At 57.7% G+C, this 55,719-nt stretch carries 58 protein-coding genes (2 of these 58 cut by a window edge); 32 read left to right on the top strand and 26 right to left on the bottom strand.

The genetic code is table 11. The features are described from left to right. Positions 1–591, top strand: partial view of a 23S rRNA (adenine(1618)-N(6))-methyltransferase RlmF gene (gene rlmF, locus AC6I8F_RS12870; protein WP_021508425.1) — the 3' portion only. 336 nt of this gene lie to the left of the window's left edge; 591 of the gene's 927 nt are visible here — the last part of the coding sequence; its start codon lies off the left edge, out of view; its stop codon occupies positions 589–591. A 66-nt stretch (positions 592–657) separates the two neighbouring features. Here the strand turns inward: rlmF and glnQ are convergent, their stop codons facing one another. The 5 genes from glnQ to rhtA form a co-directional block, all read right to left on the bottom strand. Next, positions 658–1,380, bottom strand: coding sequence for a glutamine ABC transporter ATP-binding protein GlnQ (glnQ, locus tag AC6I8F_RS12865; protein ID WP_021508424.1), 723 nt, complete (start codon positions 1,378–1,380; stop codon positions 658–660). Continuing rightward, positions 1,377–2,036 (bottom strand): glutamine ABC transporter permease GlnP, encoded by a 660-nt coding sequence (gene glnP, locus AC6I8F_RS12860; protein ID WP_021508423.1) that lies wholly within the window; start codon positions 2,034–2,036, stop codon positions 1,377–1,379. The genes glnQ and glnP overlap by 4 nt, the downstream gene beginning before the upstream one ends. Before the next feature lie 86 nt (positions 2,037–2,122). Beyond that, on the bottom strand, positions 2,123–2,869 hold the full coding sequence (gene glnH / locus AC6I8F_RS12855) for a glutamine ABC transporter substrate-binding protein GlnH (RefSeq protein ID WP_021508422.1): 747 nt from the start codon (positions 2,867–2,869) through the stop codon (positions 2,123–2,125). Between the two features lie 311 nt (positions 2,870–3,180). Further along, entirely contained in the window at positions 3,181–3,684 is a 504-nt protein-coding gene (gene dps, locus AC6I8F_RS12850; protein ID WP_021508421.1) for a DNA starvation/stationary phase protection protein Dps, read from the bottom strand. A gap of 295 nt (positions 3,685–3,979) precedes the next feature. Continuing rightward, positions 3,980–4,888, bottom strand: a complete 909-nt coding sequence (rhtA, locus tag AC6I8F_RS12845; RefSeq protein WP_166709838.1) for a threonine/homoserine exporter RhtA — start codon at positions 4,886–4,888, stop codon at positions 3,980–3,982. Positions 4,889–5,391: 503 nt separating this feature from the next. Between rhtA and ompX the strand changes: the two genes are divergently transcribed. After that, the gene (gene ompX / locus AC6I8F_RS12840; RefSeq protein WP_031279869.1) at positions 5,392–5,904 is read left to right on the top strand and encodes an outer membrane protein OmpX; all 513 of its coding nucleotides are present in this window, start codon (positions 5,392–5,394) and stop codon (positions 5,902–5,904) included. A 146-nt stretch (positions 5,905–6,050) separates the two neighbouring features. On the opposite strand, the gene AC6I8F_RS12835 is transcribed toward ompX, so the two are convergent. After that, positions 6,051–6,245, bottom strand: coding sequence for a hypothetical protein (locus tag AC6I8F_RS12835; protein ID WP_021508417.1), 195 nt, complete (start codon positions 6,243–6,245; stop codon positions 6,051–6,053). Positions 6,246–6,509: 264 nt separating this feature from the next. Between AC6I8F_RS12835 and mntR the strand changes: the two genes are divergently transcribed. The 8 genes from mntR to AC6I8F_RS12795 all read left to right on the top strand — a co-directional run bounded on the left by mntR (position 6,510) and on the right by AC6I8F_RS12795 (position 16,909). Further along, positions 6,510–6,968: a manganese-binding transcriptional regulator MntR gene (gene mntR / locus AC6I8F_RS12830; RefSeq protein WP_021508415.1), complete on the top strand. Its 459-nt coding sequence runs from the start codon at positions 6,510–6,512 to the stop codon at positions 6,966–6,968. A 21-nt stretch (positions 6,969–6,989) separates the two neighbouring features. Then, positions 6,990–8,099: an SLC13 family permease gene (locus tag AC6I8F_RS12825; protein ID WP_058769512.1), complete on the top strand. Its 1,110-nt coding sequence runs from the start codon at positions 6,990–6,992 to the stop codon at positions 8,097–8,099. A 182-nt stretch (positions 8,100–8,281) separates the two neighbouring features. After that, positions 8,282–9,409, top strand: a complete 1,128-nt coding sequence (locus tag AC6I8F_RS12820; protein WP_498028089.1) for an HlyD family secretion protein — start codon at positions 8,282–8,284, stop codon at positions 9,407–9,409. Next, positions 9,406–10,974, top strand: a complete 1,569-nt coding sequence (locus AC6I8F_RS12815; RefSeq protein WP_498028088.1) for a DHA2 family efflux MFS transporter permease subunit — start codon at positions 9,406–9,408, stop codon at positions 10,972–10,974. Before AC6I8F_RS12820 ends, AC6I8F_RS12815 begins: the two co-directional genes overlap by 4 nt. Position 10,975: 1 nt before the next feature. Beyond that, complete coding sequence (locus tag AC6I8F_RS12810; RefSeq protein WP_021508411.1) at positions 10,976–12,505, top strand: efflux transporter outer membrane subunit; 1,530 nt, start codon at positions 10,976–10,978, stop codon at positions 12,503–12,505. A 243-nt stretch (positions 12,506–12,748) separates the two neighbouring features. Beyond that, positions 12,749–14,227 (top strand): sugar porter family MFS transporter, encoded by a 1,479-nt coding sequence (locus AC6I8F_RS12805; protein WP_058757802.1) that lies wholly within the window; start codon positions 12,749–12,751, stop codon positions 14,225–14,227. 429 nt (positions 14,228–14,656) lie between these two features. Beyond that, positions 14,657–15,058 (top strand): H-NS family histone-like protein, encoded by a 402-nt coding sequence (locus AC6I8F_RS12800; RefSeq protein WP_021508409.1) that lies wholly within the window; start codon positions 14,657–14,659, stop codon positions 15,056–15,058. 258 nt (positions 15,059–15,316) lie between these two features. Beyond that, positions 15,317–16,909 carry an ABC-F family ATPase gene (locus tag AC6I8F_RS12795; protein WP_031279866.1) on the top strand — a complete coding sequence of 531 codons (1,593 nt, stop codon included), beginning with the start codon at positions 15,317–15,319 and terminating at the stop codon, positions 16,907–16,909. Positions 16,910–17,009: 100 nt separating this feature from the next. On the opposite strand, the gene moeB is transcribed toward AC6I8F_RS12795, so the two are convergent. The 4 genes from moeB to AC6I8F_RS12775 all read right to left on the bottom strand — a co-directional run bounded on the left by moeB (position 17,010) and on the right by AC6I8F_RS12775 (position 20,314). Beyond that, positions 17,010–17,771, bottom strand: a complete 762-nt coding sequence (moeB, locus tag AC6I8F_RS12790; RefSeq protein ID WP_059009016.1) for a molybdopterin-synthase adenylyltransferase MoeB — start codon at positions 17,769–17,771, stop codon at positions 17,010–17,012. Continuing rightward, on the bottom strand, positions 17,771–19,006 hold the full coding sequence (gene moeA, locus AC6I8F_RS12785) for a molybdopterin molybdotransferase MoeA (protein WP_318249587.1): 1,236 nt from the start codon (positions 19,004–19,006) through the stop codon (positions 17,771–17,773). The genes moeB and moeA overlap by 1 nt, the downstream gene beginning before the upstream one ends. Before the next feature lie 169 nt (positions 19,007–19,175). Then, a complete protein-coding gene (locus AC6I8F_RS12780) occupies positions 19,176–19,481 on the bottom strand; it encodes a contact-dependent growth inhibition system immunity protein (protein ID WP_021508405.1) in 306 nt (101 codons plus the stop codon). Next, positions 19,481–20,314: an RNase A-like domain-containing protein gene (locus AC6I8F_RS12775; protein WP_021508404.1), complete on the bottom strand. Its 834-nt coding sequence runs from the start codon at positions 20,312–20,314 to the stop codon at positions 19,481–19,483. The genes AC6I8F_RS12780 and AC6I8F_RS12775 overlap by 1 nt, the downstream gene beginning before the upstream one ends. 321 nt (positions 20,315–20,635) lie before the next feature. Between AC6I8F_RS12775 and AC6I8F_RS12770 the strand changes: the two genes are divergently transcribed. The 5 genes from AC6I8F_RS12770 (at position 20,636) to gsiD (ending at position 26,947) form a co-directional block, all read left to right on the top strand. Continuing rightward, the gene (locus AC6I8F_RS12770) at positions 20,636–21,595 is read left to right on the top strand and encodes an isoaspartyl peptidase/L-asparaginase family protein (protein ID WP_058769516.1); all 960 of its coding nucleotides are present in this window, start codon (positions 20,636–20,638) and stop codon (positions 21,593–21,595) included. Between the two features lie 9 nt (positions 21,596–21,604). Beyond that, positions 21,605–23,461, top strand: coding sequence for a glutathione ABC transporter ATP-binding protein GsiA (gene gsiA, locus AC6I8F_RS12765; protein ID WP_104092748.1), 1,857 nt, complete (start codon positions 21,605–21,607; stop codon positions 23,459–23,461). 64 nt (positions 23,462–23,525) lie between these two features. Beyond that, on the top strand, positions 23,526–25,061 hold the full coding sequence (gene gsiB / locus AC6I8F_RS12760; RefSeq protein WP_058757797.1) for a glutathione ABC transporter substrate-binding protein GsiB: 1,536 nt from the start codon (positions 23,526–23,528) through the stop codon (positions 25,059–25,061). 49 nt (positions 25,062–25,110) lie between these two features. Next, positions 25,111–26,031: a glutathione ABC transporter permease GsiC gene (gsiC, locus tag AC6I8F_RS12755; protein ID WP_021508400.1), complete on the top strand. Its 921-nt coding sequence runs from the start codon at positions 25,111–25,113 to the stop codon at positions 26,029–26,031. Between the two features lie 10 nt (positions 26,032–26,041). Further along, complete coding sequence (gene gsiD / locus AC6I8F_RS12750; protein ID WP_262256202.1) at positions 26,042–26,947, top strand: glutathione ABC transporter permease GsiD; 906 nt, start codon at positions 26,042–26,044, stop codon at positions 26,945–26,947. Positions 26,948–27,074: 127 nt separating this feature from the next. On the opposite strand, the gene AC6I8F_RS12745 is transcribed toward gsiD, so the two are convergent. Further along, positions 27,075–28,742 carry a methyl-accepting chemotaxis protein gene (locus tag AC6I8F_RS12745; protein ID WP_498028087.1) on the bottom strand — a complete coding sequence of 556 codons (1,668 nt, stop codon included), beginning with the start codon at positions 28,740–28,742 and terminating at the stop codon, positions 27,075–27,077. A gap of 116 nt (positions 28,743–28,858) precedes the next feature. On the opposite strand from AC6I8F_RS12745, the gene AC6I8F_RS12740 reads away from it, so the two are divergent. Further along, positions 28,859–29,308, top strand: a complete 450-nt coding sequence (locus tag AC6I8F_RS12740) for a DUF4385 domain-containing protein (protein ID WP_021508397.1) — start codon at positions 28,859–28,861, stop codon at positions 29,306–29,308. Here the strand turns inward: AC6I8F_RS12740 and rimO are convergent. After that, positions 29,305–30,630 carry a 30S ribosomal protein S12 methylthiotransferase RimO gene (gene rimO / locus AC6I8F_RS12735; protein WP_021508396.1) on the bottom strand — a complete coding sequence of 442 codons (1,326 nt, stop codon included), beginning with the start codon at positions 30,628–30,630 and terminating at the stop codon, positions 29,305–29,307. The genes AC6I8F_RS12740 and rimO overlap by 4 nt on opposite strands. Before the next feature lie 126 nt (positions 30,631–30,756). After that, positions 30,757–31,122, bottom strand: coding sequence for a helix-turn-helix domain-containing protein (locus AC6I8F_RS12730; protein WP_021508395.1), 366 nt, complete (start codon positions 31,120–31,122; stop codon positions 30,757–30,759). 372 nt (positions 31,123–31,494) lie between these two features. On the opposite strand from AC6I8F_RS12730, the gene AC6I8F_RS12725 reads away from it, so the two are divergent. Together AC6I8F_RS12725 and AC6I8F_RS12720 are read left to right on the top strand one after the other, a co-directional pair. Continuing rightward, a complete protein-coding gene (locus AC6I8F_RS12725; protein ID WP_021508393.1) occupies positions 31,495–32,130 on the top strand; it encodes a carbonic anhydrase in 636 nt (211 codons plus the stop codon). 113 nt (positions 32,131–32,243) lie between these two features. Further along, on the top strand, positions 32,244–33,377 hold the full coding sequence (locus tag AC6I8F_RS12720; protein WP_498028086.1) for a PQQ-dependent sugar dehydrogenase: 1,134 nt from the start codon (positions 32,244–32,246) through the stop codon (positions 33,375–33,377). Here AC6I8F_RS12720 and AC6I8F_RS12715 read toward each other — a convergent pair whose 3' ends face one another. Further along, positions 33,378–34,034: an HAD family hydrolase gene (locus AC6I8F_RS12715; protein WP_021508391.1), complete on the bottom strand. Its 657-nt coding sequence runs from the start codon at positions 34,032–34,034 to the stop codon at positions 33,378–33,380. 274 nt (positions 34,035–34,308) lie between these two features. On the opposite strand from AC6I8F_RS12715, the gene AC6I8F_RS12710 reads away from it, so the two are divergent. Beyond that, a complete protein-coding gene (locus AC6I8F_RS12710; RefSeq protein ID WP_059008996.1) occupies positions 34,309–35,514 on the top strand; it encodes a serine hydrolase in 1,206 nt (401 codons plus the stop codon). Between the two features lie 48 nt (positions 35,515–35,562). Here the strand turns inward: AC6I8F_RS12710 and ybjG are convergent, their stop codons facing one another. The 3 genes from ybjG to AC6I8F_RS12695 all read right to left on the bottom strand — a co-directional run bounded on the left by ybjG (position 35,563) and on the right by AC6I8F_RS12695 (position 38,800). Next, on the bottom strand, positions 35,563–36,168 hold the full coding sequence (gene ybjG / locus AC6I8F_RS12705) for an undecaprenyl-diphosphate phosphatase (RefSeq protein WP_021508389.1): 606 nt from the start codon (positions 36,166–36,168) through the stop codon (positions 35,563–35,565). Continuing rightward, the gene (locus tag AC6I8F_RS12700; protein ID WP_152391186.1) at positions 36,155–36,910 is read right to left on the bottom strand and encodes a phosphatase PAP2 family protein; all 756 of its coding nucleotides are present in this window, start codon (positions 36,908–36,910) and stop codon (positions 36,155–36,157) included. Before AC6I8F_RS12700 ends, ybjG begins: the two co-directional genes overlap by 14 nt. Before the next feature lie 201 nt (positions 36,911–37,111). Beyond that, positions 37,112–38,800, bottom strand: coding sequence for an aspartate:alanine antiporter (locus tag AC6I8F_RS12695; protein WP_021508387.1), 1,689 nt, complete (start codon positions 38,798–38,800; stop codon positions 37,112–37,114). A 260-nt stretch (positions 38,801–39,060) separates the two neighbouring features. Between AC6I8F_RS12695 and ybjM the strand changes: the two genes are divergently transcribed. Continuing rightward, positions 39,061–39,432 carry an inner membrane protein YbjM gene (gene ybjM, locus AC6I8F_RS12690; RefSeq protein ID WP_021508386.1) on the top strand — a complete coding sequence of 124 codons (372 nt, stop codon included), beginning with the start codon at positions 39,061–39,063 and terminating at the stop codon, positions 39,430–39,432. A gap of 33 nt (positions 39,433–39,465) precedes the next feature. Here the strand turns inward: ybjM and AC6I8F_RS12685 are convergent, their stop codons facing one another. After that, positions 39,466–39,729, bottom strand: a complete 264-nt coding sequence (locus AC6I8F_RS12685; RefSeq protein ID WP_010618314.1) for a GrxA family glutaredoxin — start codon at positions 39,727–39,729, stop codon at positions 39,466–39,468. A gap of 208 nt (positions 39,730–39,937) precedes the next feature. Between AC6I8F_RS12685 and AC6I8F_RS12680 the strand changes: the two genes are divergently transcribed. The 10 genes from AC6I8F_RS12680 to rlmC all read left to right on the top strand — a co-directional run bounded on the left by AC6I8F_RS12680 (position 39,938) and on the right by rlmC (position 48,670). Further along, positions 39,938–40,189, top strand: a complete 252-nt coding sequence (locus AC6I8F_RS12680; RefSeq protein ID WP_058769528.1) for a DUF1418 family protein — start codon at positions 39,938–39,940, stop codon at positions 40,187–40,189. A gap of 12 nt (positions 40,190–40,201) precedes the next feature. Further along, positions 40,202–40,924, top strand: a complete 723-nt coding sequence (gene nfsA, locus AC6I8F_RS12675; protein WP_241797763.1) for an oxygen-insensitive NADPH nitroreductase — start codon at positions 40,202–40,204, stop codon at positions 40,922–40,924. A 17-nt stretch (positions 40,925–40,941) separates the two neighbouring features. Beyond that, positions 40,942–41,844 carry a 30S ribosomal protein S6--L-glutamate ligase gene (gene rimK, locus AC6I8F_RS12670; RefSeq protein WP_021508383.1) on the top strand — a complete coding sequence of 301 codons (903 nt, stop codon included), beginning with the start codon at positions 40,942–40,944 and terminating at the stop codon, positions 41,842–41,844. 87 nt (positions 41,845–41,931) lie between these two features. Then, entirely contained in the window at positions 41,932–42,411 is a 480-nt protein-coding gene (locus AC6I8F_RS12665) for a type III secretion system chaperone family protein (RefSeq protein WP_021508382.1), read from the top strand. Between the two features lie 372 nt (positions 42,412–42,783). After that, positions 42,784–43,893, top strand: a complete 1,110-nt coding sequence (gene potF, locus AC6I8F_RS12660) for a spermidine/putrescine ABC transporter substrate-binding protein PotF (protein ID WP_498028085.1) — start codon at positions 42,784–42,786, stop codon at positions 43,891–43,893. 119 nt (positions 43,894–44,012) lie between these two features. Next, positions 44,013–45,146 carry a putrescine ABC transporter ATP-binding subunit PotG gene (potG, locus tag AC6I8F_RS12655; protein ID WP_021508380.1) on the top strand — a complete coding sequence of 378 codons (1,134 nt, stop codon included), beginning with the start codon at positions 44,013–44,015 and terminating at the stop codon, positions 45,144–45,146. Positions 45,147–45,155: 9 nt separating this feature from the next. Continuing rightward, on the top strand, positions 45,156–46,112 hold the full coding sequence (gene potH / locus AC6I8F_RS12650) for a putrescine ABC transporter permease PotH (protein WP_021508379.1): 957 nt from the start codon (positions 45,156–45,158) through the stop codon (positions 46,110–46,112). Continuing rightward, positions 46,109–46,954 (top strand): putrescine ABC transporter permease PotI, encoded by an 846-nt coding sequence (gene potI, locus AC6I8F_RS12645; protein ID WP_058757786.1) that lies wholly within the window; start codon positions 46,109–46,111, stop codon positions 46,952–46,954. Before potH ends, potI begins: the two co-directional genes overlap by 4 nt. Before the next feature lie 66 nt (positions 46,955–47,020). Further along, entirely contained in the window at positions 47,021–47,485 is a 465-nt protein-coding gene (locus tag AC6I8F_RS12640; protein ID WP_021508377.1) for a YbjO family protein, read from the top strand. 48 nt (positions 47,486–47,533) lie between these two features. Beyond that, positions 47,534–48,670 (top strand): 23S rRNA (uracil(747)-C(5))-methyltransferase RlmC, encoded by a 1,137-nt coding sequence (rlmC, locus tag AC6I8F_RS12635; RefSeq protein ID WP_498028084.1) that lies wholly within the window; start codon positions 47,534–47,536, stop codon positions 48,668–48,670. Between the two features lie 63 nt (positions 48,671–48,733). Here rlmC and AC6I8F_RS12630 read toward each other — a convergent pair whose 3' ends face one another. The 6 genes from AC6I8F_RS12630 to AC6I8F_RS12605 form a co-directional block, all read right to left on the bottom strand. Next, on the bottom strand, positions 48,734–49,465 hold the full coding sequence (locus AC6I8F_RS12630) for an arginine ABC transporter substrate-binding protein (protein WP_498028083.1): 732 nt from the start codon (positions 49,463–49,465) through the stop codon (positions 48,734–48,736). A 154-nt stretch (positions 49,466–49,619) separates the two neighbouring features. Then, positions 49,620–50,288 (bottom strand): arginine ABC transporter permease ArtM, encoded by a 669-nt coding sequence (gene artM / locus AC6I8F_RS12625; RefSeq protein WP_104092760.1) that lies wholly within the window; start codon positions 50,286–50,288, stop codon positions 49,620–49,622. Between the two features lie 3 nt (positions 50,289–50,291). Then, a complete protein-coding gene (gene artQ, locus AC6I8F_RS12620; RefSeq protein ID WP_166709859.1) occupies positions 50,292–51,005 on the bottom strand; it encodes an arginine ABC transporter permease ArtQ in 714 nt (237 codons plus the stop codon). 6 nt (positions 51,006–51,011) lie between these two features. Then, positions 51,012–51,743, bottom strand: coding sequence for an arginine ABC transporter substrate-binding protein (gene artJ / locus AC6I8F_RS12615; protein ID WP_021508372.1), 732 nt, complete (start codon positions 51,741–51,743; stop codon positions 51,012–51,014). Positions 51,744–51,758: 15 nt separating this feature from the next. Beyond that, entirely contained in the window at positions 51,759–52,487 is a 729-nt protein-coding gene (gene artP / locus AC6I8F_RS12610) for an arginine ABC transporter ATP-binding protein ArtP (protein WP_058775358.1), read from the bottom strand. 239 nt (positions 52,488–52,726) lie between these two features. After that, positions 52,727–53,266, bottom strand: coding sequence for a lipoprotein (locus AC6I8F_RS12605; protein WP_021508370.1), 540 nt, complete (start codon positions 53,264–53,266; stop codon positions 52,727–52,729). A 108-nt stretch (positions 53,267–53,374) separates the two neighbouring features. Between AC6I8F_RS12605 and AC6I8F_RS12600 the strand changes: the two genes are divergently transcribed. Then, the gene (locus tag AC6I8F_RS12600; RefSeq protein WP_058757780.1) at positions 53,375–53,695 is read left to right on the top strand and encodes a heavy metal-binding domain-containing protein; all 321 of its coding nucleotides are present in this window, start codon (positions 53,375–53,377) and stop codon (positions 53,693–53,695) included. Further along, positions 53,695–54,519: an N-acetylmuramoyl-L-alanine amidase gene (locus AC6I8F_RS12595; RefSeq protein WP_498028082.1), complete on the top strand. Its 825-nt coding sequence runs from the start codon at positions 53,695–53,697 to the stop codon at positions 54,517–54,519. Before AC6I8F_RS12600 ends, AC6I8F_RS12595 begins: the two co-directional genes overlap by 1 nt. 15 nt (positions 54,520–54,534) lie before the next feature. Here AC6I8F_RS12595 and ltaE read toward each other — a convergent pair whose 3' ends face one another. Together ltaE and poxB are read right to left on the bottom strand one after the other, a co-directional pair. Further along, positions 54,535–55,536 (bottom strand): low-specificity L-threonine aldolase, encoded by a 1,002-nt coding sequence (gene ltaE / locus AC6I8F_RS12590; protein ID WP_059008976.1) that lies wholly within the window; start codon positions 55,534–55,536, stop codon positions 54,535–54,537. Between the two features lie 69 nt (positions 55,537–55,605). Next, a protein-coding gene (poxB, locus tag AC6I8F_RS12585; RefSeq protein ID WP_021508366.1) for a ubiquinone-dependent pyruvate dehydrogenase crosses the window boundary here: on the bottom strand, positions 55,606–55,719 show its 3' end. Its footprint extends 1,608 nt past the window's final position; the window shows 114 of its 1,722 coding nt (coding positions 1,609–1,722); its start codon lies beyond the right edge, outside the window; it ends in the stop codon at positions 55,606–55,608.

Genomic DNA, 55,719 nt, shown 5'->3' with positions numbered 1-55,719 from the left:
GGCTGCGGTGCCAACTGCATCTATCCGCTGATCGGTCACGCGGAGTATGGCTGGCGCTTTACCGGCACCGACATCAGCGCGGACGCTGTTAACGCCGCCAGTCAGATTGTCGCCAGCAATCCCGGCCTGCAGCGCGCCATTCGCCTGCGCCGTCAGAAGCAGGAGAGTGCGATTTTTGCTGGCGTGGTGCACAAGAACGAGCGCTATCACGCGGTACTGTGTAATCCGCCGTTCCACGCCTCGGCGGCCGATGCGGCGGCCGGCAGCCAGCGTAAAGTGCGCAATCTCGGCCTGAGCAGGCAGGCGCCGCTTAACTTCGGCGGTCAGCATAACGAGCTGTGGTGCGACGGCGGTGAGCGTGCGTTTATCGGCCGGATGATCGATGAAAGCGTCGCGTTAGGCGATCGTATCGTCTGGTTTACCTCGCTGGTGTCGCGCAAAGAGCATCTGCCCGAGCTGCGCGATCGGCTGAAGGCGCAGGACGCTTATCAGGTACGCATCGTCGACATGGCGCAGGGCCAGAAGCAGAGCCGCTTTATCGCCTGGACATTTTTACCGCCCGCCACGCGCGCGCAGCGGCTGGCACGCTAAGCGCTGCTCAGGTAAAAAAAAAGCCGCTACGGGTATCCGCAGCGGCTTTGTTGTTTTTACGCCGTATTAAGAGACGTGCTGCAGGAACTCACGCAGACGGTCGCTCGGCGGGTTAGTGATCAGATCGTCCGGATTGCCATCTTCCGCGATGGTACCTTTGTCGATAAAGATCAGGCGCGACGCCACTTTCTGTGCGAAGCCCACTTCATGGGTCACGATCACCATGGTCATGCCTTCTTCCGCCAGATCCTGCATCACTTTCAGCACTTCGTGACGCAGCTCGGGATCGAGTGCCGAGGTAGGCTCATCGAATAGCATCATCTTCGGCTTCACCGCCAGCGCACGGGCAATCGCCACGCGCTGCTGCTGGCCGCCGGACAGCTCAGAAGGGAAGTGGTGCGCACGCTCGGCGAGGCCGACCTTGCCCAGCAGCTCACGCGCCAGTTTGTGTGCGGCGTCTTTCTTTGCCCCGCGCACGCGGATCGGACCAAAGGCCACGTTGTCCAGCGCGCTCATCTGCGGGAATAGATGGAACTGCTGGAACACCATACCGGCTTCCTGACGGATCAGGCGTTCATCCACTTTCGGATCGTTAACCTTCATGCCATCGACAATCAGTTCGCCGCTGCTGATCTCTTCCAGCTTGTTGATGCAGCGCAGCAGGGTAGATTTACCGGAGCCGGACGGCCCGATGATCACCACCACTTCACCCTGATTAATTTTCAGGTTGATGTCGTGCAGTACCTGAGTCTGGCCGAAGTTTTTCGAGACGTTTTTAAATTCAATCACAGGATTTTCACCCTTTTCTCAATACGGCGCAGCACAAAGCTCAACACCAGCGTAATAACCAGGTAAATGATGGCAACGGCGCTCCAGATCTCCAGCGCGCGGAAGTTACCGGCGATGATCTCCTGGCCCTGACGGGTCAGTTCTGCCACGCCAATCACGATGAACAGCGAGGTGTCTTTGATGCTGACGATCCACTGGTTACCCAGCGGCGGCAGCATGCGGCGCAGCGCCAGCGGCATGATCACGTAGCGCAGCGTTTCGCGGCGCGACAGGCCAAGCGCCAGGCCGGCTTCACGGAAACCTTTGTTGATCGACAGCACCGCACCGCGGGTAATCTCCGCAATATAAGCACCGGAGTTGATCATGATGGTCACGACGGCGGCGGTGAACGGGTCGATGCGCAGGTCCGGGAAGGCCATCGGCAGGGCGAAGTAGATGAACATCACCTGCACCACGATCGGCGTGCCGCGAATCAGTTCAATGAACACTAACGCGATGTTGTTGGTGATCCAGCCGCCATAGGCGCGGGCGAAACCGGCCACGAGGCCGATAACCAGGCCGCCAATCAGGCCGAGGATCGAGATAAGCAGGGTCATTTTGGCGCCTTCGATCAGGATCGGTAAGGCGGGCCAGATGACGCTCCAGTCAAACTCCATGGTGTGACTCCAGAATCTGTTGCAGTGGAAATGTAAAAAGCAGGGAGAACAAAGCTCCCTGCTGATAAAAAGGCGTCAGGCCTGAATTATTTAGGTTCGCTGCCGAACCATTTTTTATAGATAGTGTTGTAGGTACCGTTGTCGTGCAGGGTTTTCAGCGCGCCATTCACTTTCTCACGCAGGTCGTCGCTGCCTTTCGGGAAAGCGATGCCATACTGCTGCGCTTCGATGGAGTCACCGACGGCTTTGAAACGGCCTTTGCCAGCGGTGTGGATGAAGTACAGGATGTTTGGCGTGTCGTGCAGCACGGCGTCAGCACGGTTAGTGCCTAACTCCATGTACGCGTTATCGATGTTCGGGAACTGGCGCAGGTCTTTAGTTTTGATATGCGCTTTGGCGTAATCCACCGAACCGGTGCCGCTTTTCACTGCGACCACTTTACCGTTCAGATCGTCGATGCCTTTGATGTCGTTTTCGTTGTTACGCACCATCACCAGCAGGCCGCTTTTGTAGTAGCCGTCAGAGAATTCGATGGCTTTTTTACGTTCTTCGGTAATGGTGATGCCGGCCAGCGCCAGGTCAACGTTTTTGGTTTGCAGCGCCGGAATGATGCCGCTGAAATCCATCGGCTTCAGGGTGTAATCCAGCTTCAGCTGTTTAGCGATAGCGTCCCACAGGTCGATATCAAAGCCGACGTATTTGTCGCCCTGTTTAAATTCAAACGGAACGAAGGCGGTGTCGGTAGCGACCACCAGTTTTTTGTCTGCTGCAGTGGAGGAAAGCGAGAAGGCCAGCGCCAGCGCGGCCACGGAGACTTTAATCAACGACTTCATCATTTTTTTCCTTATTACCCGTCAGGCCTGGTGGCCTGATGTACGGCTCATCATATGAAAAAATTATGCCAACTTTTCTCAAACGCGGAAATCAACAGATTGCCGGGGCAGGCTGACACGATTCTGCACGCCGGGAAAAGTTTGCACCAGAATGAATCACCAAAATGGTGCATTGTGCTGTGGTGGTGCAGGCACAGTGTGCATCAGAGTGATAATAAGGGAAAGAAAGGATTAAGGAATTGTTAACGGCGTCAAAAAAGCCGTGTGGATGACAGGCATAAAAAAGGCGGGATAACCCGCCTGATTGAGCATTACTCGATGTTGGATTCGATGAACCACAGGAACTTATCAAGGTCACGCGATGCGGCAGTAAAGATATCCGCCGTGTCTTCGTCTTTCACTTCGCTGATGGCTTTGCGTGTATCGTTAGCCACCACAGCATAACGGTCGGCCAGCGCTTTCAGGTGATCCTGTACGCTGTGAATGTTCAGCGGGTAGCTTTTCAGCGGTGACTTGTCGTTAACCACCTGCGTGGTGCCCAGCGCCACGCCGCCCAGCTGCACCACACGTTCTGCGATGGTATCCTGGTGGTCGGTAATCGCGGTGCGGAAGCCGTCCAGCATTTCATGTACACCGATAAAGTTTGCGCCGCGCATATTCCAGTGCGCCTGCTTGGTGATCAGCGACAGGTCAATAAATTCCACGACCAGACGGTTGAGCACCTCGATGGTAGCTTTCTTCTCGCTATCAGCCACGTCATTGCGGGTATAAATCAGATCGGAAGATTTTGTTTTAACCAGTTTTGCGGTACTCATCATTAATGTCCTCTTATTGATGGTTGTCCTAATCAAGCACGGGAATAAGTATAGCAGCAGTTTTTCACTCTGCAGGATTGATTAAATCAATGACAGGAATAGTTAAAGCCGAAGGTGGGTTAAGAAATAAGGTTAATAGATTTAACGTCATGTAAATAAAGGAATTATCTGGTTTGTTAAATATTTACTCATCATGTTGCAAAATAATAATAACCGATCGTTCACATAGCAAAGAAATGATAATGAGAATGTTTCTATATTCAGCCGGTTAAATAACCGGCTGAACCCGCACTGTTTATTGCGGCGCGTTGATATCGACTTCGTTTATATGTGCCGCTTTCTGTTTCATGGTCAGCGTCGAGCCGGCCGACGCGGCAATGATCGCCAGCAGCGCCAGCCACTGCTGCAGCGTCAGCAGTTCGCCGAGGAACAGCATGCCGGAGAGTGCGGCCATCGCCGGTTCCAGACTCATCAGCGTGCCGAAAATGCGCGCCGGCAGACGCGTTAACGCCATCATCTCCAGCGAGTAAGGAATGGCGCTGGAGAGCAGGGCGATAAGCAGCGCCAGCGGCAGGATTTCCCATTGCCAGATGCCGGGCGCGGCGAAGGTCAGACCGAGCGGCACAAAAATCACTGACGCAATCAGCGACCCCATCGCCACCGTGGCCGGGCCGTGTTCAGCACCTGCCCGCTGGCCCGCCAGAATATAGACTGCCCAGCAGGCACCCGCGCCCACCGCCAGCAGTGCGCCTGCCGGATCGATATGGCTGAGGCCGTGACCAATCGGCAGCAGGAACCACAGGCCGGTGACCGCCAGCAGCACCCAGAGAAAATCCAGCGGACGGCGCGCGCCGGCCAGCGCCAGCGTCAGCGGACCGAGAAACTCCAGCCCTACCGCGACGCCCAGCGGCACGGTACGAATCGAGAGATAGAACAGATAATTCATGCAGCCCAGCGCCAGTCCATACATCAGCAGCGGCTTGCGCTGCGCGGCGCTAAAGCGCAGACGCCAGGGTTTGAAAATTGCGCACAGGATAAGCGTGCCCAGTCCCAGACGCAGCGCGGTAATGCCCGGCGCACCGACGGTGGGAAACAGCGATTTCGCCAGCGATGCGCCGCCCTGCAGCGACAGCATGGCGATCAGTAATACGGCAACCGGCAGCACTACCGGCGCCAGTTTGGGGTGGGAAAGAGGTGCAGACATCCTGTGATCAATTCCTGTGATGATGAATAACCAGGCAACGGGCAGCCAGTGTAAAACAATCGGCGGGAAATAAGGAGGCGACGAGGCAATGATGCAGGGTTTCTGTCGCCGCTTTTTTATCGGGCGCGGTCGCCTCGCATTATCCTGGCGTCAGTGACGACTTATTCACACCGCTTTTCGGGCGAAATTTCCAGCGAATAAAGCGCGACGGCGGAAAAAATGCGCCAGCGACTGGCTGAAAAATCGCCATTTTCAGGGCCATTTCCGTAAAGAAATGTCAGGTTAGTTTAGGAATTTACTTAAACCGATAATTTTCTGTGCGCAGGATTATTGCAGAAAGATGATGCTTTTTATAAGAAAAATGAATGACATAGGAAAGTTCATTAACTTTCTGTTACACCAAACAATCTGTTAGACAACAAAATGCGGGCAGAGTTTCTTGCTAAGTTTTGTTATATTTTTAGCGTTGTCAGGAGAGAAGTATATTCACATTTGAGGTGGTTATGAAAAAAATTGCATGTCTTTCAGCACTGGCTTGTGTACTGGCAGTTTCCGCTGGTTCCGCCATGGCACAGAGCACCGTTTCTGCCGGCTACGCGCAGAGCGACTATCAGGGCGTTGCTAACAAAGCTAACGGCTTCAACCTGAAATACCGCTACGAAGACGGTTCTAACCCACTGGGTTGGATCGGTTCTTTCACCTACACCGAAAAAGATCGCACTGAAGATGGCGTGTACAACAAAGGTCAGTACTACGGCATCACCGGTGGTCCGGCTTACCGTCTGAACGACTGGGCCAGCATCTACGGCGTAGTAGGTATCGGCTACGGCAAATACCAGCAGAACCAGACTGCCGGTCAGTCTAAAACCGACAGCAGCGACGTAGGCTTCTCTTACGGCGCAGGTATGCAGTTCAACCCAATCCAGAACGTTGCTCTGGACGTGGGCTACGAGCAGAGCCGCATCCGTAACGTCGACGTGGGCACCTGGATTGCTGGCGTAGGTTACAGCTTCTAAGTTTTTGCTTAGACCAGAGTTGCACAGAAACGGCCCTTTACGGGCCGTTTTTTTATGCCTGAAAACGCTGCCGTGAAGGGCGTTTTTCGCAGGCAAAATAAAACCCGCTGCAGGCAGCGGGTCAGACTGTGAAGCCCTGAGGAAACTCAGCCGCGCCAGATCAGATTCGGGCAGGGCTGCGCGGCGATTTTTTTGCCGGTCAGTTTCTCAAGCAGCATCAGGCGCAGGGCAAAAGGCGAGCGGCTAAACAGACACAACAGCGACTTCAGCTCGAAAGCCGGTTTGCTTTGTACGGTCTGGAAGCATTTGCCGCAGTCGAGGCAGCTTTTCATCGTGCTCATCTTTACCTCCTGGAAAACGGGTAACTCAACAGTAAGCACAGCCCTGCAATAAACAGCAGGAAAAGGAGCAGCAACAGCCAGGGTTCGTTCATCGTTGCCTCCTTTGTAGGCTTTTCGCTTACAACATGTACAAAGATAGCACTGGCTATACTCTTTAGCCAACACTATTCAGGAAAAATTTGTGCTTATTTGTGCCTGGTTTACAATGAGCGCAGCCAGCCCGCACCGCAGGTAAAGTGCGGCAGATAATAAAGAGGAAGCTGAATGAGTCGTCGTGCGAAAAGCGCCACCCACATGCCCCAGGGGCCGCTGAAAGATATTGAGGAGCATGTCGAAGGATTTCGCCAGGTACGCGAAGCGCATCGCCGTGAGCTGATTGATGATTACGTTGAGTTAATCTCTGATTTAATTCGTGAATTTGGCGAGGCGCGCCAGGTTGACATGGCGGCACGCCTGGGCGTTTCGCAGCCGACCGTGGCCAAAATGCTGAAGCGTCTCAGTACCACCGGTCTGGTTGAGCAGGTGCCGTATCGCGGCGTGTTCCTCACCCCGGAAGGCGAGAAGCTGGCTGAAGCCAGCCGCGTGCGCCATCACATCGTTGAAACCTTTCTGCTGGCGCTGGGCGTCAGTCCGGAAACCGCCCGCCGGGATTCCGAAGGACTCGAGCATCACGTCAGTGATGAAACCCTCGCCGTGTTCCAGAAATTTTACGAGAATCGCTAACCTACAAGGCCTTCTGCCATCATGCCCATCGTGCTTCGTTCCTTAATGCGTGACCGCGTTTTGCATTTACTGTTGCTGTTGGGCGTGATTCTGTTGCCGCTGGCGGATTACCGCTGGCCGCAGCTGCCCGCCGCCGTTGACTGGCACACCATCATGACGCTCACCGGTTTGCTGATGCTGACAAAAGGGCTGGAAAACAGCGGCTATTTTGATGTGCTCGGTGCGCGGCTGGCGCAGGGCTTCCAGCACGAACGCACGCTGGCGCTGTTTATGGTGTGTGCGGCGGCGCTGCTCTCGACCTTCCTGACCAATGATGTGGCGCTGTTTATCCTGGTGCCGCTCACGCTGACGCTGCGCAAGTTCTCGCGCCTGCCTATCTCCAGACTGATCATCTTTGAAGCGCTGGCGGTCAACGCCGGCTCGTTGCTGACGCCGGTCGGCAACCCGCAAAATATCCTGCTGTGGAGCCACGGCACGCTCAGCGTGGCCGGTTTTATCGGTCAGATGGCGCCGCTGGCGGCGATGCTGATGCTGACGCTGGTGGTGCTGACGTGGTTTAGCTTCCCGGCGCGCAGCATTGAGAAGCATGATGCACCAGGCAACCAGCAGTGGCAGAAACCGCTGTTTATCGTCAGCGTCCTGCTGTACGTGGTGTTTATCGTCGCGCTGGAGCTGAAACTCACCGGCTGGGCGCTGCTGCTGGTGGCGGGCTGTTTTCTGCTGATGGCGCGTCAGGTGCTGGCGACCATCGACTGGAGCCTGCTGCTGGTGTTCGTGGCGATGTTCATTGATGTCTTTTTACTGATGCACCTGCCGATTCTGCAGCCGCATTTTGCCGCCATCGGTCAGCTGGGCGAGGGCGGTATCTATCTGCTGGCGATTGGCCTGTCGCAGGTGATCAGCAACGTGCCGGCCACTATTCTGCTGTTACAAAAAGTCCCGCCTTCCGAAGTGCTGGCCTGGGCGGTGAATATTGGCGGCTTTGGCCTGCTGCCGGGATCGCTGGCCAACCTGATTGCGCTGCGCATGGCACAGGACGCCAAAGTGTGGTGGCGTTTCCATCTGTTTTCCCTGCCGATGCTTGCCTGGTCGATGCTGTGCGGCTGGCTGTTGTTACAGCTGCTGCGCTAACCCAGACCAACCTGTCCGCCTTTGCAAGACGCGCTGATTTATCAGCGCGTTAAGTGATGTGGCAGAAAATGCGTCGGATGTTAGCTTATGTAAAGTTACACTGGCATTTGTCAATTTCCCATCTAAGGTTAAGTTGACCGTTTCGCCCGGGGATCGGGATTACCAGCCAGTGATGATAAATTATGAGTGAAAACCACAATCCGCCATCCGCCGATGAGCAAAAAGACAACAACACGTCAGATTCCAGTCAGGATAACGAGCAATCACCCCGTAAACGCCCCGGCAAAAAGCCGCTGATCATTCTGGCGATTGTGGTGGTGATTATGCTGCTGGTGGGATTCTGGTTCTGGTTTAGCACGCGCAACATTGAAACCACCGACGATGCGTTCACCGAAGGCGATGCCGTGACCATCGCGCCCAAAGCGTCGGGCTACGTGGTGCAGCTGCTGGTAAAAGATAACCAGCGGGTGAAGAAAGGCGATCTGCTGGTGCTGATCGATCCGCGTGACAACGCCGCACAGCGCGATCAGGCCAAAGCACAGCTTGGTCTGGCACAGGCGCAGCTGCATCAGGCGCAGGCGCAGCTGGCGCTGGCACGGGTGCAATATCCGGCGCAGCGCGATCAGGCGCTGGCCGACCAGGCACGGGCGCAGGCCAATTTACTCAATGCGCAGGCGGATTACCGTCGTCAGCGCGGTGTTGACCCGCGCGCAACCTCGCAGCGCAATATCGATACCGCCGCCGCGCAGTTACGCTCGGCTGAAGCGCAGCTGCAAAGCGCCAAAGCGCAGGTCGAAGTGGCCTCGCAGGTGCAGTTGCAGATTCGCCAGCAGGAAACCAATGTTGAAGCGCGGCAGCAGCAGGTCGAGCAAGCCCGGGCTCAGCTCAACACTGCCGAGCTTAACCTCTCTTACACCGAAGTACGGGCGCCGTATGACGGTTTCGTCACCAAACGCAACGTGCAGCCCGGTACGCTGGTACAGGCCGGCAGCGCGCTGTTTTCGCTGGTATCGCCGGATATCTGGATCACCGCCAACTTCAAAGAGTCGCAGCTGGCGCGCATGAATCCGGGCGATAAAGTGGAGATTGGCGTTGATGCCTGGCCGGACATGAAGCTGGAAGGGCACGTCGACAGCGTACAGATGGGCTCCGGCTCGCGCTTCTCTACCTTCCCGGCCGAGAACGCCACCGGTAACTACGTGAAGATTGTGCAACGCGTGCCGGTGAAAATTGTGATTGATAAAGGACTCGACCCGAATCATCCATTACCGCTTGGCCTGTCGGTTGAACCGAAGGTGAAGGTGGAATGAGTGCGAGCGAAAGCTGGCGTCCGGCCAGCAATCCCTGGCTGGTTGCCATCACGGTAACGCTGGCGGTGTTCATGGAAATTCTGGACACCACCATCGTTAACGTCGCGCTGCCACACATCGCCGGGTCGCTGTCATCCAGCTACGATGAATCCACCTGGGTACTGACCTCCTATCTGGTTGCCAACGGCATTGTGTTGCCGATCTCGGCCTTTTTCAGCCGCCTGTTTGGGCGCAAGCAGTTCTTCCTGATCTGCATCGTGATGTTTACCATCTGCTCCTTCCTGTGCGGCATTGCCACCGAGCTGTGGCAAATCATTCTTTTCCGCGTATTGCAGGGCTTCTTCGGCGGCGGGCTGCAACCGGTGCAGCAGTCGGTGCTGCTGGATTACTTCAAGCCGGAAGATCGCGGCAAGGCTTTTGGCCTGTCATCGATTGCCATTATTGTTGCGCCAGTAATTGGCCCGACGCTCGGTGGCTGGATCACCGACAACTACAGCTGGCGCTGGGTGTTCTTTATCAATATTCCGGTGGGGATTCTCACGGTGCTGGCGATCTATCAGCTGCTGGAAGATCCGCCGTGGGAGCGCAAGTGGGCGAAGGGCCGGCTGAAAATCGACTATATCGGTATCAGCCTGATTACCCTGGGTCTCGGCTGTTTGCAGGTGTTCCTTGATCGCGGTGAAGATGAAGACTGGTTCGCTTCACACTTCATTCGCCTGTTTGCCATGCTGGCGGCCGTCGGCATCGTCGGTGCGGTTTACTGGCTGCTGTATGCACGCAAGCCGGTGGTGGATATCACGGTGATGAAGGATCGCAACTTCTGGGTGGCCGGTCTGCTGATGGCGGGCATGGCGATGATTCTTTATGGCAGCTCGGTGGTGTTACCGCAGCTGGCGCAGCAGGATCTCGGTTATACCGCCACCTGGTCCGGGCTGGTGCTGTCGCCCGGCGCGGTCCTGATCGTGCTCACCATCCCGCTGGTGCTGAAGCTGATGCCGATTGTGCAGACGCGCTACATCATCGCCTTTGGCTTTACCTGTCTGGCGCTGGCCTTCTTCTATTCCAGCACCCTGACGCCCAACGTGGATTTCACCACGCTGGTGCTGATGCGCAGCGCGCAGTCGATTGGCCTCGGCTTCCTGTTTGTGCCGCTCACCACCATCGCCTTTGTCACCGTGCCGCAGCGCCTGAATGCGGATGCCTCCGCGCTGTTCACCATGTTCCGTAACGTGGCCGGTTCGATCGGCATCTCGCTGGCCACTGCTGGCATCACCGAACGTGAACAGGTGCGATCGGCCCACATGGTGCACAACATGTCGCCGCTCAATGAGCAGTTCAACCTCACGCTGCAGCACTGGGCGCAGGCGATTCGTGACTTTACCAGTGCGGTGGGCGATCCGCTGACGCTGGCCAGCGGTCAGCTCTATCAGGAGATGATTGCCCAGGCGCGTATTCTGGCTTACATCGACGTGTTCATGGGCCTGAGCATTGTCGCCGTGCTATTGATTCCTTTTTGTTGGTTGCTTTCGCCGATCAAGAGCGAAGGCAGTGCAGGAGCACATTAACATGATCACCTCTTCGCGCGTTACGCCGTCGCTGACGCTGCTGGCGCTGTCCATGCTGCTGGCGGGTTGTGCCGTCGGGCCCGATTATCAGCCGCCGCAGGCGCACACGCCCGGTAGCTACCGTGATTTGCCCTCTCAGGAAGCCTCAAAACCGCTGGCGTCCGCGACCAATCCTTCATGGTGGAAAAGCTTTAACGACCCGCAGCTCGATAGCCTGATTGAGCGCGCCATCGCCGGCAACCTGACGCTGCAACAATCGGTGCTTCGCATCGCCGGTGCGCGCGAACAGCTGGCGCAGGCACGTGGCGGGCTGTTCCCGTCGCTTAACGGCTCCGCCAAAGTGACGCGTCAGCAGCTCGGCCTGAAAGGCATGCTGAAATCCAACGGGGTGTACGATCAGGTGGATGATGACGTGGCGGATCAGCTCAACGGTCTGACCCATTCGGTCACGCTGTATCAGGGCAGCTTCGACGCCAGCTGGGAACTGGATTTATGGGGCAAAGTACGACGCCAGATGGAGATGGCGGACGCGCAGCAGCAGGCGGCGATTGAGCAGCGTAACGATGCGCTGGTGTCGCTGGAAGCCGAGGTCGCGCGCGCGTATCTGCAGCTGCGCGGCGCGCAGGCGGTGCTGGCGACGCTGCAACAGCAAATCAACGTGGCGCAGCAAACCTGGGAGCTGACGCAGAGCCAGCAGCGTAACGGTCTGGCGCCGCTCACCGACGTTGAGAATGCCCGTGCGCAGCTGGCCTCCCTTAACGCGCAGCTGCCACAGTATCAGGCCCAGGAGCGTCAGGCGATGAACGGGCTGGCAGTGCTGCTGGGCAAAACGCCGGGCGCGCTGGATAACGAACTGATGAGCAGCAAAGCGCTGCCGGCGTTGCCGAAGCTGGTGGCGGTGGGCATTCCATCGACGCTGGCGCGTCGTCGTCCGGACATCCGCCAGGCTGAAGCGAATCTGCATGCACAGACCGCCAATATCGGCGTATCGGTCGCGAACCTGTTCCCCAGCCTGTCGCTCACCGGGCAGTTGGGCGTGCGCAACACCGATGCCAGCTACCTTGACGACTGGAGCAGCCACTTCTTCAGCGTCGGCCCGGCGCTGTCGATCCCGATTTTTCAGGGCGGACGTCTGGTTTCCAGCGTGAAACTGGCGCGCGCGCAGCAGGCGAGTGCGGCGCTCGATTATCGCCAGACGGTACTGACGGCGCTGCAGGATGTGGAAAATGCGCTGGTCAGCTACCGCGCCGATCAGCAACAGGTTACCGCGCTGGATGAAACCACCGGCGCACTGCAGCGCGCCTTTGACCTCGCCAGTGACAGTTACAAACAGGGCATCTCCACCTTCCTTGAGGTGCTGGATGCCCAGCGCCAGCTGGCGCAGTCGCAGGCGCAATCGACGCAGGCGCGCATGCAAAGCGCGCTGGACCTGGTAGCGCTGTATAAAGCGCTGGGCGGTGGCTGGGAGCCGTATCAGCAGGTGACGCTGCCGGACTATGACGTCTTTGGTCCGGCCACCGCAGTCAATTAATCTGACATCGCTGACCGCATTCACGGCGTGCGGTCAGCGCCTTCCGTGAAATAAATATTCTCCCTTCTGTTTGTTGTGCAAAATTTGCACTGCCTTCTCTGCGCCCTGAATCAGGTTGTGTGATCGTTATCTCAATTAAAGGCAAAGAGAATGACCCGTGGCGCAAAATTTAAATTTCATATTTATTCATTGTGGTGGAAATAATCTATTTTAAGGCTTCTTATCTCAGGAAAGGAGTTGGTTATGTCCCGCGAAACCTGGATGACGCCTAATCCGGCATCAGGGCCAAACAGCAGCACGCGCACCGAGCCTTTTGTGAAAGTCATTGCGCTGATTGCCACCCTTGGTGGTTTGCTGTTTGGCTACGACACCGGCGTGATCTCCGGCGCACTGTTATTCATGGGCGACGATCTGCATCTCACCCCATTTACCACCGGGCTGGTGACCAGCAGTCTGCTGTTTGGCGCGGCGTTTGGCGCACTGGCTTCCGGTCACTTTGCCGCCGCGGTCGGGCGGAGAAAAATTATTCTGGTACTGGCGATTATTTTTGCACTCGGCGCGCTGGGTACAGCACTGGCACCCGATGTCAGCTGGATGATTTTCTTCCGCCTGGTCCTTGGCGTGGCCGTGGGTGGTGCGTCCGCCACCGTACCGGTGTATATCGCCGAAATGGCACCGGCCAACAAACGGGGTCAGCTGGTGACCATGCAGGAGCTGATGATCGTTTCCGGCCAGATGCTGGCCTATATGTCGAACGCCGGCTTCAACGCGGCCTGGGGGGGCGACACGACCTGGCGCTGGATGCTGGCGGTCGCCACGCTACCGGCGGTGCTGCTGTGGTTCGGGATGATGTTTATGCCGGACACGCCGCGCTGGTATGCCATGAAAGGCCGTCTCGCTGAGGCGCGCAAGGTTCTGGAACGCACCCGCGCGCGCGAAGACGTTGAGTGGGAGATGATGGAGATCGAAGAGACGCTATCGGACGAGCAACAGCAGCGTCCGCGTCTGCGGGAACTGCGCCAGCCATGGCTGATCAAACTGTTCCTGATCGGTATCGGTATTGCCGCCATCCAGCAACTGACCGGCGTGAATACTATCATGTACTACGCGCCGACCATGCTGAAAGCGGTGGGGATGAGCAATGACGCTGCGCTGTTTGCCACCATTGCCAATGGCGCGGTATCGGTATTAATGACCTTTGTGGGGATCTGGCTGCTGGGGCGCATCGGTCGCCGCACCATGACGATGATAGGTCAGTTTGGTTGTACCGCCTGTCTGGTGTTTATTGGCACCGTCAGTTACCTGATGCCGGAAACAGTTAACGGTCAGCCGGATATCTTGCGCAGTTATATGGTGCTGCTGGGTATGCTGATGTTTCTGAGTTTCCAGCAGGGCGCGTTATCGCCGGTCACCTGGCTGCTGCTGTCAGAAATTTTCCCCACACGGTTACGCGGTATTTTTATGGGCGGCGCGGTATTTGCGTTGTGGATCGCCAATTTTCTTATTTCTCTGCTGTTCCCGGTTCTGCTGGCGTCGGTTGGCTTATCCGGCGCGTTCTTTATTTTCGCGCTGATTGGCATAGGCGGCGCGATTTTTGTTATTCGCTGGGTACCGGAAACACGCCATCGTTCGCTGGAGCAGATTGAACATTATTTGCACGACCGGCTGTCTGATGCGCCGGCGCCCCAGCTATTGCGACCGGCAGTGAAGAAAAGCGGATAACCACAGACATACGATTTTTGCATGATGGCCGGTTAACAACCGGCCTTTTTTTATTTATTTAATGGCAAAATGAGATATTGCTCGCATCTGTGACGCCAATGCCATCCGCGTTAAAAAGGGATTTTACTTACACTATTAATGTTTTTTTACCTTTATGCTGACTACTGCCTCAGCGCACAATAAGCGCTAAACGCTTGTTTCCTACGCGTGAATAAGCAATGAAATCGATTCCAGTTCCAGCCGGTGGTACTGAACCGCTGATGTTAATTCACCGTTAATTCACGCCGCACATTGGGTTTAAACGCGCCTGCCAGGAATATGCTAATCCATTCGGATTAATCCGGTCTGCAAAATTAATTTATTTTTTTATTTGAATTGGGTAATCTTGCCACTACAGTTTATTTAACCCCCTTAAGCAAGGACATTGTGATGAGTGACGCATTTAAAGTTCTGAACAACATTCGCACATTACGTGCACAGGCTCGTGAACTGCCACTGAGCGATCTGGAAGAAATTCTGGAAAAATTAACCGTCGTGGTGACTGAGCGCCGCGACGAAGTTGAAGCGGAAGAAGCGCAGAACCGCGAAAAAGAAGAGAAGCTGTCTAAATACCGTGAAATGCTGCTGGCAGACGGTATCGACCCGAACGAATTACTGGGTGCACTGGAAACCGGTAAAAAACGCGCCAAGCGTGCGCCGCGTCCGGCGAAATATTCTTACACCGACGAAAACGGTGAAGAGAAATCATGGACCGGTCAGGGCCGTACCCCAGCTGCGATTAAAAAAGCGCTGGATGCAGGTAAAAGCCTCGACAGCTTCCTGATCAAATAATCTGCACAATCCTTGTAAGCGGGAGCCGGAGGCGTCAGCGTCTCCGGCTTTTTTATTGGCCTCGCTCCGGGCACGGGCGGCGGTTCACTTCCCGCGCCGTGGATAACCTGTCCGGCACGGTCGCAATTATTTTACCTCTGGCAACAAGGTGTTCTCCGCCTTGCCTCTGCGTATCCGGGTGCAGAGGTGGCTCATCCAGGCCGCTTCTGGCATAATGCCCGCTGTTTTTTCCTCCACTGCGTAACAAAGGTCAATGCCGTGTTAGTTTCCAGCAATATCACTATGCAGTTCGGCAGTAAGCCACTGTTTGAGAATATCTCCGTTAAATTTGGCGGCGGTAATCGTTACGGTTTAATCGGTGCGAACGGCAGCGGTAAATCGACCTTCATGAAAATACTGGGCGGCGACCTGGTTCCGACTAACGGAAATGTTTCCCTCGACCCTAATGAGCGCATCGGTAAGCTTCGCCAGGATCAGTTTGCTTTCGAGCAATATAGCGTGCTGGATACCGTGATTATGGGGCACCAGGAATTGTGGGCGGTGAAGCAGGAGCGCGATCGCATATATGCCTTGCCGGAAATGAGCGAAGAGGAAGGCTATAAAGTCGCCGACCTTGAGGTCGCCTACGGTGAAATGGACGGTTACAGTGCCGAATCACGCGCCGGAGAATTATTACTCGGCGTGGGCATTCCGGTGGAGCAGCATTACGGTCCGATGAGTGAAATTGCCCCAGGCTGGAAATTGCGTGTGCTGCTGGCGCAGGCATTATTTGCTAACCCGGATATTTTGTTACTCGACGAACCGACCAACAACCTGGATATTGACACCATTCGCTGGCTGGAGCAGGTGCTGAACGAACGTGACAGTACCATGATCATCATTTCGCATGACCGTCACTTCCTGAATATGGTGTGTACGCACATGGCGGATCTGGATTACGGTGAGCTGCGCGTTTATCCCGGCAATTATGACGAATATATGACGGCGGCAACCCAGGCGCGCGAGCGTTTATTAGCGGATAACGCCAAGAAGAAAGCGCAAATTGCCGATCTGCAATCCTTCGTTAGTCGCTTTAGCGCCAACGCCTCAAAATCGCGTCAGGCCACCTCGCGCGCGAAGCAGATTGATAAAATCAAACTGGATGAGGTAAAAGCCTCCAGCCGTCAGAACCCGTATATTCGTTTCGAGCAGGATAAAAAGCTGTTCCGTAATGCGCTGGAAGTGGAAGCACTGACCAAAGGATTTGATAACGGTCCGCTGTTTAAAAATCTTAACCTGCTGCTGGAAGTGGGTGAGAAACTGGCTATCCTCGGCGCCAACGGTATTGGTAAATCCACGCTGCTGAAAACGCTGGTCGGCGAACTGCAGCCGGATAGCGGCACGGTGAAATGGTCGGAGAATGCGCGCATTGGTTATTACGCGCAGGATCACGCCGAAGATTTTGCTGACGACCTGAGCGTGTTCGACTGGATGAGTCAGTGGAAGCAGGAAGGTGACGACGAGCAGGCGGTGCGCAGTATTCTTGGTCGTCTGCTGTTCAGCCACGACGACATTAAGAAGCCAGCGAAAGTGCTGTCCGGTGGTGAGAAGGGCCGCATGCTGTTTGGCAAGCTGATGATGCAGAAGCCAAACATCCTGGTGATGGACGAACCGACCAACCACCTGGATATGGAGTCGATCGAGTCACTGAACATGGCGCTGGAGATGTACGAAGGCACGCTGATTTTCGTCTCGCACGACCGTGAGTTCGTCAGCTCGCTGGCGACGCGCGTCATCGAGATGAAAGGCGATCGCATCGTTGACTTCACCGGCAACTACGAAGATTACCTGCGCAGCCAGGGCATCGTCTAATGGCGTAGCCGTTTAGCAGCCGCCATCATCAGCGGCGCAATTTATCGCCTGATAATTTGCGCCGCTCAGCAATACCTGACGCTTATGTCACGCCCCGGCGTTATTCCTCACGCTTGCCACACACTTCACATTGCGCATCCTGCGCCACTTTCAGGCTGCGAAACTCGGCGCTCATCGCATCGTACATCAGCAGTCGCGCGCTGGCCGGCTGGCCAAAGGCGCTCAGCACCTTCAGCGTTTCCATCGCCTGCATCGCACCCACCACGCCGACCAGCGGAGCCATTACGCCGGCTTCGACACAGCTCAGCGTCTGCTCGCCGAACAGGCGGCTGATGCAGCGGTAGCAGGGCTCGCCGGGCTGCCAGGTAAATACGCTGAGCTGGCCTTCCATACGAATGGCGGCGCCGGAGATCAGCGGCACCCGATGCTGAAAACATCCGCGGTTCACCTGTTCGCGCGTGGTGACATTGTCGCTGCAGTCCAGCACCGCATCGTGACGCGCAATCAGTTCGCCGAGCGCGGCTTCATCCAGCTGCGCATCGATCGGCTCCAGCGTGCAGTGCGGATTGAGCGCCGCCAGCTGCTGACGGGCCGAGGCGACTTTTGCCATGCCGATGCGCGCATCGCTGTGCAGAATCTGGCGCTGCAGATTACTCAGGCTGACGCGATCGAAATCCAACAGCGTCAGATGACCGACGCCGGCGGCGGCAAGATAGGGCGCGGCGGCACAGCCCAGTCCGCCCAGGCCAACGATAAGCACCCGTGAGGCTTTTAGCCGTTCCTGGCCGTCGAAATCGAAGCCGCGCAGCACAATCTGCCGGTTGTAGCGCAGCATCTCTTCATCGCTCAGCTCTGTGTGCATTAGCCCTCCAGCAGGCTGTTGAAGGCCTCGACATCAACCCATTCGCCCGGCTCAACGTCACCGCGATCGCGCTCCAGCACAATAAAGCAGTCGGCCAGCGCAAAGGAACTGAACACGTGCGAGCCCTGCGCACCGGTGCTGCGCACTTCCAGTACGCCATCATCGCCGCGACTGAGGATGCCGCGCTGAAAATCGAGTCGGCCCGGCGCTTTCTTCAGACGCTGCGTTGCGCGCGCGCGCTGGCGCAGCGGCATGATGCGCGTGGTCTGGCCGGTCAGCGTGGCCAGCAGCGGCTGCACCAGCTGATAGAAGGTCACGGCCGCCGACACCGGATTGCCAGGCAACCCGCAGAACCAGCTGTTGGCCAGACGGCCAAAGGCAAACGGCTTGCCGGGTTTGATCGCCAGTTTCCAGAAGGTAATCGCGCCCAGCTCTTCGAGCATCGCTTTGGTGAAATCCGCCTCGCCCACTGACACGCCGCCGGTGCTGATCACCACATCGGCCTGGCGATCGGCTTCGCTGAAGGCCTGGCGCAGCTTCGCAGGATTGTCAGCGATCACGCCAAGGTCGATCACCTCGCAGCCAAGTTTGCGCAGCATCAGCGCCACGGTGAAGCGGTTGGTGTCATAAATCTGGCCCTCGGCCAGCGGCTGGCCCACCGCCTGCAGTTCGTCACCGGTGGAGAAAATGGCCACGCGCAGCTTACGCAGCACGCTGACCTCCGCAATACCCAGCGACGCCAGCAGCGGCAGTTCCGCGGCACCGAGCCGCACGCCGGCATCCAGTACCTGCTTACCGGCCTGAATATCCTCCCCGATGCGGCGAATATTTTGCCCGGCACGCACTGGCGCGGTGATGACAATGCCGCCGTCACGCGATTCGGTTTGCTCTTGCATCACCACGGCGTCACAGCCGGCAGGAATCGGTGCGCCGGTCATGATGCGAATCACGCTGCCGGCTGGCCACTCGCCATTAAACGGGGCGCCGGCAAACGCTTTGCCCGCTACCGGCAACACGCGGTCAGCGGACAGGTCGCTCAGGCGCAGCGCGTAGCCGTCCATCGCGGAGTTATCGAATGGCGGCACGTCCAGCGGCGAAATCACCGGCTTCGCGGTAATGCGCCCGGCGGCATCGGCCAGTGCGACGCTCAGGCAATCGCTAATCGGTTGCAGCTGCTGCAGCATTTTCTGCTGCGCGTCTTCAAGGGAAATCAGTCCGGCGGTAAAAGGTTCCATGTCCATCTCTGTCGGGTTAAAGGCGAATGCTGCCTATTATGGTGGCTGTTGTCGGCTGAGTCACATGCGAGATCAAAGGGAATGGAAATTAGTGCGCGGTGACGAATCCGCCGGCGAACATGCTTTGTTCAGACTGAAAGTGATAGTCATGTTAACAACCGTGCTGACGTTATGATGTGAGTGCGGCAGATACTTTCTTATGCACCAGTGACAGAAACGCGCCCGCAGTGGTATCCCAGTTGGCCGGAACAAACTCTCTTTTATAGCGGTCACGGAAATCAGATTCGACATCATCGCACTCTGCCAGAAACAGCTCGATGTCTGCCAGCATGGCGTGCAGGTTTCCTTTATGCGCTTCTCTGATATACGCCTCGATTTTGGGCTCGATCTCATCGCCCGGTTCAAACAGGTCATAATCCTGCCCAAACCAGATGCCAATAAAATTATCCAGTTCACTGATACTGATACGGTCCATCATAACTCCGGGAAAGCGGTAATGATAAAGTAAGGTTTGCCGTTGTAGGGCTTAAAATCCAGTATGACGCGAACGGCGTAGCAGGTTTCAACCTCTTCACGCCCTTTACTCACGACTATACCAACCGGATGTGAAAAACGCCGACTCAGGCGCATACGGGCTTGCAAGCCTGGAGGGATATTTTTCACCCACATTTGAATTTGATGCTTATTATCTGCCAGCACCTTACTGATCAGTGCTTCCGCCTCGCTCAGAGACTTAAAGCTACTGGCCTCATCGAGACGAGGCCGGTTACGAAGCCTCTCCCGCAGCTCATCCGGCGTTTTGCCGATATGTCGCTCAATCGTGTGCCCACCGGGTGCTCGCCCTGAAAGCGACTCATGCTCGGCGATTTTGACCCGCCCGGCACGCACCGCGATGACGCGCTCTGCTCCGGCTGCAAAGGCAAATGCCATCGGAATGGCGATATCTACCGTCAGGCCGACATTCATGGCGGTCTGACGGTCAGCGCCGAGCGATTCTGCGAGTGCCACGGCCGAATTAAACGTGTCGGTAGCGACCTGTCTGCCAGTCCATACCTGGCGCAGGCTGGCCTGAAGCGTGTCGAGACTGTGAGTGCCGACAAAGACGCAGCCAGCTTTGGTCAGCATAGTGGGCTCAGGCACGACGCACAGTGCGCCAGCACCAAAAAGCTCAATCACTCCGCCAGCGAGCCCGAGCCCTCCGAAAATGCGGTTGCTGGTCGTTTCACCCTCGCTGACGCTGCGATCTGAAAGGACGGCTGCCAGCTGCACCGGGGAGAGTGCAATCCTTAGCCCTTTTTCATCTTCCACTGAATATTCCTTTTCATGAATGGGCCTTTAACTTACCCGATTTTTAACCGGCACTGAAGCCACACAGAAAGTAAGGGAAAATAGGTTGTTCACTGCCTTGCCGGTGCCAGACGTAAGCGCGCCAGCCATAATATTAAAGCTGGTGCGTTTTCTCCCTTAATTCACAAAAAAGCATAATCCACATTAAAAGGTTATGACCGCTGATACACTTTCTGCTTTACAAGCAGGGAGGGGCTTTCTATAGTCGAAAATTGCCAAAAAAAGATGAAAACCATTCTAAATCAGTGTTTTTGGCTCTGATTCCTTGACAGGGTAACGGTTATGGCTAAAGCAGTTATCGCAATTCACGGCGGCGCCGGCGCGATTACGCGTGCGGCAATGAGCGCCGAAAAAGAGCAGCACTATCGTCAGCAACTGGCCGCGATTGTCAGCGCCGGCCAGCAGATTCTGGCCAGCGGCGGTAGCGCGCTGGATGCCGTGACCGAAGCGGTGCGGCTGCTGGAAGAGTGCCCGCTGTTCAATGCCGGCAGAGGTGCCGTGTTCACCCATCAGGGCACCCATGAACTGGATGCCAGCCTGATGGATGGCCGTACGCTGGACATCGGCGCCGTCGCTGGCGTCAGCCGTATCCGCAATCCGATACTTGCCGCGCGTAAAGTGCTGGAAGCCAGTCCGCACGTGCTCTTTATTGGCAGCGGGGCGGAAGCCTTTGCCGCGCAACAGGGGCTGACGCCGGTCGAGCCTGATTTCTTCTCGACGCCAGAACGCTGGGAGCAACTTCAGCGCGCGCTGGGCAGCGAACAAATGCTGCTGGATCATGATGGCGCGGCGCAGGGGAGCGATCCGCTGGACCCGGATCGCAAATTTGGCACGGTGGGCGCGGTGGCGCTCGATTTGCAGGGTAATCTGGCGGCCGCCACCTCCACCGGCGGCATGACCAACAAGCAGGCGGGCCGCGTCGGTGATTCACCGCTGGCGGGCGCCGGCTGCTATGCCAACAACGCCACCGTGGCGGTCTCCTGTACCGGTACCGGCGAAGTGTTTATTCGTACGCTGGCGGCTTACGATGTCTCAGCGCAGATGGAATATGGCGGTCGTTCGCTGCAACAGGCCACCGCCAGCGTGATTCATGACAAAGTGCAGGAGCTGGAGGGTAGCGGCGGGCTGATTGCCGTTGATGCCCACGGCAACGTGGCGCTGCCGTTTAACAGCGAAGGCATGTACCGCGGATTCGCTTATGTGGGCGGCGAGGTTGAGGTGGCGATTTACCGCGACAGCTAAGGAGCAGGCATGACGGATCTACAGCAGCAGTTTGCGCCGCAGCAGGTGCTGGCGGTACGCGATCTCTGCGTGCGCTTTGAGCATGAAGGGCGCGTGACGGACGCCGTGCGGCAACTTTCACTCGATCTGCATCGCGGAGAAACGCTGGCGCTGGTGGGCGAATCGGGCTCGGGCAAATCGGTGACGTCGCTGGCGCTGATGCGTCTGATTGCACAGGCCGGCGGCGCGGTCAGCGGTGAAATCCTGCTGCGACGGCGCAACGGCGAGGTGCTGGATGTGATGCGGGCGTCCGCCAGCCAGATGCGCCGGGTGCGCGGTGCGGATATGGCGATGATCTTTCAGGAGCCGATGACGTCGCTCAACCCGGTGTTCACCGTCGGTGAACAGATCGCCGAATCTATTCGTTTGCATCAGGGGAAAAGTCACCAGCAGGCGCAGGCCGAAGCGCGACGCATGCTGGATCTGGTGCGCATTCCGGAAGCGCACAATGTGCTGTCGCGCTATCCGCATCAGCTCTCTGGCGGTATGCGCCAGCGCGTGATGATCGCCATGGCGCTGTCGTGCAAGCCAGCGCTGCTGATTGCCGATGAGCCGACCACCGCGCTGGACGTCACCATCCAGGCGCAGATTCTGCAGCTGATTCGCGTGCTGCAAAAAGAGATGCAGATGGGCGTCATCTTTATTACCCATGATATGGGCGTGGTGGCGGAGATGGCCGATCGCGTGCAGGTGATGTATCGCGGCGATGTGGTTGAGCGCGCGCCGGTGCAGCAGTTGTTCGACGCGCCGCAGCAGCCGTATACCCGCGCGCTGCTGGCGGCCGTGCCAAAGCTCGGGGCGATGAGCGGCCAGCCGCTGCCGGCGAAGTTTCCGCTGCTGCATACCAACGGCCGCGAAGAGGCCAGCACGCCGCAGGATACCGTGCGTCACGATCGTCCGCCGATTTTACAGGTGCGCGATCTGGTGACGCGCTTTGATATTCGTGGCGGGCTGCTCAATCGGGTGAAGCGCCGCGTCCACGCGGTGGAAAAAGTCAGTTTCGATCTTTATGCAGGCGAAACCCTCGCGCTGGTGGGCGAGTCCGGCTGCGGCAAATCCACCACCGGACGCTCGCTGCTGCGGCTGGTCGCCAGCCAGGGCGGCAGCATCACCTTTGACGGCCAGCGCATTGATGCACTGCAGGGCAGGGCGCTGGCCACGCTGCGCCGCGACATTCAGTTTATCTTTCAGGATCCGTATGCGTCGCTCGATCCGCGCCTTACCGTCGGCTTTTCGATTATGGAGCCGCTGCTGGTGCATCGCAGCATGGGGCGCGCGCAGGCAGAGAAACGCGTCGCCTGGCTGCTGGAACGCGTTGGTCTGCTACCCGAACACGCGCAGCGCTACCCGCACGAGTTTTCTGGCGGTCAGCGCCAGCGTATCTGCATCGCACGCGCGCTGGCGCTCAATCCTAAAGTGGTGATCGCCGACGAATCCGTCTCCGCGCTGGATGTGTCGATCCAGGCGCAGATCATCAATCTGATGCTGGATTTACAGCGTGAATTTGGCATCGCCTTCCTGTTTATTTCGCACGACATGGCGGTGGTGGAGCGCATCAGCCATCGCGTGGCGGTGATGTATCTCGGACAGATTGTGGAGATGGGACCGCGTCAGGCGGTATTCGAACAGCCGCGCCATCCTTATACCAAAAAACTGATGGCCGCGGTGCCGGTGGCCGATCCGGCGCATCGGCACCGCGAGCGGGCGCTGATGGTCGATGAGATCCCCAGCCCGATTCGCCCGCTGGGTGATGAGCCGGAAGTGGCACCGTTACTGGAAGTGGCGCCGGGCCATTTTGTCGCCCGCCATGCCATTAGCGGCGCCTGAGCAGCAACCAACCGCGCCCTCTGTGCAGGGCGCGCAAGACAGGGACTACAGGAGAACGATAACGATGCACCATATCATGCGAAAAGGGGTTATCACTGCCGGGTTGTTGAGTTCGGCGCTGGCGCTGCCCGCCTGGGCGGCCAAAGATGCGGTGATTGCCGTGGCGTCGACCTTCACCACGCTGGATCCGTACGACGCCAACGACACGCTGTCGCAGGCGGTGGCCAAATCTTTCTATCAGGGCCTGTTCGGCTTCGATAAAGACATGAAGCTGGTCAACGTACTGGCCGAAAGCTATCAGGCCAGCAGCGATGGGCTGACTTACACCATCAAACTGCGTCCGGGTGTGAAATTCCAGGATGGCACGGATTTCAATGCCGAAGCGGTGAAGGTCAACCTCGACCGCGCCAGCAATCCGGACAACCATCTCAAGCGCTATAACCTGTTTAAATATATCGCCACCACCGAAGTGGTCGATCCGTCCACGGTGAAAATTACCCTGAAGCAGCCGTTCTCAGCGTTTATCAACAATCTGGCGCACCCGGCTGCGGTGATGATCTCGCCAACCGCGCTGAAAAAATATGGCAAGGACATCGGTTTCCATCCGGTAGGCACCGGACCTTATACCTTTGACACCTGGAACCAGACCGACTTTGTCAAAGTGAAAAAGTGGTCGGGCTACTGGAAGCCGGGCTATCCAAAACTCGACAGCATTACCTGGCGTCCGGTGGTGGATAACAACACCCGCGCGGCCATGCTGCAAACTGGCGAGGCCAGTTTTGCCTTCCCGGTGCCGTTAGAGCAGGCCAAACTGCTGCAGGGCAATAGCAAGCTGGATGTGGTGACCACACCGTCGATTATGCAGCGTTACATCAGCCTCAACGTGACGCAAAAGCCGTTCGATAACCCGAAAGTGCGTGAAGCGCTGGAGTACGCCATCAATCGCCAGGCGCTGGCCAAAGTGGCCTTTGCCGGTTACGCCACGCCAGCCACTGGCATCGTGCCGCCGCGCATTGATTTTGCCCAGAGCTATCCGGCCATCAAATACGATCCGGCCAAAGCGCGCGAGTTGCTGAAGGAAGCGGGCTACCCGAACGGTTTCGAAACCACGCTGTGGTCATCGCATAACCACAGCACCGCGCAGAAAGTGCTGCAGTTCACCCAGCAGCAGCTGGCGCAGGTGGGTGTGAAGGTGAAAGTCACGGCGATGGATGCCGGCCAGCGCGCGGCGGAAGTGGAGAGTAAAGGGCAGAAAGAGAGCGGGGTGCGCATGTTCTACACCGGCTGGTCAGCCTCCACCGGCGAAGCCGACTGGGCGCTAACGCCGCTGTTCGCCACCAGCTCGTGGCCACCGGCGATCTTCAACACCGCGTTCTACAGCAACCCGCAGGTGGATAAAGACCTGGCGGATGCGCTGAAGACCACCGATCGCGACCAGAAAGCCAGACTGTATAAAGACGCGCAGGACCGCATCTGGAACGATCACCCGTGGATTCCGCTGGTGGTGGAGCAGCTGCTGTCTGCGAACAATAAAAACCTGACCGGTTTTTACGTCATGCCCGATACCTCATTCAATTTTGATGAGGCGGATCTGAAGTAACAGACGCGGCCAGCCTTACGGGGCTGGCCGATGCTGCGCGGGATTTCGCATGCTCAACTATTTTCTTAAACGCCTGCTCGGGCTGATTCCCACGCTGCTGATTGTCGCAGTGCTGGTGTTCCTGTTCGTGCATCTGCTGCCGGGCGACCCGGCGCGCCTGATTGCCGGACCGGAAGCGGATGCCTCAGTGGTGGCGCTGGTGCGTCAGGAGCTGGGACTCGATCAGCCGCTGATTCAGCAGTTCTGGCACTTTATCCTCAATGCCTTGCAGGGTGATTTTGGTCAGTCGATGGTGTCAAAGCGGCCGGTCTCTGCCGAAATTGCCGCGCGCTTTTTTCCTACTCTGTGGCTGACGCTGAGCAGCATGGTGTGGGCGGTGGTGTTTGGCATGGCGATCGGCATCGTTTCGGCGGTATGGCGCAATCGCTGGCCGGACCGCATCGGCATGACGCTGGCGGTTTCCGGCATCTCCTTTCCGGCGTTTGCGCTGGGTATGCTGCTGATGCAGGTCTTTTCGGTCGAGCTCGGCTGGCTGCCGACGGTGGGCGCCGACAGCTGGCAGCACTACATTCTGCCGTCGATTACGCTCGGTGCCGCCGTGGCCGCGGTGATGGCGCGCTTTACCCGCGCTTCGTTCGTTGAGGTGATGCAGGAAGATTATATGCGCACCGCACGTGCCAAAGGGGTGCGCGAATCGCTGGTGGTGGTCAAACACGGGCTGCGCAATGCCATGATTCCGGTGGTCACCATGATGGGGCTGCAGTTCGGCTTTCTGCTCGGCGGCTCGATTGTGGTGGAAGTGGTGTTTAACTGGCCCGGACTGGGCCGTCTGCTGGTGGATTCGGTGGAGATGCGCGATTACCCGGTGATTCAGGCCGAGGTGCTGCTGTTCTCGCTGGAGTTCATTCTGATTAACCTGATCGTCGATATGCTTTACGCGGCGATCAACCCGGCTATTCGCTACAGGTAAGGAGTCGCAATTGAAGAACTGGCGACGCGAGGCGGCACTGAAATCCCTGCCGCTGATGACGGAAAACCGGGTTCGCACGCCGTGGCGTGAATTCTGGCGGCGCTTTCGCCGTCAGCATGTGGCGCTGCTGGCGGGCGCGTTTGTGTTGCTGCTGATTGTGGTGGCGTTTATCGCCCCGTGGATCGCCCCGTTTGATGCCGAAAACTATTTTGACTACGACCGGCTCAACGAAGGTCCGTCGTGGATGCATCTGTTTGGCGTCGATTCACTTGGACGCGATATCTTCAGTAGGGTGCTGGTCGGCACGCGCATTTCGCTGATCGCTGGCTTCTTCTCGGTGGCGATTGGCACGGTGATCGGCACCGTACTGGGGCTGCTGGCGGGCTATTACGAAGGCTGGTGGGATCGTATCACCATGCGCATCTGCGACGTGTTGTTTGCGTTTCCCGGCATTCTGCTGGCGATCGCGGTGGTGGCGATCATGGGCAGCGGCATGAGCAACGTGATTGTGGCGGTGGCGATTTTCAGTATTCCGGCATTTGCCCGTCTGGTGCGTGGCAATACGCTGGTGCTGAAACATCAGACCTATATCGAGTCGGCGCGCAGTATTGGTGCTTCCGACTGGATCATTATCATGCGTCACATATTGCCCGGTACGGTGTCGTCGATTGTGGTCTATTTCACCATGCGTATCGGTACCTCGATCATCACCGCCGCCAGCCTGTCCTTTCTCGGCCTGGGCGCGCAGCCACCGACGCCGGAGTGGGGCGCGATGCTCAACGAAGCGCGCGCCGATATGGTGATTGCACCGCACGTGGCGATCTTCCCCAGCCTGGCGATTTTTCTCACCGTGCTGGCGTTCAATTTGCTGGGCGACGGCCTGCGCGATGCGCTGGACCCGAAACTGAAGAGCTGAGGGTGAACACCGCATTGCAGTTGTAGCGGAGCGATTCATCGGGCAATAAATTGCGCCGCTACGATAACTGCAATGCCTGGCGCATGACCCTTATTCAGGTCATTGATTTTATTAACACTTCAGCGCATCAAAACGTTTCCCAGTTGTCGTTACCGTGGCTCACCGCCGCGGGCAGGGCGCGGGTCGGGGCGGGCAGCACCGGTTTCACCACCCGCTCGGTTACCGCAGCGGCCGGGCGTGCGCCGGTGTTGAAACGCGCCACCGCCGATGACAATCGGCTGGCCTGCTGCTCCAGCGACGCCGAGGCGCTGGCCGATTCCTGCACCAGCGTGGCGTTCTGCTGCGTCACGCGATCCATCTCATTCACCGCCTGGCCAATCTGGTCAATACCGCGGCTCTGCTCATCGGACGCCGAGGCAATCTCACCCATGATATCGGTGACGCGCGTCACCGCGCTGACAATCTCCTGCATGGTATCGCCAGCGCTGCTGACCTGCTGCGAACCGAGATCCACGCGCTGCACGGAGTTTTCAATCAGCAATTTGATCTCTTTCGCCGCCTGCGCGCTGCGCTGGGCCAGATTGCGCACTTCGCCTGCCACCACCGCAAAGCCGCGCCCCTGCTCACCGGCACGCGCCGCTTCTACCGCGGCGTTAAGCGCCAGAATGTTGGTCTGGAAAGCGATACCGTCAATGACACTGGTAATGTCGGCGATTTTCTTCGAGCTGTCCGCAATTTCGCGCATGGTTTTCACCACGCCTTCCACCACGTTACCGCCTTTGTCGGCGGTGTCCGACGCGGTTTTCGCCAGCTGCGTGGCCTGACGCGCGTTGTCAGCATTCTGCTTCACGGTCGCGGTCAGCTGTTCCATGCTGGCGGCGGTCTCTTCCAGTGAGGCAGCCTGCTGTTCGGTCCGCGCCGAGAGATCGTTATTACCGTTGGCGATGGCGCTGGCGCTGCCAAAAATGGCATCCGCGCTGTCGCGCACGTTATTAATGGTACCAAGCAGCGCCTGCTGCATATGGTTCAGGCTGGCGGCAATGGCCGCCATTTCACTGCGGCCTGCCACCTGCAGGCTGGCTGACAAATCGCCTTCGGCAAAGCGCTCGATCTGCTGCTGCACCTGCTGCATCGGTGCCAGCAGCACGCGGCGTACCAGCGTCCATACCGCCGCCACCATCAGCACCACCACCAGCGCGATGACGGCAATCATGATTAGCACCTGCTGATAGTTGCTGTCATTTTGCAGGCTGCGCTGATTGATCAGCTGCATGTTTTCATCGCGCCACTGCTGATAAGCCTGTTCCAGTTCATCCTGCGCCTGCTGCGCATCGAGATTGCCGTAGGCCGCGTAGTTATTGGCTTTCAGAAACACGGCGGACTGCTGCAGCAGCGCGGCAAACGCTTTGAATTTATTGTCGATCAGATCGGCGGTCGACGCACTCTGGCCGTCGATGCGCGGATAGCTTCTATACTGATTGACGTGCTGCTGCGCCGCTTCCAGCGAGGCACCGGCTGCCAGCAGCAGCTTGTTGATCGCCGCCAGCGACTGCTCGTCGGTCTGATTTTTCAGAATACGGATCGCCACGCGGTTGATGGTGACGCGGGTTTTCACCAGCGTTTGCCAGCCGTCGCCCAGCTCTCGCTGCTGATGAGACAACTGATTGCTGGCGGTGAAATTATGTTGTCCCGCACGCAGCGAGGAGAAAAAGAGCGAGCCGGATATGGCCTGCATGGCTGTGAATACCACCAGAATAACCACAATGGCGGTCACAATTTTCATCTTGTTGAACATGTGAGCATCTCTTAGCAAATGAGCCGGTAGTTATGTTATCGGTGGAAAAAAGCATCACTAAAGTGCGGCAGCGAAATAATTCACCGCCGTAATGGTTACGGACAGGAGGCCAGGGGATGAAACCCTTCAATTACCAGCAGGATTTTAAACAGCTCGACTTCCGTCAGCATCCGGAGCTGTATCAGGTCGGGCGCGGCGAGCAGGGGGTGCTGATGGTGGAACCTTATAAGAGCGAAATTCTGCCGCACTGGCGCTTTCGCACCGTCGAGCTGGCGCAGCAGTCATCAGAAAAAATCATGCAGCTGTTCGAGGCGTATCGCGCGCAGGATGATTTTGTCGGTATGGATATGGCGCGCAAATTTATTCAGATGGGCTACACCCGCGCGCGCCGCTATAGCAATCATCAGGGCGGACGGAAATACGGTGCTGACGGCAAAGAGCTGCCGCGGACGGTAGAAAAAGAAAAGGCCGCTGCGGCGGCCGTATTCAAAGCGTGCTGGGACCGGCTGCGCGCCGATAACGATTATCTGGCGCGCAAAAAAGCGCACCAGCAAAAGTACGGTTAAACGCGCGTGCCCCACAGGTCGTATTCGTCGGCGTGTTCGACCTTGACCCGCACCACCTCGCCGACTTTCACCTGGCGATCGCCATTCAGGTACACCGCACCGTCGATTTCCGGGGCGTCGGCCATGCTGCGGCCGACCGCGCCTTCTTCATCCACTTCATCGATGATCACCAGAATCTCGCGACCGATTTTCTCCTGCAGACGCTCTGCGGAGATCTGCTGTTGCAGTTGCATGAAGCGGTCAAAACGCGCCTGCTTGACGTCGTCCGGTACCTGATCCGGCAGCTGGTTAGCCGTGGCGCCTTCAACCGGGCTGTACTGGAAGCAGCCAACGCGATCGAGGCGCGCTTCACGCAGGAAGTCGAGCAGCATCTGGAAATCTTCTTCGGTTTCGCCCGGGAAACCCACGATGAAGGTGGAACGCAGCGTCAGCTCCGGACAGATTTCACGCCAGCGTTTGATGCGCTCCAGCGTGCGCTCAACCGCGCCCGGACGCTTCATCAGCTTCAGGATGCGCGGGCTGGCGTGCTGCAGTGGAATATCGAGGTAAGGCAGGATTTTGCCTTCGGCCATCAGCGGGATCACGTCATCCACGTGCGGATACGGATAAACGTAGTGCAGACGCACCCAGACGCCGAGTTTCGCCAGCTGCTCACACAGGCTGACCATGCTGGTTTTCACCGGCGAACCGTTCCAGAAACCGGTGCGGTGTTTAACATCGACGCCGTACGCGGAGGTGTCCTGCGAGATCACCAGCAGCTCTTTTACGCCGGCTTCCACCAGACGTTTAGCTTCATCAAGTACCGCGCCAATCGGACGGCTGTCCAGATCGCCACGCATTGACGGGATGATGCAGAAGGTGCAGCGATGGTTACAGCCTTCGGAAATTTTCAGGTAAGCGTAGTGGCGCGGCGTCAGTTTCACGCCCTGTTCCGGCACCAGGCTGAGGAACGGGTTGTGCTCGGGTTTTGGCACGTAAGTGTGCACGTGCGACAGCACCTGCTCGTAGCTGTGCGGGCCGGTGATCTCCAGCACTTTCGGATGCACTTCGCGGATCTGATCCACTTTGGCGCCGAGGCAGCCGGTGACGATCACTTTGCCGTTCTCGTTCAGCGCTTCACCAATCGCTTCCAGTGATTCCTGTACGGCACTGTCAATAAATCCACAGGTGTTAACGATGACGATCTCCGCATCATCGTAGCGTGGCACCACGTCATAGCCTTCTGTCCGCAGCTCCGTCAGGATGCGTTCAGAGTCGACGAGGTTTTTTGGGCAGCCGAGAGAGACGAAGCCTACACGCGGCGGATTTTTGACATGGCTCATAAGGATAAAAATTCATCATAATTAAGGTGGACAGGAGCGCGATTGTACAGAGGTTGACGGGGAAAATGTATAGGGAAGCGCTGTCGAAATCAGAGAAAAAGGCCACGCAAACGGTGGCCGGGGGAATTACAGCAATAATTGTTCCGGACGGCAGCTGTAGAGTCGGGCTAAGCGCTCGCGCGTTTTTTTCTGTGGTTTACTCTCTTTGCGTTCCAGTTGGGAAATTGCACTTTGCGTGGTCCCTAATTGTTCGGCAACATACTGCTGCGAGAGGTTACGGTAAACACGCCAGGCCGCCTGCAGACTGATATCCTGGCTGAGCATAATGCCAACCACGTCATGCGGCACGGTTTCATCATCATGTTCATCCGCTTCAATTGCGAGGGTTGTCCAGTTGCTTTCCGCATCTGAAAGCAGCTTTTCATACTCCGCGACAGGCAGAACCACGAATTGCGGTTCGCCTGCTTCATCATAAATATACTGTTTTGACATACGTTATCCGGGTAGCGTCAGGTCGCTGCCAATGTCATCAGGTGCATAGCTGCGGGGTTTCCCCCGCAAAGTATCAAAGGTGCTGCGTGCCACCTGCCATCCCTGCAAGGGATAATTAGAAAATAAAGAGCAAATCTAATATTGTCAATCTAATAATCTTATATACCAGGGCAGGGCGGTCACCTGGCGCAACATTTTGTTTGGTGTACGCTTAGTGAGCATGGCGGACATCCGGCTTGTGCAAGCGGGTCGATTTTGCTTAAATATTGGGTTGGTAATTGTAAGTTATTATCGACATTACAGAATTTTAAAGCGCGCCAGCGGTGAGTTTCTCTCTGCCGGGGCAGAAGTGGATAATGTGAGAGCAGACAAATGCAAGAGATCGTCAAAGGTTTTCTGAATTTTCAACAGAATGTGTTTCCTGAAAGGAAGGATCTTTTCAAGAGTCTGGCGTCCAACCAGAATCCTAAAGCTTTATTCATCTCCTGTTCGGATAGCCGTCTGGTGCCAGAGCTGGTGACACAGTCGGAGCCGGGCCAGCTGTTTGTGATCCGTAACGCCGGTAATATCGTCCCACCGTTTGGTCCGGAGCCGGGTGGCGTGTCAGCAACCATCGAGTATGCGGTGGTCGCGCTGGGCGTAACCGAAATTATCATTTGTGGTCACTCCAACTGCGGTGCGATGAACGCGATTGCGTCCAACGCCGATCTCGAGAGCATGCCGGCGGTTGACCACTGGCTGCACTACGCCAATGCAGCAAAAGCGGTGGTGGAAGAGCGCAACTACGAATCGGTTGAGAAACGCCTCAACGAAATGGTGAAAGAGAACGTGATTGCCCAGCTCAACAATATCAAAACGCATCCTTCCGTTTCGGTCGCGCTGCGCAAAGGTAAGCTGCGCCTGCACGGCTGGGTTTATGATATTGAAAGCGGCGGCATTATTGCGCTGACCAAAGGCGGTGAATCCTTCATTTCACTGTCGGAAAACCCGGAAACCTGCTTCGAATAATCCTGCCTGCTACAAGCCCGGCCACTGCGGCGGGCTTAATGTTTTGTAAATCCTGCACATCCTTTCTTACTGGCTGACTACCCTTAACGGCAGACTGTGAAAAGGAGAATCCCATGCGTTTATGGCGTGTTGCGCTGCTGGCTGGCGCGCTCAGCGGTTCCTTTACCGCGCTGGCGGCCGATGTCCAGGTGCAGGTATTACAGGACAAGCTCGATCATCCGTGGTCGGTGGCGTTTCTGCCCGACCAGCAAACCCTGCTGATTACCGAACGTTTCGGACAGCTGCGCAGCTGGCAGCCGGGCCGGGGGCTATCGCAGCCGATTAGCGGCGTACCCAACGTGTGGGCCAACCGCCAGGGCGGTCTGCTGGATGTGGTGCTGGCGCCGGACTTCGCGCAAAGCCGTCGGGTGTGGCTCAGTTATACCACCGCCGATGACACCGGCCGCGCGGGCGGCGTGGTGGGTTACGGCACGCTCAGCGCAGATCTCCGTCAGCTGCAGGATTTTAAGGTGGTGCTGGAGCAAACGCCGAAACTCTCCGGCGGTGCCAACATCGGCACGCGGCTGGCGTTTGATCGCCAGGGCTATCTGTACATCGCGTTCGGCGATAACTTTGCCAGCCGCAGCGCGCAGCAGCTGGACAAACTGTCGGGCAAGATTGTCCGTCTGACGCAGGACGGCAAGGTGCCGGCGGATAATCCGTTTAACCATCGTCAGGGCGCACGCGCGGAGATCTGGTCTTACGGCGTGCGCAACCCGCAGGGGCTGGCGCTCAATCCGTGGACGCAGCAGATGTGGGAGAGTGAACACGGCCCGCGCGGCGGCGATGAGGTGAATCTGGCGGCGAAGGGCAAAAATTATGGCTGGCCGCTGGCGACATACGGCATTGATTACAGCGGGCAGAAAGTGCCGGAAGCGCAGGGCAGCGCCGTTGCCGGCACCGAGCAGCCGCTGTTTTACTGGCAGCAATCGCCGGCCATCAGCGGCATGGCGTTTTACAATAGCGCGCGCTTTCCCCAGTGGAAAAACTCGCTGTTTATCGGGGCGCTGAAAGATAAAAGTCTGATCCGACTGCGCGTTAACGGCGAGAAGGTTGAAGAGGCGCAGCGGCTGCTGGGCGACCGTGGCGAACGCATCCGCGATGTTCGTCAGGGGCCGGATGGTTATCTGTATGTGCTGACCGATGAGGCCAATGGCAAGCTGCTGAAAGTCGGGCTGGCGGATGCCGCCAGCGCCGCGCGCGGTTAATCAGCGCACCCAGTTACACACCTGCCAGCCGCGCTGCTGCGCTTCCTGCTGCAGCAGTGCGTCCGGGTTAATCACCCATGCATGATCGGCATGCGACAGCAGCGGCAGATCGTTCATCGAATCGCTGTACGCCCAGGTGCGCTCAAAGCGTCGATCCTGCTGCAGCGCTCGCCAGTCGCTGAGTCGTGAAACTTTGCCTTCACGGTAAGTGGCGGTGCCGTAAATTTCACCGCTGTAGCGTTCATCGACCACTTCCACGCCAATCGCCAGCGCGCCGTGTACGCCCAGCCGTTCCGCAATCGGCACGGCGAGGTGATCGCCGCTGGCGGTAATAATCATTACCGTGTCGCCACGCTGCTGATGCCACTGAATGCGTTCGCGCGCGGCGGGAAAGACGCGCGGCAGGATATCGCGATGAATAAAGCGCCGCACCCAGCCTGCGACGGTGAGCGTCGCCATGCCGGTGAGCGGTGAGAGCGTAGTGCGCATGTACTCTTCAATCGACAGGCTGCCGGCGTGGTATTGCGCCATCAGCGCCTGCTCCTGACGAATGATCTCTTCCGGTGCAAACCCCTGCGAAACCAGCCAGCGCAGCCAGAGGCTGGTGCTGTCTTCACAAATCAGGGTTTCATCCAGATCGAAAACGGCTAAGTCCATCATGATTCTCCTCGGGCTGACTGGCATCAGGTTAGCGGAATTTTGTGACTGGCTTAACTGTTCTGCGAAAATTCGGAATTTCTCGCAATTTTTCCTCTGCCCTGACGCCCGCGCACTGGCAGCGCAGCGGCCTTAATGCCAGGGTTACTCTAACAAACTCTAAAAAACTTTACGGTTTGGCGGTTTTTTTCACCGGCGTGAACCGTTAGCGTTTGGTAAGACATGTCTTACCTGCACAAATCCGTGATTTTACAAGGACAATTGGGTCACGCTCATGAGAAAAACATCCCTGACTTCAGTCTGGCGGCCACTGGCGGCCACTTCATTATTGTTGCTTTTCGTCCCTGTCACCACTCAGGCCGAGCAGGCACCGGCGGCACCGCAGATTGAGGCAAAAGCCTGGATTCTGATGGACTACAGCAGCGGTAAAGTGCTGGCAGAGTCCAATGCCGACCAGCGTCTTGATCCCGCCAGTCTGACCAAAATGATGACCAGCTACGTGGTCGGCCAGGCGCTGAAATCCGGCAAAATCACCAGTAACGACATGGTGACCATCGGCCAGGATGCCTGGGCCACCGGCAATCCGAAACTGCGCGGGTCGTCGCTGATGTTCCTCAAGCCGGGCGACCGCATCCCGGTCTCGGAACTGAATAAGGGCGTGGTGATCCAGTCGGGGAATGATGCCTGTATCGCGCTGGCGGACTATGTCGCCGGCAGTCAGGATGCCTTTATTGGCCTGATGAACAATTACGTTAAAGCCTTTGGCCTGCAAAACACCCACTTCATGACGGTGCACGGTCTGGACGCCGAAGGCCAGTACAGCACCGCACGCGATATGGCGATTATCGGCCAGCGCCTGATTGCTGATGTGCCGGAAGAGTATGCGCTGAACAGCGAAAAAGAATTTACCTTTAATAATATTAAACAGATGAACCGCAACCGGCTGCTGTGGAGTAGCAACCTCAAGGTTGACGGCATCAAAACCGGGCATACCTCGGGGGCGGGCAACAATCTGGTTGCTTCAGCGGTGGACGGCGATATGCGCCTGATTTCGGTGGTGCTGGGCGCGCAGACCGATGCAATCCGCTTCCGCGAGAGTGAGAAGCTGCTGACGTGGGGCTTCCGTTTCTATGAAACCGTTACGCCGATTAAAGCCGATAAACCGTTTGCCCAGCAGCGCGTGTGGTTTGGCGAAAACAGCCAGGTCAACCTCGGCGTGGCGAAGGATGCGGCGATCACTATCCCGAAAGGGCAGATGAAAAATCTCAAGGCCAGCTTTACCCTCAACACACCGCAGCTGGAAGCGCCGCTGAAAAAGAATCAGGTAGTGGGCACTATCGATTTCCAGCTGGATGGCAAAACCATTGAGCAGCGTCCGCTGGTGGCGATGGAGGATGTACCGGAAGCCGGCTTTATTGGCCGCATCTGGGATTTCATTATGATGAAATTCAACGGCTGGTTCGGTAAGTGGTTCAGTTAATTTCAGGGCGGCGGGTCAGCCCGTGGCTGACCCGCCTGCCGGCTTTGTTTATCCGCGAACCCAGCCTTTTTTAATCGGCATCGCGAACAGGGCGCGGTAGAGTTGATGCGTCAGCGCCAGCATGCGCTGACCGTACAGCTGCCACGCCAGATGCGAAGCCAGACAGCCAAGCAACCCCACCAGAAAACCGCCCAGCATATCCAGCGGCCAGTGCACGCCGAGATACACGCGTGACCAGGCAATAGCGCTGCCAATCGCCAGCAAAACCACCCCGGACCACAGACGGTGCCAGAAAATAAACGCCAGCGCGAAGGTAAAAATCGTGGTGCCGTGATCGCTGGGATAGGAGTCATCAGCAGCGTGTGACAGGAACTGGTGACCGAAGCCAATGGCGAACGGGCGCGGGTGTGGCAGCAGCTGGCCCACGCACCAGGAGATGCTCAGCGCATAAATCAGCGCCATGCCGGTTTTCAGCACCAGCGCGCGCTGCGACTGCAGCTGATCGCGCGGTCCCCACAGCCACAGGGCGACAATCAGCAACGGTACAATAGCAATCACATCTTTGGCGATAAAGGTCGCCAGGCTGAGCAGCCACGCGGGTGAATCCGGCGTGGCGTTAATCCATAAAAAGAGCGTGTGGTTAAGCGCTTCCATCACGTTTCCTCGTCCTCGTCTTGTTTACCCAAAAAGAAATTGCGGCAAAAATCAGCAGCTGGCTGAGCCACACCCACCAGCCCGCCCACAAATTGTGGGAGAAAAAGTGCGCCCCGCGCATCACCTGGCCATAGCCCATCAGCAGGCCACAGGCGATACCCACTGCCAGCGCCAGCAGCGCGCGGCGTGGACGCTCCGGCCACCACAAAAAAAACAGCGCCATCAGCGCAAAGCCGCTGGAAGCATGGCCGCCCGGAAAGCACTGGCCCGGGCCACTGTTGGCCGGCACCGCCGCCAGCAGCGGAAAGCTCGCGGCATTGCCACCGAACAGCGCCAGATCCCACGGACAGGAGTGCGCGCTGTGCGCCTTCAGCATGCCCACCACCAGCGGCCCCATGCCAAACAGCAGGGCCACCAGCACGCGCCGGGCGTCACGCTGTTGCAGGCCGCGCAGTAACAGCAGCACCGCGCCAGCGATAATCACATCCTTCATCAGCCGATGGTTAATCAGATCCAGCCAGCGGTTGTGTTGCCACGGAAAACGCCGGGTGAGCGGATCAAACCAGCGCTGGCTGATGGCGATGTCGAGGCTTTCGTGGCGCGACCACCACAGAAACGCCAGCGCCAGAATTGCCAGCAAAATAAGGTTGATAGCGTAGAAGCGTGCGGACAGAGAATAAATAGCCGCGCTCCGAATCTCACTGCGGGTTGTTGGAGTGTTTAACTTTGATGAAAGTTGCATGAATATTTGCAAATAGCGAAACCAGAGTCACAGGGTGGCAAATCACGCTTAGGGAAACCTTAAGGGCGCGCGCGGCAGGCATAAAAAAACCCGCTAGCAGAAGGCTAACGGGCTCCTCAATTTGGGGATTTCAAAGAAAAGCAGTGGCACTTATTCAGACTGTATCGCGTCCGATTAGTTCTGACGCGTGTAAAAATATTTTTAAACAGGCAAAAGCGGCCAGATGATGACGATCAGCGTCCCCGCCAGCGTCAGCAAGACGTTGGCAATGGCGTAGGTGCCGGCATAGCCGAGCGCCGGAATGCTGCTGCGCGCGGTATCGCTGATGATCTCCATGGCCGGTGCGCAGGTGCGCGCCCCCATGATGGCACCAAACAGCAGCGCGCGGTTCATGCGTAGCACGTAAGCGCCGAACAGATAGCAAATCACCACCGGTAACAGACTCACCAGCAGGCCGCTCAGCAGCATCAGCGCGCCCGCACTGCCGAGACCGTGCTGCAGGCCGCTGCCGGCGCTCAGGCCGACCCCGGCCATAAACACCATCAGGCCAAACTCTTTCACCATGGTCAGTGCGCCCTGCGGGATGTAGCCGAACGTCGGGTGGTTGGCGCGCAGGAAGCCGAGCATGATGCCGGCAAACAGCAGTCCGGCGGCGTTGCCCAGGCCAAAGCTGAAGTTGCTGAACTGGAAAGTGATCATGCCGATCATCAGGCCGATGATAAAGAAGGCGCAGAACGCCAGCAGATCGGTCATCTGGCTGTGAATAGCAATGAAGCCGATGCGATCGGCCAGGCTTTTCACCCGGCGCGCTTCGCCGCTCACCTGCAGCACATCGCCTTTGTTGAGCATAATGCTGTCGTCGATCGGCATCTCAATCTGGCTGCGAATCACCCTGTTCAGGAAGCAGCCGTGATCGGTCAGTTTTAAATGGCTCAGGCGTTTATTCACCGCGTTGTGGTTTTTCACCACGATCTCTTCGGTGACGATGCGCATGTCGAGCAGATCGCGATCGAACACCTCTTTACCATTACGGAAACTGGCGTCGAGACGCGCATGGGCATCCGGATAGCCCACCAGAGAAATTTCGTCGCCGAGCTGCAAAACTGCATCACCGTCCGGGCTGGCGAGAATGCCGTTACGCCGCAGGCGCTCAATGTAGCAGCCGGTCTGACGGTGAATCCCCAGCTCGCGCAGGTTTTTGCCGCCGCTCCACTCAACCAGCTCCGGACCAACGCGGTAGGCGCGAATCACCGGCAGGAACACTTTGCGCTGGCTGTCCGCATCCAGACCGCGCTCGCGCGCGATTTGCTGGGCGCAGGTCGGCAAATCCTGATGCTGCAGGCGCGGCAGGTAGCGTGCGCCGAAAATCAGGCTGACCAGCCCAATCAGATAGGTGAGGGCGTAACCCAGGCTGAGATTATCCTGCATGCGCCCCAGCAGCTGCGTGTCGCTGATGCTTTGCCGCAGCGTATCGCCTGCGCCCACCAGCACCGGCGTTGAGGTCATCGAGCCGGCCAGCATGCCGGCGGTGAGGCCGATATCCCAGCCAAACAGTTTGCCGAGCGTCAGCGCAATCAGCAGGGCGCTGACCACCATGACGATCGCCAGAAAGAAATAGTTCTTACCGTCGCGGAAAAAGATGGAAAAAAAGTTGGGACCGGCTTCCACCCCGACACAAAAAATAAACAGCATAAAGCCCAGACTTAAGGCGTCAGTATTAATCGCGAAGTGTTGCTGACCCAGAATCAGCGAAACCACCAGCACACCAATAGAATTACCGAGTTGTACGGAGCCAAGGCGTAATTTACCCAGGCACAGGCCGAGGGCTAATACGACAAATAATAACAGAACGTCATTTCCGCTTAACAATTCTGCGACGTTAATGTTCACGGTTTAACTTCTTATTTACCTGTAACGGGTTGATGGGAGGGGATTTTTTCGCTATCTTGTGACGGCAGCGCACGGCCCGGTCACCGAATGTTCTTAATCTGTGACCCACATAAAGCGGCGCCATTCTAATCATAATTAACACCCTCAGCTATCAGCAGTTTTCATTCCTTCTGCCTTCAGCTGTTTCTTTTTATTTCCACGTAAGCGCATCAGGGCAGTTAAAAGTTTCAATATTGTTAACGTCAAAGTTGAGGAGAGGTATGTTGCAGCGCAATAATCGCTGGCCAGCATCGGTTCTGGGCGTGATGCTTTATACGCTGGTGTTTATTTTTGCACATCATTTTTGGTCCGCCGCCGCGACGCAGGCGGTGCGTGGACAGCCGGAACTGCTGCTGTTTCTGCTGCCGGGCATCGTGATGGCGCTGCTGCAGCCGGACAGTCCGCTGATCGGCACACTGTGGATCGCGCTGGGCGGGACGCTGCTGGGCATGATGTGGGTGTGGCTGGTGATGCCGATGACGCACAGCTTGCTGCTGGTGACGGCGTGGAGCCTGAGTGCACTATTCTGGGCGGGGTGCGGTGCGCTGCTGGTGCGCCTGTTGCGCATTATGCTGGCGATGCGCACCAGCTGAGTGAAGCGAAGACGGGCCCGCAGGCCCGTCAGGTCAGGCTTCGATGCCGAGGTTTTCTTTGGTCCACGCCGCAAATTCGGTGTAACCACCGATGTGCTGGTCGTCGAGGAAGATCTGCGGCACGGTAGAAACCGGTTTGCCGGCACGCGCTTCCAGGTCGGCTTTGGTGATGCCGGTCGCCTGAATATCGACGTACTGATAATTAAAATCGTCGCGCTCGCTGGTTAACTTCGTGGCTAACTCTTTTGCTCGTACGCAGTAAGGGCAGCTGGAACGGCCAAAAATCACTGCAATCATTGCTTCTCTCCTTCCGCTGCTGTTTTGTGACTTGTCTCACATCACAGCGTGAATAATGCGTCACATCATGCCCGCCCATCCTGCTTAAGAAAAGCAGAAATTGCCTGTTACTCTAATGCGCGCTGTCTATACCCGGTCACAATGCCGTACTACAGTATTCGGGTATCACCTGCAGCAGAAACAGATGAACACTGAGGAGCCCTGAACCATGCGTAATCTGGCGACATTGCCCAAACCCGTGCTACTGCTGGAAGCGTTGGGCGTGCTGGCAGTGATTGGCGCGCTGCTGCTGGTCAACGACTGGCTGGCGGCACCGGCATTCATGGCGAAAAAACCGCTGGCAACGCTGCTGTTTTTCCTCGGCATTGCGCTGATGCTGCCGGCAGCGTGGCTGATGATGTGGCGCACCGCAAAGGCGATGGCACCGCAGTTGTTCAATCACACCCACAAAAAGAAGTAACCGGAGAGGATTATGACGCCGACTATTGATTTGCTTTGCAGCCACCGTTCCATTCGCGCCTTTACTGAGCAGGGGATTGATGACGCCCAGCGCAGCGCGATTATCGCTGCGGCGCAGGCGGCCTCGACCTCCAGTTTTTTACAGTGTTCTTCCATTGTGCGTATCACCGACCGCGCCCTGCGCGAGCAACTGGTGCAGCTCACCGGCGGCCAGCCGTGGGTCAGCGCCGCAGCGGAGTTTTGGGTATTCTGCGCCGACTTCAACCGCCACCAGCAAATCTGCCCTGAGGCTCAGCTGGGCCGTGCCGAACAGCTGCTGCTGGGCTGTGTCGATACCGCGCTGATGGCGCAGAACGCCATGATCGCTGCGGAATCGCTCGGTTTAGGCGGCGTGTTTATTGGCGGCATTCGCAACAGCATCGCGCAGGTGACGGAGCTGCTGGGGCTGCCGAAGTTTGTGCTGCCGCTGTTTGGTTTCTGCATCGGCCATCCCGACGCGTCACCGGACGTCAAGCCGCGCATGCCGCAGGCGATGCTGGTGCATGAAAACCGCTACCAGCCGCTGGATAAAGCGGTGCTGGCGCAATATGACCAGCAAATCACCGCTTACTATCAGCAGCGCGACAGCAATCAGCGCTCGGAAACCTGGAGTGAACTGATTCAGCGTTTGATTATTAAAGAAACGCGACCGTTCATGCTGGACTACCTGCATCAGCAGGGCTGGGCAACGCGCTAAGCACAGGGACCGCTGCAATGAAGATGGCCATTCTCACCCGTGACGGCGCGCTCTACTCCTGTAAACGCCTGCGTGAAGCCGCGGAAGCGCGTGGCCATCAGGTGCAGATGATCGATCCGCTCTCCTGCTACATGAACATCAACTCCGACTCGCCGGCGGTGCACTATCGCGGTGAGGCGCTCGGCCATTTCGACGCGGTGATCCCGCGCATCGGCACCGCCACCACCTTTTACGGTACGGCGGTGCTGCGTCAGTTCGAGATGCTCGGCAGCTATCCGCTCAACGAGTCGGTGGCCATTACCCGTGCACGCGACAAGCTGCGCTCGCTGCAGTTGCTGGCGCGCGAGGGCATCGACATGCCGGTTACCGGCTTTGCCTCGTCGCCGGATGATACACAGGATGTTATCGCCATGGTCGGCGGCGCGCCGCTGGTGGTGAAACTGGTGGAGGGGACGCAGGGGATCGGCGTGGTGCTGGCGGAAACCCGCCAGGCGGCAGAGAGCGTGATCGATGCGTTTCGCGGTCTCAATGCGCATATTCTGGTGCAGGAGTTCATTAAAGAGGCGCGCGGGCGCGACATCCGCTGCCTGGTGATTGGCGACGAAGTGGTGGCGGCGATTGAGCGGGAAGCGAAAGAGGGCGATTTCCGCTCTAATTTGCACCGCGGCGGCAGCGCCCGCGCCGTCACCATTACCGATCAGGAGCGCGAGATCGCGGTCAAAGCGGCCACGACGCTGGGATTAGCCGTGGCGGGCGTGGATATTCTGCGCGCCAACCGGGGGCCGCTGGTGATGGAGGTCAATGCCTCTCCAGGGCTGGAGGGCATTGAAGGCAGCACCGGTTTAGACATTGCCGCCATGATGATCCGCTGGATAGAGCAGCACGCCTGTCCCGGTTATCGTCCGAAAACCGGGGGCTGAACCGCGCTTTTGCGCGGTTTTCGTGGCATCTGCGACTGATTTTCCGTAAGCTAAGGCGCTTATTTATTCACCCCACAGGATACAACGATGGATTCACTGGTCGTTCCTGACATCGACATGCTGCGTCGCTGGCTGGATCAACAAAATATCACCTGGTTCGAATGCGACGCCTGTCAGGCTTTGCATCTGCCGCATATGCAGAATTTTGACGGGGTGTTTGACGCGAAAATCGACCTGGTGGATAACGTTATCCTCTTCTCGGCGCTGGCAGAAGTAAAGCCCACCGCGCTGATCCCGCTGGTTGGTGAACTGTCGCAAATCAATGCCAGTTCGCTCACGGTGAAAGCCTTTATCGATATACAGGATGACAACCTGCCGAAGCTGATTGTCTGCCAGTCAATCAGCGTAAGCGCCGGCATCACCTTTGGTCAGTTCACCCACTTCATGAAGCAGAGCGAAGAGGGGATTTCGATGGTGATCATGGAAGCGTTCGCCAATCATCTGCTGATGATGGGCGAAGACGAGGAGCGTCCGCCGAGTGTCAGCAGCCACAGCATGCTGCACTGATTTTTTCCCTCCTGCTAACTGCCGCTTTTTGCGGCAGTTTTCATTTCAGGCCCACCACTTTTTATTCTGCATTTTGCCCTTTATTGCCAGATATTAGTCGTGCTTTATGCCGCTAGTGCCAGAGTGCATAGCAGAAACATGCATAACTTATCGCAAAAAGGCGTTTTTTAAGCTGGGATCTGGCACGCAGGAATCAGGGGGGCTATTCTTGCGGGGCTGTCTGATACGTGCAACTACGGCGCAGCTATAGGTTTTTGCTATTAAACTCCCGCTGAATATTGATTCATTGTGTGGCTGTAATTTAACAGACAACGCAACGACCGGATCGCGTGTATGCAGCGTTGTGATGACCCGCTCAGGAGGAAGAAAAACATGATCAACCAGTCAAAAAAATGGTTGCCAGGTGTGGTTGCAGGTGTGCTGATGGCTGCGGCCGTGGGCGCTCAGGCAGAGGATAAAACGCTGCACGTTTATAACTGGTCCGATTATATTTCGGCCGACACCGTGCCCAATTTTCAAAAGCAGACCGGCATCAAAGTGGTCTACGACGTGTTTGACTCCAACGAAGTGCTGGAAGGCAAACTGATGGCCGGCAGCACCGGTTATGACGTGGTGGTACCGTCGTCGAGCTTCCTCGCGCGTCAGCTGCAGTCTGGTGTGTTCCAGGAGCTGGATAAGAGCAAGCTGCCTAACTATAAAAACCTCGATCCCGATCTGATGGCGAAAGTGGCCCAGCACGATCCGGGTAACAAATACGCCATTCCTTACCTGTGGGGCACCACCGGTATTGGCTATAACATCGATAAAGTCAAAGCGGCACTGGGCGCCGATGCGCCGGTGAACAGCTGGGATCTGGTGCTGAAGCCGGAAAATCTGGAAAAACTGAAGAGCTGCGGCGTTTCGTTCCTCGATGCGCCAGAAGAGATTTTTGCCACCGTGCTGAACTACCTCGGCAAAGATCCGAACAGCTCTGACGCGAAAGATTACACCGGTGCGGCGACCGACCTGCTGCTGAAGCTGCGGCCGAATATCCGCTACTTCCACTCTTCGCAGTACATCAATGACCTCGCCAACGGCAACATTTGCGTTGCCATCGGCTGGTCTGGCGATATTCTGCAGGCGAAAGATCGCGCGGTGAAAGCCAACAACGGTGTCCATCTCGGTTACAGCGTACCGAAAGAGGGCGCGCTGGCATTCTTCGACATGATGGCCATTCCAAAAGACGCGAAAAATCTGGATGCGGCTTATCAGTGGCTGAACTACATCATGGATCCGAAAGTGATTGCCGACGTCTCCAACAAGATGAACTACGCCAACGGCAACAAAGCGTCGCTGCCGCTGATCAATGCGGATGTGCGCAACAATCCGGGTATCTTCCCGACGCCGGAAGCGATGGCCAAACTGTTTGTGCTCAAGGTCCAGGATCCGAAACTGGATCGTGCGCGTACCCGTGCATGGACTAAAGTAAAAAGTGGTAAGTAATTCGTTCTGAACGAATTCCCTTATCGGTAAACGACAACAGAGGCGCGGTGCTGGCCTCTGTTGTGTCATTTAGCGGCTGGCTGTGCCGCGCTATCCCGCTTAGCGCCGGAGACATGTGAGTGAACGACGCGATTCCCCGCCCCCAAAATAAAACGGCTAAGGCGTTAACGCCGCTGCTGGAAATCCGCAACCTGACGAAATCGTTTGACGGCCAGCACGCCGTGGATGATGTCAGCCTGACCATTTACAAAGGCGAAATTTTCGCACTGCTGGGCGCTTCCGGCTGTGGCAAGTCCACGCTGCTGCGGATGCTGGCCGGCTTTGAAATTCCCAGCAGTGGCCAGATTGTGCTGGACGGTCAGGATCTGTCCCACGTGCCGCCGTATCAGCGGCCCATTAATATGATGTTCCAGTCGTACGCGCTGTTTCCGCACATGACGGTGGAACAGAACATCGCTTTTGGCCTGAAGCAGGACAAACTGCCGAAAGGCGAAATCAGCAGCCGCGTGGCAGAGATGCTGGCGCTGGTGCATATGGAAGAGTACGCCAAACGTAAGCCGCACCAGCTTTCTGGCGGCCAGCGTCAGCGCGTGGCGCTGGCGCGGAGCCTGGCGAAACGTCCCAAGCTGCTGCTGCTCGACGAACCGATGGGCGCGCTGGATAAAAAACTGCGCGACCGCATGCAGCACGAAGTGGTGGATATTCTGGAGCGCGTAGGCGCTACCTGCGTGATGGTGACCCACGATCAGGAAGAAGCCATGACCATGGCGGGCCGCATCGCCATCATGAACCGCGGTAAATTTGTGCAGATCGGCGAGCCGGAAGAGATTTACGAGCATCCGACCAGCCGCTACAGCGCCGAGTTTATCGGCTCGGTGAATGTGTTTGATGGCCTGCTGCGCGAACGCCGCGACGAGGGCGTGGTGATCGACAGTCCGGGACTGATGCATCCGCTCAAGGTGCAGACCGATGTGTCGATTGTGGACAACGTGCCGGTGCACGTGGCGCTGCGGCCGGAAAAAGTCATGCTGTGCGACGAGGTGCCGGCCGACGGCTGCAACTTTGCCGTCGGCGAAGTGGTGCACATCGCCTATCTCGGCGATCTGTCGATTTACCACGTACGGCTGCGCAGCGGCCAGATGATCAGCGCCCAGCTGCAGAATGCGCATCGCTACCGGAAAGGCGCGCCCACCTGGGGCGATGAAGTGCGCCTGTGCTGGGATGCCGACAGCTGTGTGGTCCTGACGGTTTAAGGAGGCGCTATGAGCCAGATTTCTCAACGCAGCGAGCCGGAGGTGGCGGGCACACCGCTGCAGCGCTGGGGCACGCGCATGAAAATGCAGCACGGTCGCAAGCTGGTGATCGCGCTGCCTTATCTGTGGCTAATCCTGCTGTTTATGCTGCCGTTCCTCATCGTGCTGAAGATCAGTTTCGCCGATATTGCGCGCGCCATTCCGCCGTACACCGATTTGGTGACCTGGGCGGACGACCAGCTCAACCTGGTGCTTAATCTGGGCAACTACCTGACGCTGACCGACGACCCGCTGTACGCCGAAGCGTATCTCACCTCGCTGAAGGTGGCGGCGATCTCAACGGTGATCTGTCTGCTGATCGGTTATCCGCTGGCGTGGGCGGTGGCGCACAGCAAGCCCTCCATGCGCACCATCCTGCTGCTGCTGGTGATCCTGCCGTCGTGGACCTCGTTCCTGGTACGCGTCTATGCGTGGATGGGACTGCTGAACAACAACGGGATCCTCAACCGCTTCCTGATGTGGCTTGGCGTGATCGATCATCCGCTGATCATCCTGTACACCAACACGGCGGTGTATATCGGTATCGTTTACTGCTATCTGCCGTTTATGGTGCTGCCAATCTACACCGCGCTGACGCGCATTGATTATTCGCTGGTGGAAGCATCGCTCGACCTCGGCGCGCGCCCGCTGAAAACCTTCTTCAGCGTCATCGTGCCGCTGACCAAAGGCGGCATCATTGCTGGCTCAATGCTGGTATTTATCCCGGCGGTGGGCGAGTACGTGATCCCGGAACTGCTCGGCGGACCGGACAGCATCATGATTGGGCGCATTTTGTGGCAGGAGTTCTTTAACAACCGCGACTGGCCGGTGGCCTCGGCGCTGGCGGTGATCATCCTGCTGATCCTGATTCTGCCTATCGTCTGGTTCCACAAACATCAAAACCGTGAAATGGGGGAGAAGGGATGAATCAGCTACCGGTAATCCGCTCTCCGTGGCGCACCGCGATTCTGGCGCTGTGCTTCCTGTTCCTGTACGCGCCGATGCTGCTGCTGGTGGTTTACTCCTTCAACAGCTCGCAGCTGGTGACGGTATGGGAGAGCTTTTCGTTCCACTGGTATCGCGTGCTGTTCCAGGATGATGCGATGCTGGATGCGGTTGGCCTGAGCCTGACCATCGCGGCGCTGTCGGCCACCATGGCAGTGGTGCTCGGCACCATGGCGGCGGTGATTATCGTGCGCTTCGGGCGTTTTCGCGGCCACAGCGGCTTTGCTTTCATGCTCACCGCGCCGCTGGTGATGCCCGACGTGATCACCGGTCTGTCGCTGCTGCTGCTGTTCGTGGCGATGGGCAACACCTTTGGCTGGCCGGGCGATCGCGGCATGCTGACCATCTGGCTGGCGCACGTCACGTTCTGTACCGCCTACGTGGCGGTGGTGATCAACTCGCGACTGCGCGAGCTGGATCGCTCAATTGAAGAAGCGGCGATGGACCTCGGCGCCACGCCGCTGAAGGTGTTCTTCGTGATTACCGTGCCGATGATTGCCCCGGCGATCATTACCGGCTGGCTGCTGGCGTTTACTCTGTCGCTGGACGACCTGGTGATCGCCAGCTTCGTCACCGGCCCGGGCGCTACCACGCTGCCGATGGCGATCTTTGCCACGGTGCGCCGCGGCGTCAATCCGGAGATCAACGCGCTGGCCTCGCTGATTCTGTTTGTGGTCGGGCTGGTCGGCTTTATCGCCTGGCGCTTTATGGCGCACGAAGAAAAACAGCGATTGCGCGATATTCAGAAAGCAAAACGTGGCTGAGTGACGCAACATTTGCCAATATAAGCAAGGCTGACTCTGTCAGCCTTTTCTTATGGAGCGCGCGCAATGTCGGAAACGTTGAAAAACCTGGTGTTAACCTCCACGCCCGTGCCGGTGACCATTGCCGGCAGCGCCATTATCGCCACGCGCTGTATCAGTGTGCTGATGCTGGCCAATGAGCTGGGCTATGACGAAATCGCCAATTTCGTGCACCGCAGCGCGCAGGCGTGGGACTCCACGCTAATCTTTATCGCCAGTCAGCTGATTTTCCTGTTTGAACTGCGCTGTGCCTTTACCCTGATGCGCGGCAGTAATGCCGGGCGCTGGGGCTACGTGGCCACACAGATCGTGGTGCTGCTGTACATGCTGATGGCGTCGGTGGGCTGGATCTATCCGGAGATTTTCAGCATTCCCGGCGAGAATAACGCGCAGATTATTCACCACACGCTGCTGCAGAAACTGCCGGATGTGCTGGTGCTGCTGCTGCTGTTTGTGCCGGCCAGCAGTCGCGCATTTTTCCGCAGCCGGTGATACAATCGGCCCCCGTTTTTGCTCCCGATTCTCAATACAGGCCTTTCCATGCATTGCGCGCTTTATCAGGCCGGTCGCTGTCGCTCATGTCAGTGGCTGGAAAAACCCTATCCACAACAGCTCAGCGACAAGCAGACACAGCTGACGCAGTTGCTGGACGGCATGCCGGTCGCCGACTGGCGGCCGCCGATCACCTCGGCGCAGCAGGGGTTTCGCAATAAAGCCAAGATGGTGGTGAGCGGCAGCGTGGAAAAACCGCTGTTCGGCATGGTGGCGCGTGACGGCGAGCCGGTGGATCTCTGCGCCTGTCCGCTCTATCCCGCCAGCTTCGCGGCGGTATTCGACGTGCTGAAACCCTTTATCGCCCGTGCCGGTCTGACGCCGTACAACGTGGCGCGCAAACGCGGCGAGCTGAAGTTTTTGCTGCTGACGGAGAGTACCCAGGGCGGCATGATGCTGCGTTTTGTCCTGCGCTCGCACAGCAAACTGGCGCAGCTGCGCGCCGCGCTGCCGTGGCTGCAACAGCAGCTGCCGCAGCTGCAGGTGATCTCCGCCAATATTCAGCCGGTGCACATGGCGATACTGGAGGGCGAGGAGGAGATTGCGCTGACGCCTGAGCAGACGCTGCCGGAACGCTTTAACGACGTGCCGCTGTATATCCGTCCGCAAAGTTTCTTCCAGACTAACCCGCAGGTGGCGGCTGCGCTGTACGCAACGGCACGCGACTGGGTGGCGGAGCTGCCGGTGCACAGCATGTGGGATCTGTTCTGTGGCGTTGGCGGCTTTGGCCTGCACTGCGCCACGCCGCAGATGCAGCTGACCGGTATTGAAATCAGTGCGGAAGCCATCGCCTGCGCGCAGCAGTCGGCGCAGCAGCTGGGGTTAGAGCAGGTGAGTTTTGCCGCGCTGGATTCCACGCAGTTTGCCACCGGGCATACGAGCGTGCCGCAGCTGGTGCTGGTCAATCCGCCACGTCGCGGTATTGGCGCAGAACTGTGCGCCTGGCTGAGCCGCATGGCACCGGACTACATCCTGTATTCCAGCTGCAATCCCGCCAGCATGGCGCAGGACATCGCCCGCCTGGCCGACTATGACATCAGCCGCGTGCAGCTGTTCGATATGTTCCCGCACACCGCACATTTTGAGGTACTGACGTTACTGCGTCGTAAGGGTGGAATCGCGTAGCGCCCGGCTGCGCTGAGGACGTGCAGAACCTGGCAGGCCCGGCGCCACGCAACTCCATAATGCTTATTCCGGGAACCACTTCTGATTGATCTGCTGCCAGCGACCGTTGGCTTTCAGCGCCGCCAGCGCGCCATTCAGCTGTTGCAGCAGCGCGCTGTTGCTCTTACGCACCGCAATGCCGAGCCCGGTGCCGAAGTAGTCGCTGTCGGTAATGTGCTCGCCGACCGTGCTCAAATCCGCATTGGCCTTCAGCCACTGATTGACGACTGCGCTGTCACCAAATACGCCGTTGAGCCGGCCATTTTTCAGGTCGAGGATCGCGTTCTGGTAGCTATCGTAGGCCACCGCGATTACTTCCGGATGCTTCTCCAGCAGGTATTTTTGATGGGTGGTGCCGTTTTCCACGCCGATGCGTTTGCCTTTCAGCTGGCTAAAGTCGCTATATTCACCTTGGTGGGCGATGACGATTGCCGAATTGGCGTAGTAGGGCTGGGTGAAATCGACCTGCTTACTGCGCTCGGCGGTGATATCCATGCCGGAAATGACCGCGTCATAGCGACGGAATTTCAGCGAAGGAATCAGGCTATCAAAGGCATTGTTGGTGAAAGTGCACTCGGCCTGCATCTGCTGACACAGCGCTTTGGCGAGGTCGATATCAAAACCGACAATCTGGTTATTCTGATCGAGTGATTCGAACGGGGGATAGGTGGCTGAGGCAGCAAAGCGAATTTTCTCTGCCGCATAAGCATTCATTGCCAGCGTTGCCATCACTGCCGCAACAATCCATTTTTTCATTATAAGGCTCCTGTAAACCATGCCAGAGGCGAAACGATTTACACGATGCCAGTTAATGCATTTGTATGCAATAAATATGATTAAAAATTTATTTCGCTGCAATCAAATATAGCGAGAAAGGGCGCGGCGCTTTCCTTCGCACCGCGTCAGACGATCAGTTGCGGCGCTCAAACGCCAGCGCGCGCTTCTCGACCAGGCGCATCAGCAGCGTCAGCAGGCCGTTAACCACCAGATAAATCAGACCGGCGGCAGCATACACGGTGACGTCGTAGGTGCGGCCATACAGCAGCTGGCCATGGCCCATCACTTCCATCAGCGTAATGGTATAGGCCAGCGAAGTACTCTTGAACACCAGCACCACTTCGTTGGAGTAAGAGGAGAGGGCGCGCTTAAACGCGTACGGCAGCAGAATACGCAGCGTATCGCGGCGGCGCATGCCCAGCGCGGCGCAGGAGTGCCACTGCCCGGCCGGTATGGCGCGCACCGCGCCGTAGAACAGCTGTGTGGTGTAGGCTGCGCTATTAAGCGACAGCGCCAGCATGGCACACAGCCACGGCTGCGACAGTAAATGCCAGAGCCACGGCACGTTCTGAATGCTGGGGAACTGGCCGGGACCGTAATAGATCAGGAAAATCTGCACCAGCAGCGGCGTGCCGGTAAACAGGGTGATATAGCCTTTGACCAGCCAGTTGAGCAGCGGCAGCTTCAGCGCCAGCACAATGGTGCACAGCAGCGCCAGCAGCAGCGCGGCGACCAGCGAGGCGGCCGTTAGCGTCAGGCTGGTATGCAGGCCTTTCAGTAGCTCAGGTAAATACGCCAGCATGCGTCAGGCCCCCCGCTCGAAACGCGTGGTATGTGATTCAATACGGCGCAGCACCGCCTGACTGAATAGCGTAATCACTAAATAGATCGCGGCAGCCACCAGATACCAGGTAAACGGCTCCTGGGTGCGCGTCGCAATGCTTTTGGTCTGCAGCATGAGATCGTTGACGCTAATCAGCGACACCAGCGCCGTATCCTTGAGCAGCACCAGCCACTGATTGCCGAGTCCGGGCAGCGCATGGCGCCACATCTGCGGCATAATCAGGCGGAAGAAAATCGCTGACTTTTTCATGCCCAGCGCCTGGCCTGATTCCCACTGGCCGGACGGCACCGCTTTCAGCGCACCGCGCAGCGTTTGAGAGGCGTAAGCCGAATAGAGCATCGCCAGCGCAATCACGCCGCACAGGAACGGGCTGACATCAAAGTTCTCAATCTGCATCTGCACCGGCAGGGTGAACAGGCCCAGATTGAGCTGGAAGCCGTCCGACAGCGTCAGCAGCAGCTGCGAGGCACCGAAATAGATAAACAGCACCACCAGAATTTCCGGCAGGCCGCGAATCAGCGTCACCAGCCCGGTACCGATCCACGCCAGCGGTTTCCAGCGCAGCGATTCCCAGCCAGCAAAAATCATCGCCAGCGCGAGGCCGGCGATCAGGGCACAAACGGCAAGGCCGACGGTCATGCCGGCGGCGCTTGCGAGTGGAATCATTTCATTCATCAGAAATTACTGCTGAAACCATTTGTTGTAGATGGTTTTGTAGGTGCCGTCGGCTTTGATCTTATCCAGCGCGCCGTTGAACTTCTGCTGCAGTTCGCTGTTGCCCTGACGCACGGCGATGCCGAGACCGGTGCCGAAGTAGGCTTTGTCGGTCACTTTCTCACCCAGCGCGGCGAGGTTGGCGTTCTGCTTCAGCCACTCGTTAACCACGGCGGTATCCCCGAACACCGCATCAATACGGCCATTCTTCAGGTCGAGCACCGCATTCTGGTAGCTGTCGTAAGGCACGATGGTGATGTCGCTGTGCTTGTCAGAGAGGTATTTCTGGTGCGTGGTGCCGTTCTGTACGCCCACACGCTTGCCTTTCAGCGCCGCAACGTCCGCCAGCTTGCCTTTCTGCGCGATGAAGGTCGCAGAGTTGTCGTAGTAAGGTTTGGTGAACAGCACCTGCTTTTCACGCTCTGGCGTGATATCCATGCCGGCCATCACCGCGTCAAAACGGCGGAATTTCAGGCTGGGGATCAGGCTGTCGAAGGCCTGGTTAGTAAAGGTGCAGGTCGCATCGATCTCTTTGCACAGCGCATTGGCCAGATCGACGTCAAAGCCCTGGATTTTGTTGTCGGAGTCGACAAATTCAAACGGCGGATAAGACGCCTCGGTCGCGAAACGCAGGGTCTGCGCGGCAGAAGCGCTCAGGCTCAGGCTGGCAAGCAGTGCAGCAAGTACAACTTTTTTCATTAGAAGCATCCTGACTTAGTGCGAAAGATAATGAGCAAACGCGTCGGTTTGCGGCTGTGTAAAGTGGCTGGCATCGCCCTGTTCAATGATGCGACCGTTCTCCATGTAGACCACGCGGCTGGCGGTTTTGCGCGCCACCTCGACTTCGTGGGTCACAATCACCTGGGTGATCTGCGTCTGCGCCAGCTCACGAATGATGCTGACGATCTGTGCGGTGATTTCCGGGTCGAGCGCCGCGGTCGGTTCATCAAACAGCAACACCTGCGGCTCCATCATCAGCGCGCGCGCAATTGCCACGCGCTGCTGCTGGCCACCGGAAAGGTGCAGGGGAAAACGATCGGCGTACGGCGTCAGACGCAGGCGTTCCAGTAGTTTATCGGCGCGCGCGCGCGCCGCATCTTTGCTGAGCCCGAGCACACGACAGGGTGCTTCAATCAGGTTCTGCATCACGCTGAGGTGCGGCCACAGGTTGTACTGCTGGAACACCATGCCGACATTCTGGCGCAGTTCGCGAATCGCGTTGTCGGACGGCGTCTGGCTGAAATCGAAGTGGTTGCCGGCAATCTGCAGGCTACCGGAACGCGGCAGCTCCAGCAGGTTGAGTACGCGCAGGAGTGAACTTTTACCCGCGCCACTCGGGCCGAGCAACACCAGCGTTTCGCCCTGCGGGCAGGCCAGGTTGATATCGAACAGCGCCTGATGGGCACCGTAAAAACAGTTGATGGCGTTTAGTTGAATACTCATGCGCAAAAAATGAATAGCAATTAGTGTCGCAAATCTTAACGTCACCAGAATAGTTATGCAATTGAGGTGGGTTAAAATTTATTAAAGAGCAATTAAACAGCAAAAGCGTAGCACAAAATCGGGCAGGGCAGCGGGGAAAGGGGCTGACGGGTAAGCGTTGGCTATTGCGCGGAAACTTAGCGGCGCCGCAATGGTGCGGCGCGCTAATGGTTGCGGCTGAGTGCGGAAAAAATGCGCAACTATTTTTTCTCTTCCAGCAGCTGGCTGAGCGAGCCGCCACCGGCGTGTGGCCAGTCGCCGACGTAGCGCACATCATCCACCACCCAGCAGGTGCCTTCGTGGATCATCAGCACTTCATCGCGCCAGCTTTTATCGCCACGGCTCAGCGTGACGCGCAGCGGAATGTTGCGCGCATCGCGGTTAGGAATGCTGGAGGCGCTGGCCACGTCAGCGGCGGTGGGTCCCTGTGCCAGGCTGGAGAACAGATCGCCCTGGCGCCACGCTGCCGGTGGGTTGCTCTGGCTGCTGGCATGCAGCAGTTTCTGATACAGGTTGTCGCTCAGGTACGGGCGATATTTTGCCAGCGTGGTGCTGTCCGGCAATCCCTGAGTTGGCTGGCTGACACGTAAATCGTAGAACTGCTGCGCCACGCTGTCCGGACCGCCGTCAACGCAGGGTGCGGTACGCGGCCCGTTGTCCTTGATCACCGGCTCAACGGTGGTACAGGCACTCAGCAGCAATGCAGCGGGAACAAGCAGCGCAAAGGCTTTGTTTCTCATCTCGATTTCCTTATTGTTCACTGGCAAAGCGCCATTTTTAGCATAGAGTATAGCCGTGCTTTTACGCCGTACGAGCTATCGCCTCATCAATCACCACAGGAGAGAACGATGAAATTTTCGACTACGCCAACCCTGGAAGGGCACAGCATCACTGAATATTGCGGCGTTGTGACCGGCGAAGCGATTCTCGGTGCCAACATTTTCCGCGACTTCTTTGCCGGCATCCGCGATATCGTCGGCGGCCGCTCCGGTGCCTATGAGAAAGAGCTGCGCAAAGCGCGGCAGATCGCCTTCGAAGAGCTGGAAGAACAGGCGAAAGCGCTGGGCGCTAATGCGGTGGTTGGCATTGATATTGACTACGAAACCGTGGGCAAAGACAGCAGCATGCTGATGGTGAGCGTTACCGGTACTGCGGTGATCGTGCGCTAATGCGCGCGGTGTTACTGCTGGCGATGGCGCTGCTGCTCAGCGCCTGCCAGTCGACGCTGGAAGCGCGCAACGGCTATTGGGTCGATAGCGCGCATCCGGCGCAGGGGGCCAGACCACGTATCAAAGTGGTGGTAATCCACTACACGGCGGAGGACTTTCCCTCGTCGCTGGCGACCCTGACGGACCGCAACGTCAGCGCGCACTATCTGATTCCGCAGCAGCCGCCGCAGAAAAACGGCGCCGGGGTGATCTGGCAGCTGGTGGCTGAAAACCAGCTGGCGTGGCATGCCGGACCGAGCTTCTGGCGCGGCGCAACGCGCATTAATGACACCTCAATTGGCATCGAAATCGTCAATGACGGCTATCGCCGCACGCTGACCGGCCGGCAGTGGCAGCCGTTCACCGCCGCGCAAATCACGGCCCTGATCGCACTGGTGCGCGATATCAGCCAGCGTTACGGCATCAGTCCGGAAAATATTGTCGGGCACAGTGATATCGCGCCGCAGCGCAAGCAGGATCCCGGTCCGCTGTTTCCGTGGCAACAGCTGGCCCGGCAGGGGCTGGGAGCGTGGCCGGATGCCGCCACGGTGCAGCGCTATCTGGCTAACCAGCCGCCGGATGCGCCGGCGGAGTGCGCAGCGCTGCTGACTGCGCTGCAGCGCTATGGTTATGACGTTGCCGCTGCGCAAACGCCGCAGATGCAGCGCAAACTGATTGCGGCGTTTCAGATGCATTTCCGCCCGCGTGATTACCGTGGCGAAGCCGATGCCGAGACGCTGGCCATCGCTCGTGCGCTGCTGGCGAAATATGGCGCGGCACCGTAGCCGCGCGTAGCGGCGTTACGGCTGCAGAAAGGCCTGCCAGCGCGCCACCAGCTGCTGTAATTGCTGGCGGCTGACATCCAGATGCGTGACGATTCGGGTCTGCGGACCTACGCTGAGCAGCACGTCGCCCGCCTGCATCCAGCGCTGTAGCGGTGCGACCTGCTCCGCCGGCACTTTCACGAACAGCATGTTAGTGTGCTGGCTCACCACTTCCACACCAAGAGCGCTGAGCTGTGCGCCGAGCCACGCGGCGTTGTCATGATCCTCCTGCAGACGCGCCACGTTATGCTGCAGCGCGTAGAGACCGGCAGCCGCCAGAATGCCGGCCTGGCGCATGCCGCCGCCGGTCATTTTGCGCCAGCGCCGCGCCTGCTCGATATAAGCTTCATCACCACACAGCAGGGAGCCGACCGGTGTACCCAGTCCTTTCGACAGGCAGATGGTCAGGCTATCGCAGTAGCGGGCGATATCGATCAGCTGCACACCCTGCGCCACCACGGCATTAAAGATGCGCGCGCCGTCAATGTGCAGCGCCAGCTGGCGCTCGCGGGTAAATTGCCACGCCTGTTCAAGGTAGCTCAGCGGCAGCACTTTGCCGTGATGGGTATTTTCCAGGCTCAGCAGGCGGGTGCGGGCAAAATGCATGTCGTCCGGCTTGATGGCGGCCGCCACGTCGTGCAGCGGCAGCGTGCCGTCGGCAGCCGCGAGGATCGGCTGCGGCTGGATGCTGCCGAGCACCGCGGCACCGCCAGCCTCATATTTGTAGTTATGCGCCTGCTGGCCGACGATGTACTCATCGCCGCGCTGGCAGTGGCACAGCAGCGCCACCAGGTTGGCCTGGGTGCCGGTAGGGAAGAACAGCGCAGCCGCTTTACCGCTCAGGCGCGCCGCTTCAGCCTCCAGCGCATTGACGGTGGGATCATCGCGATAGACATCATCGCCGGTTTCGGCCGCCATCATCGCATCCAGCATCGCGGCACTCGGGCGGGTCACGGTATCACTGCGTAAATCGATCACGTTGCTCTCCTGACATAAAAAAGCGGGCTAAGCGCCCGCATGATGATTAATCCGGCAAGTCTCTTCGTTTTACCGCAGCCAGTTGGTTTTCGCCAGCTCGACGATTTCATCACCGCGACCATTCAGGATCGCGCGCAGCATGTACAGGCTGAAACCTTTAGCCTGCTCGGCTTTGATTTGCGG

It is taken from the genome of gamma proteobacterium symbiont of Axiagastus rosmarus (assembly GCF_059730925.1).
This window is presented reverse-complemented; position numbering and strand designations above follow the sequence as displayed.

Excerpts from the sequence above, each read along its gene's own strand:
- glnP (WP_021508423.1), bottom strand. The coding sequence starts at position 2,036 with ATGGAGTTTGACTGGAGCGTCATCTGGCCCGCCTTACCGATCCTGATC.
- glnH (WP_021508422.1), bottom strand. The coding sequence starts at position 2,869 with ATGAAGTCGTTGATTAAAGTCTCCGTGGCCGCGCTGGCGCTGGCCTTC.
- dps (WP_021508421.1), bottom strand. The coding sequence starts at position 3,684 with ATGAGTACCGCAAAACTGGTTAAAACAAAATCTTCCGATCTGATTTAT.
- rhtA (WP_166709838.1), bottom strand. The coding sequence starts at position 4,888 with ATGTCTGCACCTCTTTCCCACCCCAAACTGGCGCCGGTAGTGCTGCCG.
- ompX (WP_031279869.1), top strand. The coding sequence starts at position 5,392 with ATGAAAAAAATTGCATGTCTTTCAGCACTGGCTTGTGTACTGGCAGTT.
- AC6I8F_RS12835 (WP_021508417.1), bottom strand. The coding sequence starts at position 6,245 with ATGAGCACGATGAAAAGCTGCCTCGACTGCGGCAAATGCTTCCAGACC.
- mntR (WP_021508415.1), top strand. The coding sequence starts at position 6,510 with ATGAGTCGTCGTGCGAAAAGCGCCACCCACATGCCCCAGGGGCCGCTG.
- AC6I8F_RS12825 (WP_058769512.1), top strand. The coding sequence starts at position 6,990 with ATGCCCATCGTGCTTCGTTCCTTAATGCGTGACCGCGTTTTGCATTTA.
- AC6I8F_RS12820 (WP_498028089.1), top strand. The coding sequence starts at position 8,282 with ATGAGTGAAAACCACAATCCGCCATCCGCCGATGAGCAAAAAGACAAC.
- AC6I8F_RS12815 (WP_498028088.1), top strand. The coding sequence starts at position 9,406 with ATGAGTGCGAGCGAAAGCTGGCGTCCGGCCAGCAATCCCTGGCTGGTT.
- AC6I8F_RS12810 (WP_021508411.1), top strand. The coding sequence starts at position 10,976 with ATGATCACCTCTTCGCGCGTTACGCCGTCGCTGACGCTGCTGGCGCTG.
- AC6I8F_RS12805 (WP_058757802.1), top strand. The coding sequence starts at position 12,749 with ATGTCCCGCGAAACCTGGATGACGCCTAATCCGGCATCAGGGCCAAAC.
- AC6I8F_RS12800 (WP_021508409.1), top strand. The coding sequence starts at position 14,657 with ATGAGTGACGCATTTAAAGTTCTGAACAACATTCGCACATTACGTGCA.
- moeB (WP_059009016.1), bottom strand. The coding sequence starts at position 17,771 with ATGCACACAGAGCTGAGCGATGAAGAGATGCTGCGCTACAACCGGCAG.
- moeA (WP_318249587.1), bottom strand. The coding sequence starts at position 19,006 with ATGGAACCTTTTACCGCCGGACTGATTTCCCTTGAAGACGCGCAGCAG.
- AC6I8F_RS12780 (WP_021508405.1), bottom strand. The coding sequence starts at position 19,481 with ATGGACCGTATCAGTATCAGTGAACTGGATAATTTTATTGGCATCTGG.
- AC6I8F_RS12770 (WP_058769516.1), top strand. The coding sequence starts at position 20,636 with ATGGCTAAAGCAGTTATCGCAATTCACGGCGGCGCCGGCGCGATTACG.
- gsiA (WP_104092748.1), top strand. The coding sequence starts at position 21,605 with ATGACGGATCTACAGCAGCAGTTTGCGCCGCAGCAGGTGCTGGCGGTA.
- gsiB (WP_058757797.1), top strand. The coding sequence starts at position 23,526 with ATGCACCATATCATGCGAAAAGGGGTTATCACTGCCGGGTTGTTGAGT.
- gsiC (WP_021508400.1), top strand. The coding sequence starts at position 25,111 with ATGCTCAACTATTTTCTTAAACGCCTGCTCGGGCTGATTCCCACGCTG.
- AC6I8F_RS12745 (WP_498028087.1), bottom strand. The coding sequence starts at position 28,742 with ATGTTCAACAAGATGAAAATTGTGACCGCCATTGTGGTTATTCTGGTG.
- AC6I8F_RS12740 (WP_021508397.1), top strand. The coding sequence starts at position 28,859 with ATGAAACCCTTCAATTACCAGCAGGATTTTAAACAGCTCGACTTCCGT.
- rimO (WP_021508396.1), bottom strand. The coding sequence starts at position 30,630 with ATGAGCCATGTCAAAAATCCGCCGCGTGTAGGCTTCGTCTCTCTCGGC.
- AC6I8F_RS12730 (WP_021508395.1), bottom strand. The coding sequence starts at position 31,122 with ATGTCAAAACAGTATATTTATGATGAAGCAGGCGAACCGCAATTCGTG.
- AC6I8F_RS12725 (WP_021508393.1), top strand. The coding sequence starts at position 31,495 with ATGCAAGAGATCGTCAAAGGTTTTCTGAATTTTCAACAGAATGTGTTT.
- AC6I8F_RS12720 (WP_498028086.1), top strand. The coding sequence starts at position 32,244 with ATGCGTTTATGGCGTGTTGCGCTGCTGGCTGGCGCGCTCAGCGGTTCC.
- AC6I8F_RS12715 (WP_021508391.1), bottom strand. The coding sequence starts at position 34,034 with ATGGACTTAGCCGTTTTCGATCTGGATGAAACCCTGATTTGTGAAGAC.
- AC6I8F_RS12710 (WP_059008996.1), top strand. The coding sequence starts at position 34,309 with ATGAGAAAAACATCCCTGACTTCAGTCTGGCGGCCACTGGCGGCCACT.
- ybjG (WP_021508389.1), bottom strand. The coding sequence starts at position 36,168 with ATGGAAGCGCTTAACCACACGCTCTTTTTATGGATTAACGCCACGCCG.
- AC6I8F_RS12700 (WP_152391186.1), bottom strand. The coding sequence starts at position 36,910 with ATGCAACTTTCATCAAAGTTAAACACTCCAACAACCCGCAGTGAGATT.
- ybjM (WP_021508386.1), top strand. The coding sequence starts at position 39,061 with ATGTTGCAGCGCAATAATCGCTGGCCAGCATCGGTTCTGGGCGTGATG.
- AC6I8F_RS12685 (WP_010618314.1), bottom strand. The coding sequence starts at position 39,729 with ATGATTGCAGTGATTTTTGGCCGTTCCAGCTGCCCTTACTGCGTACGA.
- AC6I8F_RS12680 (WP_058769528.1), top strand. The coding sequence starts at position 39,938 with ATGCGTAATCTGGCGACATTGCCCAAACCCGTGCTACTGCTGGAAGCG.
- nfsA (WP_241797763.1), top strand. The coding sequence starts at position 40,202 with ATGACGCCGACTATTGATTTGCTTTGCAGCCACCGTTCCATTCGCGCC.
- rimK (WP_021508383.1), top strand. The coding sequence starts at position 40,942 with ATGAAGATGGCCATTCTCACCCGTGACGGCGCGCTCTACTCCTGTAAA.
- AC6I8F_RS12665 (WP_021508382.1), top strand. The coding sequence starts at position 41,932 with ATGGATTCACTGGTCGTTCCTGACATCGACATGCTGCGTCGCTGGCTG.
- potF (WP_498028085.1), top strand. The coding sequence starts at position 42,784 with ATGATCAACCAGTCAAAAAAATGGTTGCCAGGTGTGGTTGCAGGTGTG.
- potH (WP_021508379.1), top strand. The coding sequence starts at position 45,156 with ATGAGCCAGATTTCTCAACGCAGCGAGCCGGAGGTGGCGGGCACACCG.
- potI (WP_058757786.1), top strand. The coding sequence starts at position 46,109 with ATGAATCAGCTACCGGTAATCCGCTCTCCGTGGCGCACCGCGATTCTG.
- AC6I8F_RS12640 (WP_021508377.1), top strand. The coding sequence starts at position 47,021 with ATGTCGGAAACGTTGAAAAACCTGGTGTTAACCTCCACGCCCGTGCCG.
- rlmC (WP_498028084.1), top strand. The coding sequence starts at position 47,534 with ATGCATTGCGCGCTTTATCAGGCCGGTCGCTGTCGCTCATGTCAGTGG.
- AC6I8F_RS12630 (WP_498028083.1), bottom strand. The coding sequence starts at position 49,465 with ATGAAAAAATGGATTGTTGCGGCAGTGATGGCAACGCTGGCAATGAAT.
- artM (WP_104092760.1), bottom strand. The coding sequence starts at position 50,288 with ATGCTGGCGTATTTACCTGAGCTACTGAAAGGCCTGCATACCAGCCTG.
- artQ (WP_166709859.1), bottom strand. The coding sequence starts at position 51,005 with ATGAATGAAATGATTCCACTCGCAAGCGCCGCCGGCATGACCGTCGGC.
- artJ (WP_021508372.1), bottom strand. The coding sequence starts at position 51,743 with ATGAAAAAAGTTGTACTTGCTGCACTGCTTGCCAGCCTGAGCCTGAGC.
- artP (WP_058775358.1), bottom strand. The coding sequence starts at position 52,487 with ATGAGTATTCAACTAAACGCCATCAACTGTTTTTACGGTGCCCATCAG.
- AC6I8F_RS12605 (WP_021508370.1), bottom strand. The coding sequence starts at position 53,266 with ATGAGAAACAAAGCCTTTGCGCTGCTTGTTCCCGCTGCATTGCTGCTG.
- AC6I8F_RS12600 (WP_058757780.1), top strand. The coding sequence starts at position 53,375 with ATGAAATTTTCGACTACGCCAACCCTGGAAGGGCACAGCATCACTGAA.
- AC6I8F_RS12595 (WP_498028082.1), top strand. The coding sequence starts at position 53,695 with ATGCGCGCGGTGTTACTGCTGGCGATGGCGCTGCTGCTCAGCGCCTGC.